Here is a 57,106-nt window from a genome sequence, read left to right as displayed (position 1 = left end):
AGGATGCGGCGGTCGCGCCGGTCCAGTTTCAGGGCGAGGCTCCTCGATGTGCGCGGCCCCGGTGCCGCAGCCTTCGCCTGATCGCACGGGTCGGCGCGCCGTGCCAAGAGTCATGGCAAGAGTCACGGCCGCGGCGCCCCCGTCTGGAACCATTGGCGCGGGAGCGCCTGCCGGCGCGGCCACACTTCGTCCAGCGTGCCGGCGTCGTAGAGGCGGCCGTTCTTCATCACCTGCCCGATCGACAGCGTGTTGCGGATGTCGGCGGTGGGATCAGTGTCGAGAATCAGCAGGTCGGCATATTTGCCGGGCTCGAGGCTGCCGATGTCGGGCAGGCGGCCGATCACCTCGGCCGATCCGATGGTGGCGGCGTGCAGCACCTCCATCGGCGTCGCGCCGCCGGCGGCATAGGCCTGCAGCTCATAGTGGTAGCCGAGGCCCTGGAGCTCGCCGTGGCTGCCGATGCCGATCAGCCCCCCGGCACGCTGGATGCGCAGGACGTCTGCGGCGAAGCTTGGGTAACTGAGGTCGTCGGGCGCGGTCCACACCCGGCCGCGCATCTTCGCCTCGACCACGCCGGCCGGCATGAAGCGGCGGAGCTTGGCGTCGCGGCTGGGATCGTTGGCGATGATGAAGCTCGGGAGCGACGGCGCGCCGCCGTACATCACGTTAAAGGTGGGCGTGTAGGCGATCCGGCTCTGGGCGTAGAGACGCACCACGTCGTCGCGCAGCGGGCTCAGCGGCAGCATGTGCTCGTTGCCGGAGAAGCCGTCGAGCGCGTGCGTCAGGTTGAGGTTGAAGTCGCTCGCGCCCTCGGTGGTCGGCATCATGCCGAGCTCCTTCGACGCCTCGACCATATACTGCCGCTGCGCGCGGTTGCCGATCAGGTAGGACTTGATGTTGCGGGTGCGATAGGCGTCGCGGTAGCGGGTCAGGATCGCCAGCGCGTCGGCCTTGGAGTTGACCTCGCTGTTGAGGAACACGCCCGGGCCGGTCGAGAAGGCGCGCGGGCCGACCATCATGCCGGCGTCGATCATGTCCTGATAGCCGAACACGTCGATCGTGAACGGCTGGACGTCGAGCCCCGAGGTCACGCCATAGGCGAGGTTGGCGAGGAAATCCCAATGATCGGGGTCGAGCACCTCGCGGCGCACCTCGAACCAGTGCGCATGGGTGTCGACGAAGCCGGGGAGCAGGAACTTGCCGGAGACGTCGCGTACCTCGGCGCCGGGCGGCACCGCCACCTGGCCGGTCGGCCCGACCGCGACGATGCGGTTGGCGGAGACCACCACGTCGGCGCCGCGGATCACCTCGTCGCCGCGCATCGTGATCGCGGTGCCGCCGCGCAGCACGATCGTCCCTTGCGGCACGTCGCGCGGGCGCTCGATCTCGGCGGGGAAATGCTCGGCGCGGGCCTCGGCGTCGGCGGCGATGCCGGCCACCGGCACGCGGCTCAGCGTCGCGCCGGTCGACCACAGGATCGACCCGCCGTCCGGCGACCAGTCGACATAGTCGGCACCGACGTGCGTCAGGCGGGTGACGCCGACGCTCGGCTGGTCGATGCGGACGGTCGGCGGCGCCTTGTCGGTCGCCGGGGGCACGTTGACCAGGTAGAGCTGCGAGGCGGCCTTCACCAGCGCGCGGTCGCCCTTGGGACTGAGGCGCACCGTCTCCGGCGGGATCAGCGTTCCCGTGAAATAGCGATTGCTGTTGGGCGTCTGGATGACGAGATCGCGGCGCAGGTCGTTGCCATCGAGACTGACCGAGCTCAGCCCCTCGCGAGTGAGGAAATGGAGCCGCTTGCCCGTAGCGTCGAACTGCAGCGCGCGGGCGCCGGCGGCGCTGGCGACGACCGCGGGCTCGCCACCGCCCAGGGCCAAGCGGATGATGTCGGTCGGGCGGGCGGGGGAGAGCTCGCTGGCGGTGTTCAATCGCTCGAACTGGCTGGCGCGCAGTACCGCGACGGTCCTGCCGTCAGGTGAGACTGCCGGCTCGGTGTAGAAGGCCGGCGTCTGTGTCAGCCGGCGTGGGCGGCCGCCATTTGCCGGGACCGACCACACATGGCCGCCGTCGCTGGCGTTCCAGGTGACGTAGACGAGGGTGCGGCCGTCGGGCGACCAGCTCGGCTGGTAGGCCATGCCCTCGACGCGCGGCACCGCCGCCGGCCGCGCGCCCGGCGTCAGCGCCTGAGTGTAGAGCGTGCCGACCGCGGTGTAGGCGACCCGCCGCCCATCCGGGGAAAGGCGCGGCGCCTGAATGACGCGGACGCGGACCGGGCCCTCCTCGTCCTTGGTCTGGACGCGGGTCTGGGCGCCGAGCGCGAGCTTGACCGGCGCCTGGAACGGGATCGGCGTGCGCTTGCCGTCGGCGAGGTCGATGCGGGTGATCTTGCCGCCGACTGCGGTCAGGATCGCGCGGTCGTCGGGCGTGAAGGCGACGCGCGGGACGAGGTCGTTGTAATAGCCGCCTTCCTCACCGTCGTGATCGATCGGGAAGGTCAGCCAATCGTCGCTGCCGCTGACGAGGTCGCGGATGCGAAGGCCCGTCTGAGACCCGAGCCGGCTCGCATAGACCAGCTTGCGTCCATCGTGCGACAGCGCCGGCCGCATCGCCGCGCCGGGGGGCGAGATGATGCGGTCCTCGACCCCGGTCCGGAGGTCGCGACGGACGATCGACCAGTGCGGCAGCGGATGCTCGGTCCACAGCGAGCCGGTCTTGCTCGCGTAATAGAGATACTTCCCGTCCGGGGAGGCGATGGCGCCGAGCACGTTGACGCGGTCGTCGAACGGCTCCTGGCCGCCGGGCTGCGCCTTGGTCACCTGGATGCCGGCGCCGCCGCCCATGTCGAACATGAACAGCTCGAACGCGAGCGTCGCATGGACCGTGCGCGAGACGTAGACGAAGCGCCCGTCCGGCGACCAGGCCGGCGAGGAATAGATCGCCGCGCCGGTCTCGTTCGACAGCTTGCGCGGGTCGCTGCCGTCGGCATTGGCAACCCACAGGTTGGTCGCGCCCGAGCGATCGGAGAGGAAGGCGATGCTGCGTCCGTCGGGGGAGAAGACCGGCTGCGTCTCGAACGCGACGCCCGTCAGCACCGGCCGCGCGGTGCCGCCCGCGACGTCGAGCGCGTAGATGTCGCCGAGCAGGTCGAACAGGATGGTGCGGCCGTCGGGCGACAGGTCGAGCGCCATCCAGGTCGCTTCCCGGGCGGTGAAGGACAGCTCGCGCTCGGGCTTGAGCGTGAGCGGGGTCTGGGCGGAGGCGGCGAAGGGGAGCAGGCAGGCGGCGCCGAGGAGGAGACGTGCGATCATCTGAGAACCTTTAGCGAGCACAGTGCCGCTGCGCCCTAAGATCCTCCCCGCTTGCGGGGAGGGGGACCAGCGAAGCTGGTGGAGGGGGCTCGCCACGAGCGATGTAGCATGAGGCCAGCCCCCTCCACCGCCTTCGGCGGTCCCCCTCCCCGTGCCGGGGAGGATCGAGTGTCCTCGGCGGCGCCCCGGCATATCGCGTTCAAAGACGCCAGTCGAAGCGCAGGCCGATGGTGCGCGGCCGCACCACCGATCCCTGCGGACGCGGGTCGAAGTCGGAGAAGGGCGCGTTCAGCACGCCATATTCGTTGAACAGGTTGCTGACGAACGCCGACAGCGACACATGCTCGTCGACCTCGACCGAGCCGCGCAGGTCGAACAGGTTGAAGTCGCCGCGCGTCGCCGGCGAGCCGAACGCGACCGGCGCCGACGACAGGTAGCGATGCGCGATCTCGAACCGCGGCTTGCCCGGCACGTCCTTGAGCTCGAGCGTCGCGGTCGAGTTCACCGACCATTTCGACGAGCCCGGCAGGGTGAGGCCCTCGGCGAAGCCTGCGAAGGGCTCGGTGACCTCCGAATCCTGATAGGTCACCGAGGTGGCGACGCGGAAGATCGGCGCGACCTGCCATGATCCGCTGAACTCGACGCCGTCGATCCGCGCGCCGCCGGCGTTGGTGACGTAGGAGTAGAAATAGGGCGCGGGCGAGAACAGGCGGACCTGGATGTCCTTCCAGTCGATGCGGAACAGCGTCGCGTCGAGCAGCAGCCGGCCGCCGGCGAGCGTCGCGCGGGCGCCGATCTCATAATTGTCGACCGAATCGCTGTCGTAGGATGCCGGCAGCGTGCCGACGCCGATGCCGCCGATCCGCCCGGCGTTGGGATTGGCGCCGCCGACGCGATAGCCCTGCGAATAGGTCGCATAGGCCATGAAATCCTTGTTGGGGCGATAGGCGACGGTCACCTTCGGCGTGAAGCCGTTCTCCGCCTGCTTCGACCCGAAGGAGATGCCGGTCGGCGTGAACGCGCCCCGGAAATTGGCGTAGGGCGGGATCGTCACCTGCGCGTCGGCCTTCACGTCATAATAGCGGCCGCCGACGGTCAGCTCGAGCTCGGGCACCGGCTTGAACGAGACCTCGCCGAAGATGCCGAGGTCCTTGTTCGACTGTCCGGTGATATACTGGTTGAAGACGTCGCCCGGCGCCAGCAGGCTGCCCGGATAGCCGCCGAAGTCCGCCGGGTTGGCATCGATGAACGCCGCGGCGCCGGCCTGGTGGACGTCCTCCACCACCGATTTCTTGCTGTACTGATAGAAGACGCCGACCAGCCAGTTGAACCGACGCTCGCCTTGCGAGGCGATGCGCGCCTCGATACTGCGGATCTTGGCGTGGTTGTCGCCGATATAGGTGCTCAGCACCGGCACGCCCTGGAGATAGCCGGTGGGCGTCTCGTCGAACACGGTGCGGTTCTTCTTGTCGCTGAGCGCGCCGAGCACGGTCAGCTTCGCGGCGTCGCCGAGATCCTGGTCGACGCGCAGGCTGTTGACGAACAGCCGCGTCCTCTGCGGCTGCGCCTGGTAGCTGTCGGTGGTGTAGCCGCCGAGGCGCAACGTGGTCTGGTCCTCGAGCCGCGTCTCCTGGAACATCGAGAGATAGGAGATGCGCGTGCCCTCGGCGGGCGTGAACACCACCGATCCGCGCAGGCCCCGGGTGCGCAGGTCGTTGATCCCTTCCTCGCCGGTGCGGGTGTTGTCGATGTAACCCGAGTCGTAGCGGTCGAGACCGACCAGCCTTACGGCGAGCTTGTCCTGGATGAGGGGGATGTTGATCATGCCCTTGACGGCATGGTTCATGTCGCCGGAGCTGTTGTCGGTCGCGCCAATCAGCGCCTGGGCGGCGGCGTCAAACTTCGTCGGATCGGCGGTGTGGACGACATAGTTGACGAGGCCGCCGAGCGACGAGGAGCCGAACAGCGTGCCCTGCGGCCCGCGCAGCACCTCGACGCGGTCGAGGTCGAAGGTGTCGACGTCGGGGATCAGCGTCGGCCAGCCGGGCTCCGACAGCGGGATCTCGTTGAGGTAGTAGCCGGTCGTCGTCTGACCCTGCTCGTGATAGGTGGTCGAGGCGACGCCGCGGATGATCACCTCCGACACGCTCGGCTGATAGTCGTTGAACACGACGCCGGGCATCCGCGCGATATAGTCGGACAGGCCCTGCGCGCCCTGTTGCGCAAGCTGGTCGCCGGTGACCGCGCTGATCGCCAGCGCCACGTCGCGCAGCGATTCCTCGCGCTTGGTGGCGGTGACGATGATGTCCTCGCCCTGCGCCTCGGCGTCCTGCGCCGACGCGGCGGCAGGCAGCAGCATCCCCATCGCGAGCGCAGCGGCGCTCGCGGTCATCACCATCCGTGTCATCTTCATCACTCCCCCCTTGGGCTTGAGTTTCGCATGGGTTCGCTGGCCGGGTTGTCCCCGGTCCGTTGGGGCTGCTGCCCCGCGATGTTCCTCCTCCTGCGAAATCGGCTTTGTTATGTTTTCTGCCGCCTCCTCTGGCTGGTGGGTCCAGCCGTCGGAGCATAGGTCAGCTCAGGACGACGTTCGCCGCGAAGATGGCCGTCCGCGTCGAACATTGTTCGGTGCGCGGCCCTTGCCGGCGAACATCGTGCGGCCGAGCTTCCCCATCGCTTGTCACACGGCTGCAATCTCCCGCGCGGGGGGAGGGTGCGAAACATCCAATTTCGAGGGGAAGTGCGGGACCAAGCGGTGCCTGCCCGGACTCTCCGCGACAGATTGAATCGTCATTCCCGCGAAGGCGGGAATCCATTCTGGCTGACCGAAGTGAGACTCATCACGTTCAGCGACAATGGATTCCCGCCTTCGCGGGAATGACGATGGTTCAATCTAAAGCGGGAAGATTCCGGAGCCCGTCCGCGAATCCCGCGGCTAGCTCAGCAGTTGGGCACGTACACGGCGAGCCCGCCGAGCGAGGTCTCTTTGTAGCTTTCCTTCATGTCGGCGCCGGTGCGCCGCATGGTGTCGATCACCTGGTCCAGCGTGACATGGTGATGGCCGTCGCCGGTCAGCGCGAGGCGGGCGGCGTCGATCGCCTTGACTGCGCCCATCGCGTTGCGCTCGATGCAGGGGATCTGCACCAGTCCGCCGATCGGATCGCAGGTGAGGCCGAGATTGTGCTCCATGCCGATCTCGGCGGCGTTCTCGACCTGGGCGTTGCTGCCGCCGAGCACCGCGCACAGCCCCGCCGCCGCCATCGAGCAGGCGACGCCGACCTCGCCCTGGCAGCCGACTTCGGCCGCGGAGATGCTGGCGTTGCGCTTGTAGAGCGCGCCGATCGCCGCGGCGGTGAGCAGGAAGGTGCGGCGCCCCTCCGCGGTGCCGTGGTGGAAGCGATCGTAATAGCGCAGCACCGCCGGGATGATCCCGGCCGCGCCGTTGGTGGGCGAGGTGACGACCTTGCCGCCCGCCGCATTCTCCTCGTTGACCGCGATCGCCCACAGGTTGATCCAGTCAAGCGTCGCCAGCGGATCGGCTGCCAGCCGTTCCGCACGATCGAGCAGCGAGGCGCGCAGCTGCGGCGCGCGCCGCCCGACCTTGAGCCCGCCGGGCAGCTCGCCGCGCTGGGCGAGCCCGCGGTCGATGCAGCCGTCCATCGCGGCGGCGATGCGGTCGATGCCGGCAAGCGTCTCCTCGCGCGGGCGGTGCGCATCCTCGTTGGCGAGCGCGATCTCGGCGATCGTCAGCCCCTGCGCGTCCGCCATGTCGAGCAGTTCGGCGGCGGTGCGGAAGGGGTAGGGGAGGTCGACCCGGTCCTCCTCCGGCTGGTTGGCGCGGGCCTGTTCCTCGTCGAGCACGAAGCCGCCGCCGATCGAATAATAGGTGCGCGCGAGCAGCGACGTCCCGTCCGCGTCGCGCGCATCGAAGTGCATCCCGTTGGGGTGGAAGGGAAGCTGCTCGCGGCCGAGCCAGAGGATGTCCTGGCGCTCGTCGAAGGCGATGGCATGGGTGCCGCCGAGCATCAGCTGCCCGGAACTGCGGACCTGCTCGATCAGCCCTGGCACCGCATCGGGATCGGCGCTCTCCGGATCGATGCCGTGCAGCCCGACGATCGTCGCCGTGTCGGTGGCGTGGCCGAAGCCGGTCAGCGCGAGCGAGCCGTAGAGCGCGACGGTGACCCGCTGCACCCGCTCCAGCACGCCGCGCTCGCGCAGCAGGGCGATGAAGCGGCAGGCGGCGGTCATCGGCCCCATGGTGTGGGAGCTCGACGGGCCGACGCCGATCTTGAACAGCTCGAACAGGCTTACGGACATGGAGACCTATATAAGCGCGCCGGCGGGAGAAACCGCCCCACGCATCGGCTGGGTGCGGAACCAGGGGGCGAGGCGGGCGATCGCCTCCTGCACCTGCCCGGTCGAAAGCGCGAAGCTGAAGCGCATGAAGCGATGACCCTCGACCGGATCGAAATCGATGCCGGGCGCGGTCGCGACGCCGGTCTCGTCGAGCAAACGGGTGCAGAAGGCGAGGCTGTCGCCGGTCCAGCGGCCGACGTCGGCATAGACGTAGAAGGCCCCGTCCGCCGGCGCGAGCCGGTCGAGGCCGATGTCGGCGAGCGCCTCCAGCAGCAGATCGCGGTTCCGCCGATAGACGGCGACGCGCGCGTCCAGCTCCTCGCGGCAGTCGAACGCCGCCAGCGCGGCATGCTGGGCGAGGGTGGAGGGGGCGAGGAACAGGTTGCTCATCCGCGCGCGGGCGGCGGGGATCAGCTCGGGCGGGACGACCAGCCAGCCGAGCCGCCAGCCCGGCATCCCGTAATATTTCGAGAAGCTGTTGACGATCAGCGCATCCGGCGCCTCGGCCAGCACCGACCTGAGCGATCCGACGAAGCTCAGCTCCTGGTAGATCTCGTCGGAGACGATGCGGATGCCGCGGCGGCGGCAGACGTCGACGATCGCGGAGAGCTCGGCGGGGTCGATGATCGTCCCGGTCGGATTGGCCGGGCTCGCGATGACCAGCCCATCGGGCGCGGGATCGATCCGCTCGATCGCGGCGGCGGTGAGCTGGAACCGCTCGGCCGGGCCGCAGCCCAGCTCCAGCGGCTCGAGGTAGAGCGCCTTCAGCGTGTTGCGATAGGCGACATAGCCCGGCCGCGCGAACGCCACCCGCGCGCCGGGCCGGAACAAGCTGAGCAGCGCGAGCACCAGCGCGGGCGAGGCGCCGGCGGTGAGCAGGATCTGCTCGGGCTCGACCGCGACGCCGTGATCCTCGCGATAATGAAGCGCGATCCGCTCCTTGAGGCGCGTACTTTCCCAATAACCGAGCGCGTCGTTGTCGAGCCGCTCGTGCGCGACCGCGATCGCGCGGGCAGGGGCGCCGGCGGAGGGCTCGCCATATTCCATGCGGACGATCGATCGCCCCTCGGCCGCGAGCTGATGGGCTCGTCGGCTCATCGCCATGGCGTGGAAGGGTTCGATCTCGGCGACCATGGCCCCGCTAAGCATTTTGGTGGTCCGTTAGCAACTTGAGAGGGCGGGCCCACCAGATCCTCCCCGCTTGCGGGGAGGGGGACCAGCGAAGCTGGTGGAGGGGGATCTCCGCAGGCGATGTAACACGAGGCCTGCCCCCTCCACCGCCTTCGGCGGTCCCCCTCCCCGCAAGCGGGGAGGATTTTGGTATAGCCTCAGCATCGCCCCGGATTGAACCGCCGCATCCAGCGGACGAGATCGGGATGGGGATGGCTGGCGAGGATCGCGCGCAGCGTCTCGACCTTCTCGTCCTGGCCGAGCTTGAAGCGCCCTTCCAGCGCGGTGACCTCGGCGCGAAAGCCGATGATCGCCCCGGCCATGGCCGAGTAGCGGTCGGCGATCTCGTCGCGGCTCCACGGAGTCGCCCGCCCGCGCTCCATCGCTTCGACCAGCACGTCGAGCGAGAGGTCGGTCAGGTCCGTATCGATGCGGACATCGGCGGCGATCCTGACCTGCGCATAGTTCCACGTCGGCGCCCAGTCGCGCCGCCCCGCGTGCTCGGGGGAGACATAGCCGCTGGGCCCGTTGAACAGGATGGTCGCGCGGCCCGTCTCGGCAAGCCTTGCGTGCAGCGGATTGCGCCGCGCCAGATGCCCGATCAGCGCGTGGAGGCGGCCGTCCTCGCCGAACTCGCCGATCAGCGGCAGCAGGCTCGCGGTGGCGATATCGCTGTCCGGCGGCGCCACCCAGGCGAGCGGATAGCCCTCGATCAGCGCGCGCACGTCGGCGGCGTCGAAGTCGGTGAAGATGCCCATGCCGGAGACTTGGCGCGCCGGACCGGCGCCGCCAATGCCCAAGATCGAACCGGGCAGGGGGTCCAATTGGCCCCAATCCTGCCGGAAACAGGCGCTAGGAGCGGTCCAATGCTGCGCCGCCTGCCGCTGACCCTCGGGGACCGGATCGATCCGGCGAAGAACACGCCGGTCTATATGCAGATCATCGCGGCGATCGTGCGCGACATCGAGCGCGGCCGATTGACGCCCGGCACCTATCTTCCGAGCAGCCGCGAGCTGGCCGAGGACCTGGGAGTCAACCGCAAGACGGTGGTGCTCGCCTATGAGGAGCTGATCGCGCAGGGCTGGCTGACCTCGGCCGGGACGCGCGGCACCTTGGTGTCGTCGACCTTCCCTGATCCGGTCCGCAAGATCAGCCGGCCGGTCGCCCCCGACGGCGCAGACGGGCAGCCGCTCTACCGCGTGCTGCCAGCGCCCGCGCGCCCGCTGGCGCTGCCCGACGGAAAGGGGATCAAGCTCGACGAGGGCACACCCGACGGACGGCTGTTTCCGGCCGACGTGCTCGCCAACGCCTATCGCGCGGCGGTCCGCGATGCCGCCCGGTCCAACCAGCTCCAGTATCGCGATCCGCTCGGCGCTCCGGCGCTGCGCGAGAGCCTTGCCGAGATGCTGCGCAGCCAGCGCGGGCTGGCGGTGACGCCGGCGCAGATCTGCATCACCCGCGGCAGCCAGAACGGCATCTTCCTGACCGCGCAGGCGCTGCTGCGGCCCGGCGATCATGTGATCGTCGAGGCGCTGACCTACGAGCCGGCGGTGGCCGCCTTCAGGGCGCTCGGCGCGCGGGTGACGGCGGTGCCGCTCGATGCGCAGGGGATCGACGTCGAGGCGGTCGAGGCGGCCTGTCGGCGACAGCGTGTGCGGGCGCTGTTCCTGACGCCGCACCACCAGTTCCCCACCACCGTTGCCCTCCGGCCCGAGCGGCGGCTGCGGCTGCTCGAGCTCGCGCGCCAGTTCGGCTTCGCGATCATCGAGGACGATTACGACCATGAATTCCATTTCGCCTCGCAGCCGCTGCTGCCGATGGCGGTCTATGCGCCCGAGCATGTCGTCTATGTCGGCTCGCTGTCGAAGCTGCTGCTGCCGGCGCTCCGCATCGGCTATGTCGTCGCGCCCGAGGCGGTAACGCGCACGCTCGCCCACGCCGTGTCGCTGACCGACGGCATGGGCAACACGATCACCGAGAATGCCACGGCCGCGCTGGTCTCGAGCGGCGAGCTGCGGCGTCACGCGCGCAAGGCGCGGCAGGTCTATGCGACGCGCCGGCTCGCCTTCGCGCAGAAGCTGCGTGACCGGCTCGGCCAGCGCGCGCGGTTCGACCTGCCCGACGGCGGACTCGCCTTCTGGCTGCGCTTCCCCGGGCGCGACATGGACGCGATCGAGGCGCGGGCGCAGGCCATGGGGCTGCGCTTCGCCGCGTCGCGATCGTACATGGCGAGCGAGGATGCGCCGCGCGGGCTCAGGATCGGCTTTGCCAGCCTCAACGACACCGAAGCGGATGCCGCGGTCGCCGGGCTGCGCGTTGCGCTGGATACGGGGCAGGCATAAGCGGCGCGGAACCGAACCCGCTCCGGCCGGTTTGCTGCCACGCTAACCTTTATCAGGATTCCCGCCCATGTCGCTGCGTACCCAGGTCGCCTTGTCGCTGTCCGTCGGCCTTTCGTCCTTCGCCTTCGCCGGTGCGGCGCATGGCCAGGCCTTCTACCTGCAGGAACAGTCGGCGCGCGGAGCGGGAAGGGCTTTTTCGGGCGAGGTCGCCGACACCGGGCCCTCGTCGCTCTGGTGGAATCCCGCCGCGATCGCGGAGACCACCGACATCGAGGCGGCGATCGCCGCTTCGGCGATCCTGCCGCGCGGCAAGGTGACCGACACCGGCACGCTGATCGGCCGGCCGGGCCAGCCACTCGCGCCGGTCGGGGGAGACGCGACGACGCGCAATCCGATCGACAACGGCGTGCTGCCGTCGGGCGCGATCGCGGTGCCGCTGTCGAGCCGGTTGGCCGTGGGCCTTGCGGTTTCGTCCCCCTATAGCTTCACCACCGATTATCCGGCGACGAGCTGGGCGCGCTACAGCGCCGCCCGTACCAAGCTGCTCACCGTCGACATCCAGCCGTCGATCGCCTTCGCAGCGACCGACTGGCTGCGGATCGGCGCGGGCGTCAACGTCGAATATACCGACGCCAGCCTCAGCAACGCGCTGCCCAACCTCCTCGCCACGCTGCCGGACGGGCGGCAGAAGCTGAAGGGTAACGGCTGGGACGTGGGCTGGACCGCGGGCGTTCAGCTCCACAACGACTGGGCGACGGTCGGCGTCAGCTACAAGTCGGCGATCAAGCATCACCTGAACGGCGATCTCGACATCACAGGCCTGGTTGGGCCGCTCGCCCCCTCGAACATGTCATTGTCCGATGTCGAGGCGACCTTCTACACGCCCGCGCAGATCATCGTCGGCGGCCGCTTCCGCGCCACCGACCGCCTCACGCTCAATGCGCAGGCGGTGCGCTTCACCTGGAACAAGTTCGACGCGATCCGCCTCGGCGCGCCGCTCAACACCGCCCTTCCCGAGAACTATCGCAACAGCTGGAGCCTGGCCGGCGGCGTCGACTACGCCGTCACGCCCAAGCTGACGCTGCGCGCGGGTGTCCAGCACGCGACCACCCCGACCGTCGACGGCGAGCGCGACGCACGCGTGCCCGATGCCAACCGGTGGAACTTCGGCGCCGGCGCCTCCTATGATCTCAGCCGCCGCTTCACCATCGACGCCGCCGCCAATTACGTCGACTTCGCCGACGCGACGATCGACCGCGTGACCGCCGCCTATGCGGGCACGCCGGCGCAGACGCCGATCCTGACCTCCGGCGAGCTGACCGACGCCCATGCCATCGTGCTGTCGCTGGGTGGGCGTTTCCGGTTTTGAGCGGTCGGCGGGCCCCCTTCAATCCTCCCCGCAAGCGGGAGGATCTGTCTCAGACCAGCGAGGTCCACTTCGCGTCTCCCGCGCTGCTCGCGACCGCGGCTTCCACGAAAGCCATGGTGCGCAGCCCGTCGTCAAGCGACGGGAACCATGCCTCTCCAAGGGTCGGCGCAGCATCCGCACCGTCCCGGATCGCCGCCGCGAACTCGCGGTAGAGGTTGGCGAAGGCTTCGATATAGCCTTCCGGATGACCTGACGGCGTGCGGAAGCGTGCGGTGGCCGCCGGCGTCAGCCCCGGCCCGGCCGCGCGCACGATCTCGACGGGGCGGTCGAGCCAGCGCAGGGTGAGCGTGTTGGGCTCCATCTGCGCCCATTCGAGTCCGCCCTTCTCGCCGTAGACGCGCAGGCGCAGACCGTTCTCCTCGCCGGCCGCGACCTGGCTCGCCTTCAGCGTGCCGCGTGCACCGCCCTCGAAGCGGAGCAGCGCCGACACGTCGTCGTCCAGCCGCCGGCCGGGGACATGGATGGTGAGGTCGGCACTCAGCGACTCGACCCTGAGCCCGGAGACATGCTCGGCGAGCTGGAAGGCGTGCGTGCCGATGTCGCCCAGGCAGCCGCCGAGGCCGGCGCGGGCGGGATCGGTGCGCCATTCCGCCTGCTTCTGGCCGTCGCGGTCGATCGGCGCGCTCAGCCAGCCCTGCAGATATTCGACCTGCACCAGCCGGATCCTGCCGAAATCGCCCCGCGCAACGCGGAGCCGTGCCTCCTCGACCAGCGGATAGCCGCTGTAGGTGAAGGCGAGCGCATAGAGTCGGCCGCTGCGCCGCACCGCGTCGCGAATCGCCAACGCCTCGTCGAGGTTCAGCGCCATCGGCTTTTCCGACATGACGTGGAAGCCGGCATCGAGCGCCGCGATCGCCATCGGCGCGTGGAGGTGATTCGGGGTGACGATCGCCAGCGCCTCCATCCGCTGATCCTCGGGCAGTGCGCGCTCGCCGGCGATCATGTCCTCGAAGGTCGGATAGACGCGCGACGGATCGAGCCCGATCGCCTCGCCGCTGCGGGCATTGCGCGCGGCATCGCTGCTGAAGGCGCCCGAAACCAGGGTATAATCGCCGTCGAGCGCCGCCGCCCTGCGGTGCACCGCGCCGATGAAGGCGCCTTCGCCGCCGCCGGCCATGCCGTAGCGGATTCTGCGTCCCGTGCTCGCGACCATGCTCTCCCTTTCGCTTTTTCCGGCGTTGATTGATATCGATGTCAGACTAAGGTTGCATCTTATGGCCGGAGCCGGTTACATGAGGTGACCGATCGTTTCCAGACCGGAGAGGATAATGAAATTTTTGGTCGGATTGCTGCCCGCGGCGACCCTGTTAGCGCTAACACCAACTCTATTGCCGCCCGTGCAGGCTCAGGCCGCGCCCGATCCCGGCGCGCAGGCGTTCGGCCAGTGCCGCGCGTGTCATACGCTCCAGGCTGGAGCCAAGGGCACGATGGGCCCTAATCTCCACGGGCTGTTCGGGCGGCAGGCCGGCACCGCGCCGGGCTTCGCCGGGTACACTCCGGCGCTCAAGGCCTCGAACATCCGCTGGAATGAGCAGACGCTCGACCAGTTCCTGGCTGCGCCGACGCAGAAGGTACCGGGGACGCGGATGGTGATGCGGGTGCCCGACGCGGCGAAGCGCAAGGCGTTGATCGCCTATCTCAAGACCGCGACCAAATAATGCGATTCGCAGGAGTTGCGCGGTGAAGGGTCCCGCCGTCTTCCTCGCCCAGTTCATGGGCGATGCGGCGCCGTTCGATACGCTGGCGTCGGCCGCGCGCTGGATGGCGGAGGCGGGCTATGTCGGGGTGCAGATCCCGACCTGGGATGCGCGCTGCATCGATCTCAAGCAGGCTGCTGAAAGCCAGGATTATTGCGACGAGCTTGCCGGCACCTGCCGCGAGGCGGGCGTCGACATCACCGAGCTGTCGACGCACCTCCAGGGCCAGCTGGTCGCGGTCCATCCTGCCTATGACGCGGCATTCGACGGCTTCGCGCCCGAGGCGGTGCGCGGCAAGCCGGCCGAGCGCCAGGCCTGGGCGGTCGAGCAGCTCCATCTCGCCGCCAAGGCGAGCCGACGACTCGGCCTCAACGCCCATGCGACCTTCTCGGGCGCGCTGGCCTGGCCGTTCTTCTACCCCTGGCCGCAGCGCCCGGCCGGCCTGATCGAGGAAGCCTTCGCCGAACTGGCGCGGCGGTGGCGGCCGATCCTCGACGCATTCGAGGAATCGGGCGTTGACCTCGCCTATGAGATCCATCCGGGCGAGGACCTTCATGACGGCGCGACGTTCGAGCGGTTCCTGGCCGCGGTAAACAACCATCCGCGCGCCAACATCCTCTACGATCCCAGCCATTATGTGCTGCAGGCGCTCGACTATCTCGAGTTCATCGACATCTATCACGACCGCATCCGGATGTTCCACGTCAAGGATGCCGAGTTCAACCCGACCGGGCGCTCGGGCGTCTATGGCGGCTACCAGGATTGGATCGACCGGCCGGGCCGGTTCCGGTCGCTGGGAGACGGGCAGGTCGACTTCACCGGCATCTTCTCGAAGCTGACCCAGTACGGCTATTCGGGCTGGGCGGTGCTCGAATGGGAATGCTGCCTCAAGCATCCCGAGGACGGCGCGCGCGAAGGGGCGCCGTTCATCGCCGCGCACATGATCCGCCGGCCCGAACGCGCCTTCGACGATTTCGCCGCGGGCAGCGATCCGGGGCTCAATCGTAAGCTCCTTGGGCTGAGCTGACGACCGGGCGGACAAGAACGATAAGGGGAGGGAAGCGGCAATGGCCGAGACATTGAACAAAGGCCGATTGTTCTGGCTGGGCGTGCTCGCCCTGTTCACCGCGGCGTCCAGCCTGGCGATCCGCGGCGCCATCGCCAGCGGGCTCAAGGCCGAATGGATCGACCCGATCGCGCCGCTGCAGGCGGGCGAACTGCTCGCCGCTGCTCTGGGCGCGGCCTTCCTCAGCTTCGCGATCACCCTGTTCGTCGCCAGCGCCTTCCTCGACCAGCTCGGCATGAAGCGGTGCCTGCTGGGCGCGGGCTTGTGCTTCATCCTGGGGCCCTTGCTGATCGTCGGCGCGGGCCATCTCGCCAGCGGGATGACCGTGTACACGATCGTCTGGCTGGGGATGCTGGTCAGCGGCATCGGCTGGGGGCTGACCGAGGCGACGATCAATCCGCTGACCGCGCAGCTATACCCTGAGGACACCACCCACCGGCTCAACGTGCTGCATGCCTGGTTCCCCGGCGGGATCATCGTCGGCGGGCTGATCGGCTTCTTCCTGTCCGCGACCCTGCCGTGGCAGGGGATCATGGCGCTGGTGATGATCCCGGCCGCCGCGACCGTGCTGATCGCCGCGACCACCAGCTTCCCGCCGCCGCTCCGCGCGCAGAGCGGCGTGAGCTTCGGCGAGATGGTGAGCGAGGTGTTCCGCCGCCCCAGCTTCTTCATCTGGTTCGGCGCGATGTTCCTCACCGCCGCGTCGGAGCTGGCGCCGGGCCAGTGGATCGACGTCGCCCTGTCGAACCGCGTGGGGATGCGCGGCATCCTGCTGCTGGTCTACGTCAACGCGCTGATGTTCGTGTTCCGCCATTTCGCGGGACGTCTGGCGAACAAGATTTCCAATCCGGGACTGCTGTGGGTGTCGAGCCTGCTCGCGGCGATCGGGCTGTTCATGCTGTCGCTGGCGCAGTCGCCGGTCGCGGCGATCCTGGCCTCGACGGTGTGGGGCCTGGGCGTCTGCGTGATGTGGCCGACGATGCTCGCCTCGGTCGCCGAACGCTATCCGCGCGGCGGGTCGTGGGCGATGGGCCTGGTCGGATCGGCGGGGGCGCTCGCGAGCTTCTTCGTGCTGCCACTGCTGGGGGCGATGTTCGATCGCGCCAAGATCGAGTTCGCCGGCGGGCCCGAGGCCTTCGCGAAGCTGGCCGGTGCGGCGAAGCTTGCGGTCGAGGATGCGGCGGCGTCGGTGTCGTTCCAGCGGCTGGCGATCCTGCCGGTCGTCCTGCTCGCGGTGTTCGGCTTCATCTGGCTGCGCGAGCGCGGTAAGTCGCGAGCGGTGCTCGCAGGCGAGGCAGCGTGAAGCTCAGCCGGCGATCGGTCCTGGCGGCGAGCGCCGCCACCGCGGGCGCGGCGGCAATGGCGCGTGCAGCACCCGTGCCGCCTCCGCAGAAGGCTGCGCGCTTCTCGCTCGCCTATGCGCCGCACGAAGGCAGCTTCGCGAGCCGCGGCGACCGGATCGAGCAGATCGCCTATGCCGCCGACCAGGGCTTCACGGCCTGGGAGGACAATGAGGCTGCGGGTCGCCCGATCGCCGAGCAGGAGGCGATGGCCAAGGCGCTGGCCTCGCGCGGCATGACGATGGGCGTGTTCGTCGCGAGCATGCCGAAGTGGTCCGAATTCCGCCCGGTGCTCGGCGGCAACGACGACGGCGATCGCGAGGCGTTCCTGGCCGACGTGCGCGCCTCGGTCGAGGTCGCCAAGCGGCTCAATGCCAAATGGGCGACGGTGGTGACCGGCTTCCTTGACCGCCGGCTGCCGGTCGAGATCCAGACCGCGCGCGTGATCGACGTGATGCGCCGCGCCGCCGAGATCTATGAGCCGCACGGGCTGGTGATGGTGATGGAGCCGCTCAACACGCTGGTGAACCACCCCGGCGTGTTCATGCAGACCATCCCGCAGGGCTTCGCGGTCGCGCGCGCGGTCAACAGCCCGGCGGTGAAGGTGCTCGCCGACCTCTATCACGCGCAAATCCAGGCCGGGAACCTGATCAACACGCTCGAGACCTGCTGGAGCGAGATCGGCTATATCCAGTTCGGCGACAATCCCGGCCGCAACGAGCCTGGGACCGGCGAGATCGACCACCGCAATATCGTGAAATGGCTGCGCGACCGGAAATATGCCGGCGTGATCGGCATGGAGCATGGCAATTCGCTGAAGGGCCGCGCCGGCGAGGATCAGCTGGTCGCCGCCTATCGGGACATCGATCGTGCGTAACGGAGGGAAGTGCTTGAGGTATATCGTAGGTTTGGCGGCCGGGCTGCTGGCGGCGACCGGCATCGCGGCTGCGCAGGAGAAGCCCGGCTTCCGCGACACGCCGATGCTGCCCGACGGCAAGTGGCACGTCCATGACGCCGACCGGCCCTATCCGGCGGTGGTGACGCCCGGCGCCACGCCGGGAGCGGCGCCGTCCGATGCGGTGGTGCTGTTCGACGGTCGCTCGCTCGATGCCTGGACCGCGACCGGCACGCCCTGGCCAGTCAAGGACGGCGCGGTGACCGTCCCGCCGCGCGTGGGCGGGAAGGAGAGCCTGCTCGTCAGCAAGCAGAGCTTCGGCGACGTCCAGCTCCACCTGGAGTTCCGCTCGCCCAACCCGCCGACGAAGAGCTCGCAGGATCGCGGCAACAGCGGCATCTGGTTCATGCAGCGCTACGAGGTCCAGATCCTCGACGGCTACCAGAACCCGACCTATGCCGACGGCACCGTCGGGGCGATCTACGGCTGGAAGCCGCCGCTGGTGAACCCCTCGCGCCGGCCGGGCGAATGGCAGAGCTACGACATCGTGTTCGAGCGGCCGCGCTTCAACGCCGACGGCTCGGTCAAGCGGCCGGCCTATGTCACCGCATTCCTGAACGGCGTGCTGGTGCAGAACCACCAGGCGATGCTCGGCACCACCATCTGGCGCCAGGTCGCCAAGTACGAGGCGCACGGCGATGCCGCGCCGATCCAGCTTCAGGACCATGATTCGCCGGTGTCGTTCCGCAACATCTGGGTGCGTCCGCTCCCCGAGGCGGCGCTGAGCCAAGATTCGACAGGAGGTAAGCAGTGATTATCGACCGCAGGGATGCGATGGCCGGCATCGTCGCGATGTTCGGCACCGCGCTGTTCGCGCCGATCGCGCGGGCGGCGGGCCAGGTCGCCGCGACGGAACTGATCAACGACGGCCCGCCGAGCGCCGGCGTCTTCACCGCCGGGCAGCGCGCGCTGGTGAGCGCGCTCAGCGAGCGGGTGATCCCGACCACCGACACGCCGGGCGCGATCGCCGCGGGCGTGCCGGCGTTCATCGAGAAGCTGCTCGCCGATTGGGCGATGCCCGACGACAAGAAGCCGATCCTCGCCGGCCTCGACGCGATCGAGGCGCGCAGCCAGCAGGATTACAAGGTCGCCGCCGCCAAGGCGACGCCGCAGCAGCAGGACGCGCTGCTGACGCTGGCGATGGAGGACAAGATCCCGGGCGGCGCCGACTTCTTCGACAAGTTCCGCCAGCTCGTCATTTCCGGCTACTACACGTCGGAGATCGGCATCACGCAGGAGCGCGAATATCTGCCGGTGCCGGGCCAGTATGACGGCGCTTTCCTCTATTCCAAGGTCAACAAGGTCTATTCGTCATGATGGCAACGCGACGTCACATCCTCGCCGGCGGTGCCGCCCTGGCGGCTGCCTTCGCGACCCGGCCGCTGGCTGCGAAGACATCGAAGCCGGTCGGCCTGCAGCTCTACACGGTGCGCGAGCTGTTCCAGGCCGACCCGATGGGCACGCTCGAGAAGGTCGCGGCGATCGGCTACCGCGAGGTCGAGTATGGCGGTGGTGGCTACGACACCATGGACCACGCCGCGCTCCGCAAGACGATGGACCGGCTCGGCCTCAAATCGCCGTCGCTCCACGTTGCCTATGAGGCGCTGGGGAGCAAGTTCGACGCGGCGGTGGCAATGGCCAAGACGCTCGGCGCCGACACCATCGTCGTGCCCTATATGGTCGACCAGTACCGCACCGCCGATGCCTGGCCGCGCGCGGTCGCCGACTTCAACCGCTTCGCCGCGGCGCTGAAGAAGCAGGGCCTCGGCTTCGCCTATCACAATCACGATTTCGAGTTCACCAACAAGGTCGGCGACCGCACCCTGTACGATGTGCTGATCGCCGATCGCGATCCGGCGCTGGTCAAGCTGGAAATCGACCTGTTCTGGGCGATCAAGGCGGGGCAGGACCCCAAGGCGCTGATCCGCCGCCTGGCCGGCCATGTCTACGCCTATCACGTCAAGGACATGACCGCCGACGGCGCGATGACCAGCGTCGGCAAGGGCACGATCGACTTCGCCGACATCTTCACGCTCAACCAGGTGGCGGGCGTCAAGCATTTCTACGTCGAGAACGATCAGTCGCCGGCGCCCTATCTGCCGGACATCACCACCAGCTTCGAGACACTCAGCCGGCTCCGTGCCTGAGCCGGCCAGGAAGGAATTATCACATGGCAGCGACGGACCAATTCGACGCGATCGTCATCGGCTCGGGAGTGAGCGGTGGCTGGGCAGCCAAGGAACTGACCGAGAAGGGGCTGCGCGTGCTGATGCTCGACCGCGGCGTGATGGTCGAGCATGGCGAGAACTATGATTACGACGGCAAGCCGGCGTATGAGGTGCCCGCGCGCAACATCATGCCCGCGCGGCTGACCGAGAGCGATTATTTCATCGCCAAGCACGGCTATGTCTCGCCGGGCAGCATGAAGTTCTACAACAACGACCGGCTCAATCCCTATGCCTATGGCGAGGGTTCCAAATTCTACTGGATCCGCCCCGGCGCGGTCGGCGGCAAGTCGCTGATCTGGGGGCGCTGGTCGTTCCGCTGGAGCCCCGAGGACTTCGAGGCGAACAAGCGCGAGAACGTCGGGATCGACTGGCCGATCCGCTACGAGGACATCGCGCCCTGGTACAGCTATGTCGAGAAGTACATCGGCGTGTCGGGGTCGCGCGAGAACCTGCCGCAGCTGCCCGACAGCGAGTTCCAGCCGCCGATGCAGATGAACATCGCCGAGAAATGGGTGAAGGAGCGGCTCGAGGCGGCCATGCCGGGGCGCAAGCTCATCAACACGCGCCTCTCCAACATGACCGAGGACAAGCCCGATCAGGGCCGCTCCAAGTGCCAGTTCCGCAACCAGTGCGGTCGCGGCTGCTCGTTCGGCGCCTATTTTTCGACCCAGGCGGTGACGCTGCCGGCCGCGCGAGCGACCGGGCGGCTGACGCTGCGCTCGGACGCGGTGGTCAGCAATCTCGTCTATGATCCCGCGCGCAAGCGGGTCACCGGCGTGCGCGTCGTCGATACGAAGACCAAGCAGGCGGAGGTCATTCCGGCGCGACTGGTCTTCCTGTGCGCCTCTGCGATGGCGTCGAACCAGATCCTGCTGAACTCGCGGCCCGAGGGCAGTGGCCGCAGCTACTTCGACACCAGCGGCACGCTCGGCCGTTATGTGATGGACCACATCTTCCGGGTCGGCATCTCGGGCGAGATCCCGGGCATGACCGAGTATATCGAGTTCGGCCGGCGCCCGGGCGGGGTCTATATCCCGCGCTTCCGCAACGTCGGCGGCGAGGAAGGCGTCGGCTTCAAGCGCGGCTACGGCTATCAGGGCTCGGCATTCCGCGACCCGGCGGGGCCGGATGGCTTCGGCGCGTCGATGAAGCATGGGATGCGCAAATACGGGCCGTGGCGGTTCGGCATGGGCGCGTTCGGCGAGTGCCTGCCCTATGAGGACAACCATGTGTCGCTGCATCCCGACAAGGTCGACCGCTTCGGCATCCCGCTGATGCGATTCGACGTCACCTTCCGCGACAATGAGCTCAAGATGATGAGCGATGCGCGGACCGAGGGCGAGAAGATGCTGAAGGCGGCCGGGCTGACCAACGTCACCAGCAACCGCGGTGAGCATGTGCCGGGCGATGCCATCCACGAGATGGGCGGCGCGCGCATGGGCGCCGATCCCCGCCAGTCGGTGCTCAACAAGTGGAGCCAGGCGCATGACGCGGCGAACCTGTTCGTCACCGACGGCGCGCAGATGGCGTCGGTGTCGTGCGTCAACCCGTCGCTCACCTTCATGGCCTTGACCGCGCGCGCGGCGGACTATGCGGTCAAGCAGTTCAAGGCGGGGACGATCTGATCGCATCCACCAGACGGCGCCGATAACCGTCACCGGTATCGGTTGCCACGGGTCCTATGTCCAAGCGCCGGAGAAGCGCCGCTCTGCGGTCCTTCTCCGGCGCTTTGTCATTTCCGGGCGTCGGGTACAAATTATAGTCTTGACTATTCTATTCCAAAGGCATTCATTCTCCCAAAAAATACAGACACCAGGGAGGGCCGACGATGAGGGGACGGTACGGGCTTGGTCTGTTGATGGGTGCGGCGATGACGTGGTCGCTGCCCGCAGAGGCGCAGACGGCGCCTGGTCAGGCGGAAGCGCCGCCGCAGGCGGACCGCGGCGAGCAGCTCGACGACATCATCGTCACCGCGCAGCGGCGCGAACAATCGCTGCAGGAGGTGCCGATCAGCGTCACCGCGTTCAGCTCGGCGGGCATCGCCGCGCTCAGCGCCGAATCGATCGGCGATCTCGATACCTTCACGCCGGGCCTGACGATCAACGACACCTCGGTGACGCAGCCGTCGTTCACGATCCGCGGCGTCGCCACCGACGACTTCGGCATCGGCACCGATCCGTCGGTCGGCATCTTCGTCGACGGCATCTATTCGGGGCGCTCGGGATCGGCGCTGATCTTCTTCAACGACATCAACCGGGTCGAGGTGCTCAAAGGGCCGCAGGGCACGCTGTTCGGCCGCAACACCTCGGGCGGGGCGATCTCGATCGTCACCAACAAACCCTCCGACCGGCTGGAGGCGAACGGCACGCTGCAGGTCGGCAACTACGGCAAGGTCCGCGCCGACGTGACCGGCAACCTGCCGATCACCGGCAACCTCGCGCTGCGCGTGAACGGGGTGTTCAACCGGCGCAACGGCTATCTCAAGGACGCGATCACGGGCGAGGATCGCGAGCGCGAGCACAACACGTCGGGCCGCGCGGCGCTGCGCTGGCAGCCGGGCGCGAACACCGACATCATCCTCGCCTACGACCATGACGATACCGACAAGGACGGCCCGGCTGCGGTCGGCATCAGCCAATGGGCGCTCAGCAAGGATCCGTTCGGGCGCTTCACCAACGACGTGATCGGCAACCGGGAGACGCGCATCCTCAATGCCGTGTCGCTGACCGCGACGCATCGGATCGGCGACCTGACGATCACCAGCCTCAGCTCGTTCAAGCATTTCGAGACGCACAACCGCGAAGACGAGGACGGCACCGGCGATCCGACCCGCTATCTCGATACCGAGAATGTCGAGAAGAACTCGAGCATCTATCAGGAGCTGCGGCTCAACTTCGAGAACGACCGCTGGAACATCGTCGCCGGCGGGAGCTATTTCCACGAGCGTGGGCGGCAGCAAAGCATCGTCACCGCGCTCAGCGATTCGATCGACCGGCTGGTCGGCGAGGCGGCGGGCTTTCCGATCTTCACCATCCTCGACAGCGTCGGGCTGCCGGTCTTCGGCAACACCTTCCAGGAGACGATGAGCAACCGCGCGGCCAACGACTCGCTCGCCGCCTTCGCCGATGCGACGTTCAAGGTGACGCCGAAGCTGAGCCTGACCGCCGGCATCCGCTATACGCGCGATATCAAGCGGTTCAGCTGGTTCAACGACGGCTTCTCCGCGCCGGGGCTCGATGCGGTGGTCGCGCCGGGGGCTCTCTACAACGCGATCCTGGGCATGCCGGCATTCCCCGACGACGCTCCGATCAGCGCGGCCGATTTCTTCCGCGCGACGGTGGGGCCGAACGGCCTGGTGTTCGACAGCGGCGCATTGGAGGGGGTGCAGTTCACGCGGCGCGCGAAGTTCAACGACGTCTCGCCGCGCTTCGTCGTGCAATATGACGCGAGCGACGACGTCCATCTCTACGCCTCGGCCTCGCGCGGGTACAAGGCGGGCGGGTTCAACTCGGTCCAGATCAACTCCTTCTTCGCGCCGGAGAAGGTGTGGAATTTCGAGGGCGGGGTGAAATCGGAGCTGTTCGACCGCCGGGTGCGGCTCAACCTGTCCGGCTATTATTTCAAGTACCGCAACCGCCAGTCGATCAGCCTCGAGAGCGTCGGCGGCGGCATCCCGCAATATATCACGCGATCGGGCGACTCGCGGGCCTATGGCCTCGACCTCGACACCCAGTTCGTGGTGACGCGCGACTTCAACGTCACCGCCACCGCCGGCCTGATCGATTCCAAATGGGTGAAGCGGGTCGAGCAGGACATCGACATCGGCGGCCAGCCGACCGGCGAGCCGGTGTTCCGCGGCATCCTCGGCCTCCATTATTCACGCGAGACGGAGGGGGGCACGATCTTCGGCGACGCGAGCTACAGCTACACCTCGCGCCAGCGGATGAACGACGCGTCGCGCGCGATCGACGCCGCGATCGCCGATCCTGACGGCGCCGGGGTCGACCTGTCCATGCTCGACCGGCTGCGCAGCCCGCGCAACATCATCAACGCGCGGATCGGCTGGCGCAGCCCCGACAACCACTATTCGGTCGCCTTCTACGCCGAGAACCTGCTCAACGAGAAATATCTGCGCACGCTCAACACGATCACCGCCGACACCTTCTTCACCCCCTATGTCCGGCGCGACCGGCCGGGCTTCTATGGTGTCGAGCTGGGGCTGCGGTTCTGACGACAACGGGAGAGGCAATGATGACGAGGCGGATGGGATTGCTGGGATGCGCGGCGGCGCTGGCGCTCGCCGGCTGCGGCGGGCCGAAGACGGATGCCGAGGGTTTCACGATCGATCCCGACTTCGAGAAGAACCTCCAGGCCAGGCTGCTCGACGCCAAGCCGGGCACGGTGATCGACCTGCCCGCCGGCAAATATGCGCTGAGCCGCAGCCTCAGCCTTACCGCCAACGGCGTGACCTTGCGCGGCAAGGGGATGGACAAGACCATCCTGTCCTTCGCGCGCGCGACTTCGGGCGCCGAGGGATTGCTGGTCACCGGCGACGACTTCACGCTGGAGGACCTGGCGCTGGAGGACACCAAGGGCGACGCGCTCAAGATCAACGGTACCAAGAACGCCGTGATGCGCCGCGTTCGCGCCGAATGGACGCGCGGGCCCAATGCCGGGAACGGCGCCTACGGCCTCTATCCGGTGCAGGTGACCAACGTGCTCGTCGAAGGCGTCGTGGTGAAGGGCGCGTCGGACGCCGGCATCTATGTCGGCCAGTCGAACAACATCATCGTCCGCGACAGCCGCGCCGAGGGCAATGTCGCCGGCATCGAGATCGAGAATTCGAGCAACGCCGACGTCTACGGCAACACCGCCACCGGCAACACCGGCGGCATCCTGGTGTTCAACATGCCCAACCTGCCGGTGCCGGGCAGCAAGACGCGGGTATTCAAGAACCAGGTCGTCGCCAACAACCACGCCAATTTCGGCGCCAAGGGCAGTGCGGTCAGCTCGGTGCCGGCCGGGTCGGGGGTGATCGTCAACTCGAACGACGAGGTCGAGATCTTCGACAACGACATCAAGGACAATGCGACCGCCAACGTCATCATCTCGAGCTATTATTCGACCGGCTTCGATACCAAGGGCGGCATCGCCAAGGCCTATGATCCGTTCCCGGAGAAGATCTACGTCACCGGCAACCGCTTCTCCGGCGGCGGCGACAAGCCGGGCTCACCGCAGCTCGCGCCGCTGGCGGCACTGGGCGGCGGACGGATTACGGACGTGCTGTGGGACGGCTTCACCAACCCCAAGGTCGCCGACCCTCAGATCTGCGTGCAGAACGGCGAGGCGAAGGTGCTCAACGCCGACGGACCCTCCAAATACGCCAAGGCGCGGATCGACACCCAGCGCAACTGCGCGCCGGCGACGCGGCTCCCGGCCGTCACCCTGCCGGCGGCAATGACGAAGGACAGCGGCAAGGCATCATGATCGTGCGTCTGCTCGCGGCGCTGGCCGCGGCTTTGTTCGTCGCGGGGTGCGGCCAGGCGCCGCGCTCCGTGACCTTCCATCCCGACGAGAATCCCGCGAAGCTCTCGGCCTGGGGGCTGTTCACCGTCACCGACGGACGGATCGTGCCGCACGAGGGCATGATCACCTACGAGCTCAACACCCCGCTGTTCAGCGACTATGCGCAGAAATGGCGGACGGTGTGGATGCCGAAGGGCGTCCATGCGAGCTATCGGCCGGAGGGGGCGTTCGACTTCCCGGTGGGGACGATCGTCACCAAGACCTTCTATTATACGACGCCCGCCGATGCCGCCGACCCGCAGACCAGCGCGACGGTGGTGAAGATGACGCCCGCGACCTACCAGAGCGGTGTCGACGGGCTCGACCTCAAGCATGTCCGGCTGATCGAGACGCGGCTGCTGATCCGCCGCGCCTCCGGCTGGGTGGCGCTGCCCTATGTCTGGGACAAGGACGGGCGCGACGCGACCTTGGAGCGGACCGGCGCCGATGTCGCGCTGACGCTCGACGAGGGCGGCGGGCGCAAGGTGGCGTTCGACTATGCGGTGCCCAACCAGAACCAATGCTCGGGCTGCCACGTCCAGGATTTCCATACCCGCGCGGTCGAGCCGATCGGCCTCAAGGCGCGCCATCTCAATCGGGAGTTCGCGGGAGCGGGGGGCGAGATCAACCAGCTCGCGCGCCTCGTCAAGGCCGGTTATCTCACCGGCGTGCCGGCGAGCGGTGTCCCGCGCAACGCCAACTGGGAGGATGTTCGCGCCGACACGATCGCCCGCGGCCGCGCCTATCTCGATATCAACTGCAGCCATTGCCACAATCGTGACGGTGCGGCGCGCACCTCCGGCCTGTGGCTCGACGCCGCCACCAGCGACCCGCGCCTGCTCGGCGTGTGCAAGCCGCCGGTCGCCGCCGGCCGCGGCACCGGCGACCGGCCGTTCGACGTGGTGCCGGGCGATCCCGACCATTCGATCCTCGCCTACCGCCTCGCCAGCGACGATCCGGGCGTGATGATGCCCGAGCTCGGCCGCGACATCACCCATGACGAGGGCGTGGCGCTGGTCATCCAGTACATTCGCACGCTGAAGGGCGCCTGCGTCCAGGACGACGGCACCGAGACGGCGGCGCGATGAGCTGGTCCAACTGGTCCGGCAGCGTCATCGCGTCCGCACCCGTGTTGCGCCCCAGGGACGAGGCGGAGCTGTCCGCCGCGATCCGGCGCGCGGGCAAGGTGCGGGCGACCGGGGCGGGGCACAGCTTCATGCCGCTGTGCGAGTCCGGCGAGCTGATCGTCAGCCTGGAGGACATGGCCGGCGAGCTGACCGTCGCCGCCGACCGCCGCACCGCGCGCATCCCCGCCGGCTGGAGCATCCGCCGGCTGACCGCGGCGCTGTGGGAGGAGGGGCTGGCGCTCGCCAACCAGGGCGACGTCAACCCGCAGTCGCTCGCCGGGGCGATGGCGACCGGCACGCACGGCACCGGGCGCGACCTCGGCTCGCTGGCGACCTTCGCGCGCGGCTTCCGGCTGGTCGGTCCCGACGGCGAGGCGCGGTGGTGCGACGCCGCCACGAATCCCGATCTCTTCCAGGCGCAGCGGCTCTCGCTCGGCATGTTCGGCATCGCGACCGAAATCGAGGCGGCGGTGGTCCCCGCCTATCACCTCGCCGAGCGGATCGAGAAGCGGCGCTGGGACGAGGTGCGCGAGACCTTCGACACTTTGGTCGAGCGGCATCGCCACGTCGAGTTCTGGTTCTTCCCCCACGCCGACAGCGTGATCCTGAAGACGCTGGAGCCGACCGACCCGTGCGATCCGCCGCGCTCCACGACCGACATGGAGGAGACCGCCTTCCGCCGCGTGCTGGAGATCGCCCGGCGCGCGCCGTTCCTGACGCCGCTGCTCCAGCGCGGCATGATGCGGACGCGGTTCAAGAGCCGGCGGCGCGGGCCCGCGCACACCATCTTCCCGTCCGACCGCACGATCCGGTTCGAGGAGATGGAATATGAGATGCCGCGCGCGGTCGGCCTCGACACGCTGGGCGAGGTGGTGCGCTGGATCCGGCGCAAGCGGTTGCCGGTGACCTTCCCGTTCGAGTTCCGCGTGGTCGCGGGCGACGACATCTGGATGAGCCCGATGAACGCCGGACCGGCCGCCGCCATCTCGATGCACCAATATGCCCGGATGCCGTGGCAGGCGCTGTTCGCCGATGCCGAGGCGATCTTCCGCGCCAACGGCGGGCGGCCGCACTGGGCCAAGCGCCACCGCTTGACCCGCGCCGACGTCGATGCGCTCTATCCGATGGCCGAGCGCTATCGCGAGGTGCGCCGCGCGGCCGATCCGGCGGCCAAGTTCCTCAACCCGCATCTGGAGGCGTTGTTTTCCTGATGGACGACCGCGAGCTGCACACCCATCTGATCGGCCGCCAGGGATCGCGCGCCGCGCTCAACACGCCGGTGCTGGTGCTCGACGTCGAGGCGCTCGACCGCAACATCGCAAGGATGGCGGCGCTGACGGCGGAGCGCGGTGTGGGCCTGCGCCCCCATGCCAAGACCCACAAGAGCGCCGACATCGGCAAGCGCCAGATCGCCGCCGGCGCGCTCGGCCTGTGCTGCGCCAAGATCGGTGAGGCGGAGGTGATGGCGGACTCGGGGATCGCCGGCATCCTGATCACCTCGCCGGTGACCGCGCCGGGGGCGATCGAGCGGCTGGCGGCGCTGGCCGGGCGAGCCGCGGGGCTGATGGCGGTGGTCGACCATCCCGACGTCGCCGCGCGCATCGACCATGCGCTCGCCGCCACCGGGACGCGGCTCGACGTGATCATCGACGTCGATCCGGGCATCCGCCGTACCGGCGTCGCCTCGCCGGAGGATGCGGTGGTGCTGGCGCGGGCGATCGCCGGCCTGCCCAACCTCGCCTACCGCGGCGTCCAGTTCTACTGCGGCTCGCAGCAGCATATCGAGAGCTATGCCGAGCGCCACGCGGCGATCGTCGAGCGCACGGATTATCTGAAGCAGGTGATCGGCGCCCTGACCGAAGCCGGCTTCGCGCCCGGCATCGTCACCGGATCGGGCACCGGCACCCACCGCATCGACCTGGAGCTCGGCGTGTTCACCGAGCTGCAGGCCGGCTCCTACGTGTTCATGGACAAGCAGTATCTCGACTGCGACCTCGCCGACGCGCCCGAGCCGCCGTTCGAGACCTCGCTCGCGGTCGACGCGCGGGTGGTCAGCGCCAACCATCCGGCGCTGGTCACGATCGATGCGGGCTACAAGTCGCTGTCGACCGACGGCGGCGTAGCGGTGGTTCAGCGCGGCGCGCCGGCCGAGACGATGTTCATGTTCATGGGCGACGAGCACGCCGCGCTGATCGGCCCCGACATCGCCGCGCGGCTGCGCCCGGGCGGCGCGGTGAGCCTGACCGTGCCGCACTGCGATCCGACGGTGAACCTCTATGATTTCTACCATGTCGTGAGAGGTGACACGCTGGTCGACCTCTGGCCGGTGAGCGCGCGAGGCCGCGCCCGGTGAGCGAGGCCGGCGCCCGCCTGTCGCCGGACCGCATCGTCGCGATTCTCGCCGTCGGGGTGATCGGCGTGTTGATCCCCGGGCTGCAGCCGCAGCTGCTCGGCGCTCTCGAAGCCGAGGGGGTGCTCGGTGCCACCGCGCTCGGCGTGCTTGCCACTGTCGAGCTGCTGGCGATGGGTCTGGCCGCGGGGGGAGCGGGGTTCGTGCTGCCGTCGGCCAGGCTGCGCGAGATCGCCGGCGTGGCGCTGATAGTGACCGGAGCGCTCGACCTCATGACGCCGATGCTGGGAACCGGCGCGATCTTCCCTGCGCGGATCGCGGCCGGGCTCGCGGAAGGCGTGCTGGTCTGGATCGCGATCGGCTTCATCGTGCGCAGTCGCCGGCCGGAGCGATGGGCGGGCATCTATCTCGCCGTCCAGACGCTGGCCCAGTTCGCACTCGCAACGCTGATCGGAGTGGTCGGTGCGAGCGCTGGGCGCGGCTTCACGCTGCTCGGCGCTGTCACGGTTGCCGGCCTCCTTGCCCTGCCGTGGCTGCCGCGCGCCTATGCCGCGCATGAGGAAGCTGTCGGCGGCCATCCTCCACCACGCGGCCTCATCGCGCTCAGCGGAGTGCTGCTCTATCTCGCCTTCATCGTCGCGGTTTGGGTCTATATCGAGCCGCTCGCTCGCCAGCGGCAGGTCGGCGCGGCCGCGATCGCGATGGCACCGCCACTTGCGCTGGCCATGCAGGTGCTCGGCGCGGCGACGGCGACCCTGCTGGCGGAGCGGGTGCCGGCGCGGCTCACCGTCATCCTCGTTGGCGTCGTCAATCTCGGGCTGCTCGGGCTGATCGGCGCGCCGCCGTCGGACGCGGCGTTCGTCGCGGCGGTGGCGGCGTTCGGTTTCCTGTGGCTGTTCGTGATGCCCTTCCAGATCCCGATCGTGATCGCCGCCGATCCCAGCCGGCGCGCAGCGATGCTGATCGGCGGCGCGCAGCTCACCGGCTCCAGCCTCGGCCCGTTCCTCGCCGCGCTGCTGGTGAGCGATGCCGACGTGTCGCCGGTGCTCTGGTTCGGTGGGGCCTGCGCGGCTATGGGCGTGGCGGCGCTGATCGGCGCCGGCCGAGCGAGCGTTCCCGTACAAGAGAGTTGAAGTGGCTGGAGTTCCAAAGCCTTCCAAGCGATCCCGCCCCAAGCAGGAGCGGGCGCAGCAGACCTATGAGCTGCTGCTCGACGTCGCCGGGGAGTTGCTGGCGGAGGTCGGGATCGAGCGCATCTCGACCAACATGATCTGCGCCCGCGCCGGGCTCACGCCGCCGGCGCTCTATCGTTATTTCCCCGACAAATATGCCGTGCTGGAGGCGCTCGGGCGGCGGCTGATGGACCGGCAGAACGCGGTGCTGGAGGCGTGGATCGCGCGCCACGTCGACGGCGGCATCGAAGCGATGAGCGAGCATGTCGAGGAGCTGATGGAGGAGAATGCCGCGGTCACCCGCGACGAGCCGGGCGCGGTGTGGATCCTGCGCGCGCTCCACGCGACGCCGCGGCTGGTGCACGTCCGGCTCGAATCGCACCGCTACGTCACCGACAAGCTGACCGAGGCCTATGTCCGGCACCTGCCCGATATCGACCGCGACGCGCTGTGGCAGCGGCTGCGGCTCGGCATCGAGCTCGGCTTCGCCGCCGACGAGATGCTGTACGAGGAGACGCGCGTCTCGGCGGAAATGGTGTTCCGCAGCGTCGCCCAGATGCTGCGCGCGCAGATGGCGCAGACGCTGGCGGAGGGTGGGGCGGACTGAGACACTCCGTCATCCCGGCGGAAGCCGGGATCTCGTGAGGCTTACGGTACTGCAATCGCCTGAGATCCCGGCTTTCGCCGGGATGACGGCTTATATCATTGCCGCTTCGCGCTCCTCGAACAGCGGCAGCAACGCGCCATCCGTGCTGCCTGCATCGAAGTTGGAGACGGTGACGCCGACCAGCCGAATGCCCTTCTCGGGCGGGAACAGCGTGCGGACGAGGTCGAGGCTCGCCTGGCGCAACAGGTCCCGTGTCGAAACCATGGCGGTGTGGCTGCGGCTGCGCGTGACGATGCGGAAGTCCTGGAACTTGACCTTCACCGTCACCGTGCGGCCGAACGCCTGCGCCTTCTCGCACCACGCCCAGACGTCGTCCGCCATGCGCAGCACGCCCGCCTCGATCTCGGCCGGCTCGGTGAGGTCGCGGTCGAAGGTGGTCTCCGAGCCCGACGACTTGCGCTCGCGGGAAGGATCGACCGGGCGGGCGTCCTCGCCGCGCGCGATTGCGTGATACCATTCGGCGGCGCTGCCGAAATGCTCGCGGAGGAAGGTGAGCGATTGTGCGCGCAGGTCCGCACCGGTCTCGATGCCGAGCCGTTTCATCTTGGCCGCGGTCACCGGGCCGACGCCGTGGAAACGGGCGACCGGCAGCGTCTCGACCCAGGCCGGGCCCATCTCCGGCGTCACCGCGAACTGGCCGTTGGGCTTGCGGTGATCCGAGGCGAGCTTGGCTAGGAACTTGTTGTAGGAGATGCCGGCGGAGGCGGTGAGGCCGGTCTCCGCCAGGATGCGCGCGCGGATCTCCTTCGCGGTCGCCCAGGCAGTGGCGAGGCCGCGGCGGTCTTCCGTCACGTCGAGATAGGCCTCGTCGAGCGACAGCGGCTGGATGAGGTCGGTATAGTCGGCGAAGATCGCATGGATCTGTCGCGAGACCGCGCGGTAGACGTCGAAGCGTGGTTTGACGAACACCAGCTCCGGGCAGCGCCGTAGCGCGGTGACCGAGGGCATCGCCGAACGCACGCCGTACCGCCGCGCCTCGTAGCTCGCCGCCGCCACCACGCCACGCGCGGCGGCGTAGCCGACCGCCACCGGCTGGCCGCGCAGGGCAGGATCGTCGCGCTGCTCGACCGACGCGTAGAAGGCGTCCATGTCGATGTGGATGATCTTCCGAGGTGGCGGTGTGGTCACGTCGGTAGTTTAGTGCAGGTCGAACAAATTGTGAACGAGAGTCGTATGACTAGCCCCTCCCCTTCAGGGGAGGGGTTGGGGTGGGGGCCTATCCGCGGGCATGTCCGCTTGGGGCACTGCCCCACTCCCAACCCCTCCCCTGAAGGGGAGGGGCTTAACGGGAGATCACGCCACCGCCGGCAGCCGATCCAGGAACTTGTCGAGCGTGATCGGATAGTCGCGCACGCGCACGCCCGTCGCGTTGTAGACCGCGTTCGCCACCGCCGCGCCGACGCCGCAGATGCCGAGCTCGCCGACGCCCTTCGCCTTCATCGGCGACGAGATGGGATCGGTCTCCTCCAGGAAGATCACCTCCTGGTGCGGGATGTCGGCGTGGACCGGCACCTCATAGCCGGCGAGGTCGTGGTTGACGAAGAAGCCGAAGCGCTTGTCGATCGCCAGCTCCTCCATCAGCGCGGCGCCGGTGCCCATCACCATTGCCCCGATCACCTGGCTGCGCGCCGATTTGGGGTTGAGGATGCGCCCCGCTGCGCACACCGCGAGCATCCGGCGCACCCGGATCTCGCCGGTATAGGCGTCGACCGCCGCCTCGACAAAATGGCCGCCGAAGGTCGATTGCTGATATTGCTTGTCGAGGTCGCCGTACTCGATGAAGTCCTCGGCGACGATTTCTCCGCCCCGCGCGGCGTCGCCGAGCGGCACGCTGCGGTTGCCCGACCGGACCTGGCCGTCGGCGAACGCCGCGTCGGTGGCGTTGAAGCCGAGCCTCTGCGCCGCCGCCTCGCGCAGCTTCATGCAGGCGGCATAGACGCCCGACGTCGAGTTGTTCGCGCCCCACTGCCCGCCCGAGCCGCACGACACCGGGAAATCGGAGTCGCCGAGCCGCACCACGACCTTGTCGAGCGGCACGCCCATCGTCTCCGCCGCGGTCTGGGCGATGATCGTGTAAGTGCCGGTGCCGATGTCGGTCATGTCGGTCTCGACCGTCACCATGCCCTGCCGGTCGAGCCGCACGCGCGCGGCCGACTTGGTGAGTAGGTTGTTGCGGAACGCGGCGGCGATGCCCATGCCGACCAGCCAGCGCCCTTCGCGCACGCTGCCGGGCTTCGCTTGACGCCTGTTCCAGCCGAAGCGTTCGGCGCCGGTCTTGAGGCATTCGACCAGCCGGCGCTGCGAGAAGCGGCGGGAAGGCTGTTCGGGATCGACCTGGGTGTCGTTGAGGATGCGGAACTCGATCGGGTCCATGCCGAGTTTTTCCGCCATCTCGTCGATCGCGATCTCCAACGCCATCAGCCCCGGCGCCTCGCCCGGCGCGCGCAGCGCATTGCCCTCCGGCAGGTCGAGCACGGCGAGGCGCGTCGCGGTCATGCGGTTGGCGCCGGCATAGAGCAGGCGGGTCTGGTTGACCGCCGTCTCCGGCCCGCCGCCGGGGAGGTCGCCCGACCAACTCTCATGGCCGATCGCGGTGATCTTGCCGTCGCGCGTCGCGCCGATGCGGATGCGCTGGATCGTCGCCGGGCGGTGGGTGGTGTTGTTGGCCATCAGCGGCCGCGTGAGCGCGACCTTGACCGGGCGACGCACCGCCTTCGCGCCCAGCGCCGCCAGCACCGCATCGGCGCGGACGAACAGCTTCCCGCCGAACCCGCCGCCGATATAGGGCGAGACCAGCCGCACATTCTCCCTGGGGATGCCGAGCGTCTTGGCGACGTCGCCCTTGCCCCAGTTGATCATCTGGTTGGAGGTATAGATCGTCAGCTTGTCGCCTTCCCACAGCGCGATGCTGGCGTGCGGCTCCATCATCGCGTGCGACTGGTCGGGCGTAGTGTAGGTGGCGTCGAGCTTGACCGGCGCGGCGGCGAAGGCGGCGGCGAAATCGCCGACCGCGGTGTCGGGCTTGCCGCCGAACTCGCTCGGCGGGGGCGGGGGCGCCGAATCCTTCACCGCCGCCAAGTCGAAGCGGCCCTTGCCGCGGGCATAGTCGACCTTGATCAGCGAGGCGGCGGCGCGCGCCTGCTCGAACGTCTCGGCGACCACCACCGCGATCGCCTGGTGGTAGTGCTCGATCTCGGGCCCACCGAGCAGCTTGGCGGTGTTGAAATTGCCCTTGCCGAGCGTGCCGGCATTCTCGGCGGTGACGATCGCGAGCACGCCGGGCGCGGCCTTGGCATCGGCAAGGTCGATCGAGGCGATCCGGCCCTTGGCGATCGCAGCGCCCACGACATAGCCATAGGCGGGGTTCTGCACCACGTCGTGCCGCTCATAGGCATAGGGCGCGGTGCCGGTGGTCTTGAGCGGACCGTCGATGCGGTCGGTAGGGCGGCCGACTACCTTGAGCTGATCGATCGGGTTGGTTCCGGCTGGGGTGTCGAACTTCATGGCTCAGGCCCTCGCTTCGGCCAGTACCGCGCCGAGCGTGCGCTCGACCAGCGGCAGCTTGAAGGCATTGTCGTGCGTCGGCTTGGCGCCGGCGAGCAGCTGGGCGGTCACCGCCTTGGCGCCGCGCGGCATCGCCGCCTCGGCCGCCTCGACGCGCCACGGCTTGTGCGCGACGCCGCCGACCGCCACCCGGCCGCTGCCGTCGCGCTGCACGATCGCGGCGACCGAGACCAGCGCGAAGGCGTAGGACGCGCGGTCGCGGACCTTGTGGTAGAGTTGCTTGCCGCCGATCGGCTTGGGGAGGGTGACCGCGGTGATCAGCTCGCCCGGCGCGAGCACGGTCTCGACATGCGGGGTGTCGCCGGGCAGGCGGTGGAACTCGGCGATCGGGATGGTGCGGGTCGCGCCGTCGGGCTTCACCGTCTCCACCGTCGCGTCGAGCGCGCGCATCGCCACCGCCATGTCGCTGGGATTGGTGGCGATGCACGCCTCGCTGGAGCCGATCACCGCATGGCCGCGGCTGAACCCGCCGATCGCGCCGCAGCCGCTGCCGGGCTTGCGTTTGTTGCAGGGCTGGTTGGTGTCGTAGAAATAGGGGCAGCGGGTGCGCTGGAGCAGGTTGCCGGCGGTGGTCGCCTTGTTGCGCAGCTGGCCCGAGGCGCCGGCGACCAGCGCGCGGGCGAGCACGCCATAGTCGCGCCGCACGCGCTTGTCGGCGGCGAGATCGGTGTTGCGGACCAGCGCGCCGATGCGCAGGCCGCCGTCCGGCGTCTCCTCGATCTTGTCGAGCGCGAGACCGTTGACGTCGACCAAATGCGTCGGCGTCTCGATCTCCAGCTTCATCAGGTCGAGCAGGTTGGTGCCGCCGGCGATGAACCGTGCGCCGGGCGTGCGGGCGACCAGCGCCGCCGCCTCGGCGGGAGAGGTCGCGCGTTGGTAGCTGAACGCCTTCATGCCTTCGCTCCTCCCGCGACCTCGGTTATCGCCTCGATGATGTTGGAATAGGCGCCGCAGCGGCAGATGTTGCCGCTCATCCGCTCGCGGACCTCCTCGACGGTGAAGTTGGGGAGGGCGGCGACATCGGCGGAGACATGGCTGGGGATGCCCGCCTTGATCTCGTCGAGTACCGCCACCGCCGAGCAGATCTGCCCGGGCGTGCAATAGCCGCATTGGTAGCCGTCGTGCTTGACGAAGGCGGCCTGCATCGGATGCAGCTTGTCGGGGGTGCCGAGGCCCTCGATCGTGGTGATCTTGTCGCCCTCGTGCATCACCGCGAGCGTCAGGCACGAATTGATCCGGCGGCCGTCGACGATCACCGTGCAGGCGCCGCACTGGCCGTGGTCGCAGCCCTTCTTGGTGCCGGTGAGATGGAGGTGCTCGCGCAGCGCGTCGAGCAGCGTGGTCCGCGTGTCGAGCGTCAGCTCGCGCTTCTTGCCGTTGACCTCGAACGTGACGGGAGCCGTCACCGGTCGTTCTGCCATGTCGCTCGCTCCGCGCTGAACCTTTGCCGCGCCGGGTACGGCGGTGACCGCCGCCGATGCCGCGCCGCCGATCAGGACGCCGCGGCGCGACACGTCGAAGTCATGGGACCCGCTCATCTCTATGCTCCGATTCGTCGTTCCCGGTCAGGGGCTCAATCGGTCTGGCGCGGCCGGGTTCCGCGTCCGTCGGCCATTCTGCACGGCTCCCGGCGAGCGGGCAAGGGCGCGGACGGATGAGACTGGCGTGGGAAACGTCTGGTAACTGGCGGGTTATGCTCCGGCAATCTCGGGAAGGCGCCGTGGAAGGGAAGTCGAACCTCGTCCTCTATGCGGCGCTGGCCGCCAACCTCGGCATCGCGGTGGCCAAGTTCGTCGCGGCGGCGATCTCCGGCTCGTCAGCGATGCTGACCGAGGGGTTCCACTCGGTGGTCGACAGCGGTAACCAGCTGCTGCTGCTCTACGGCAAGCGCCGCGCCGAGCGGCCGCCGGACGAGATTCACCCCTTCGGCTATGGCCGCGAGCTTTATTTCTGGAGCTTCGTCGTCGCGATCCTGATCTTCGCGACCGGCGCGGGCCTGTCGGTGTACGAAGGCGTCGTCCACCTCCAATATCCCGAGCCGCTGCGCGATCCGCTGATCAACTACATCGTGCTGGCGGTCGCGCTCGTGCTGGAGGGCGGCTCATGGTGGATCGCCGTGCGCACCTTCGGCCGTGCCAAGGGCGATCTCGGCTGGTGGCGCGCGATCCGCAGCTCGAAGGACCCGCCGAGCTTCATCGTGCTGTTCGAGGATTCGGCGGCGATGGCCGGCATCCTCATCGCCGCACTCGGCGTCTACCTCAGCCATGCAACCGGCGATCCCAAGTGGGACGGCATCGCCTCGATCGCGATCGGCGCGGTGCTGGCGGTGGTCGCAGCGCTGTTGGCCCGGGAATCGAAAGGCCTGCTGATCGGCGAGCGTGCCGACCCGGCCCTGACCGCCGCGGTGCGCGCTTATGTCGCCGATCTGCCGGAGGTCACGCGGGTCAACCACGTCCGCACCATCCACACCGCGCCTGACCGGATCTTCATCGCGATGAGCGTCGACTTCGTCGACTCGGTGACCGCAGGCGAGCTGGAGCGGCTGATCGAGCGCGTCGAGAACACGCTGATGGCGCGATGGCCGCGCATATCGGCGGTCTATATCCGGCCGGAACGCGCGGCGGACAGCGGCTCGCCGCGTTGAGGTTCAGCTCGCCCGCGTCCACACCTTGGTGCGGCAGAAGAAGGCGACGCAGCCCTTGATCTCGAGCTTCCCGTCGGGGCGGAGCTTGAGATAGCCCTTGCTGGCCCCGCTCCCCGTCTCGGGGTCATAGACCGGACCGCCCTTCCAATCGGTCGGGCCGCCGGTGAAGCCCTGCAGCACCACCAGCCCCTTGAGCCGCCGCTCGCGCAGTTTGGGGTCGGAGTTGCGGATGTCGCGGCGGTCGGGATCGGCACGCAGCGGCGCGGCATCGACGACGCGGCCGCACAGCGCGCCGCCGCAGCGGTAGATCTGGACGCGGCCATCGTTGCTCCCCGTCGCCCAGAGACCGGTGATGTCGGCTGGCGGGGCGGGCGCCGCGGCGACCAGCATCGCCGCAGAGGCAGTGACGGTAAGGAGGAACTTCATGCGGCAGCGGCCTGTGGCGGAGTCAGCGTCTCGATAGCCTCGCGCAGCAGCGCGCGGTCGTCAATCTGCCAGGGATGGAAGCCGGGGCGGAAATAGCCGAGGATGCTCTGCATCAGCAGCCGCATCGGCCCCGGCCGGCCATAGAGATAGGCAAGCAGGCGCAGCCATGTCCGCAGGTCGTTGCGCCCATCCTGCCGCAGCAGATCGGCGATGTTGGCGAAGATCACGCGGTGAAAGCGGATCGTCGCCGCCACCATCACCGCGCTGCGCAGCGCCCAGCGCCGCAGGCGCGGCATATCGCGCGTCGCATGGTTCCAGGTGTCGAAGGCGACCGCCTTGTGCTCGATCTCCTCGATCGCGTGCCAGCGCCACAGCCGCTTGGCCTCGCTCGTCGCGCCGGCGAGATGCGCGGGATCGGCCAGCGCACCATGCGCCAGTGCCGCGGTATAGTGCTCGAGCGCGCAGGTGGCGGCGAGCTGCGCGATCGGTCTCCGCCGCTTCGCCCAGCTGATCGTGCGGCGCGTGCGCTCCTCGAGCGGCGCGATGTCGTAGCCGGCATCCTCGGCCTGGCGGTTGAAGACGACATGCTCCCGCGAATGCATCGATTCCTGGTACATGAAATCGTCGATCTGGCTGCGCAGCGGCTCGGGCGTGCCGTCGCGATAGGGCTTGATCGAGGTCATGAAGAACTTCTCGCCGAGCGGGAAGGTCGACGACAGCGCGTTGAAGAAAGCGGTGCGGCCGGGATCGCCGCCATGCCACCAGCGCGGCGGCGGCGCGTCGCGGCCGAACTTCCAGTCGCGCTTGTTGATGGCCAGGTCGGCCGGGGTCCGTGGGGTGGTCTCGCTCATCCGATCGCTCCTTGCGCGACTCAAATTAACATTGATGTTAATATCAAACGCGACGAGCCGGCGCAAGTTCCCGTGCACCCGTTATCCGAGAGAGGGAGTCGGCGGGACGGAATTGGGCTATGATGGGCGGCGCAATGTATCTACACCGATGTCCAATCGGGGGAGTGTAGGCGTGCGAGCGAGAGGGGACCTGTCGAGATGAGCGAAGCGAAGCCGGTGCGCGTGCGGCGGCGCAAGCGGCAGGGGGATGAGGCGCGCGAAGAAGGGCTGGTGGCGGCGCGCAAGCTGCTGCTCGATCAGGGGCCGGCGGCAGTCACGCTCGCCAACGTCGGGCGCGAGATCGGCATGTCGCACGCTAACGTCCTCCATCATTTCGGCTCGGCAGCGGGGCTGCAGTCGGCGCTGATGGGGTCGATGATCCGCGACCTCATCGGCGCGCTCGAAGTGGCGGTCGACCATCTGCGCAGCGATGCCGCGGCGCCGCGCTCGCTGGTCGACCAGGTGTTCGACGCGTTCGACGAGGGTGGCGCGGGCCAGCTTGCCGCCTGGATCGCGCTGTCGCGCGACTTCCGGCATCTCGAGCCGATCCGCGAGGCGGTCAATTCGCTGGTCGCGGCGCTCAGCGACAAGTTCGTCGATGCCGGGGCCGAAGCCCGCATCCGGTCGGCGGTGCTGATGATAGCCGTCTGCGCATTCGGCGACGCGGTGATCGGGCCGCACCTGCGCGACATGCTCGGCCAGGAGGACAGCGAGATGCGGAGCCTCACCGCCAAGCTGCTCCAGCTCTTCCTCATTCCGCCGCTTTGACGGGAGTCCTCGTGTGAGCCTGACCGTCCGTAACCTCTCCGACCAGCTCGTCGACCTGGTCCGCGACCGCATCCTCTCCGGCGGGGTATTGCCCGGCAGCCCGATCCGCCAGGACGCGCTGGCGAGCGAATTCGGCGTCAGCAAGATCCCGCTGCGCGAAGCGCTGGCCCGATTGGAGCAGGAAGGGCTGGTGCAATCGCACGTCAACCGCGGCTTCTTCGTGCGCGCGCTCAGCGCGGCCGAGGCCGAGGAGGTCTACGACCTGCGCCTCACGCTCGAGCCCATCGTCACCGTCGCCGCGGCGCTGAACGCGAGCGAGGAGGATCGCATGATCGCCCGCGAAAGGCTGGTTTCGCTCGAGCAGGTGATTGGCGCGGGCGGAGAGGGTGCGGGCGCCTTCAACCGTGCCTTTCACCTGGCCCTGCTGCGGCCGAGCGCGCGCCAGGTCGCCGTCGGCATCCTCGAGCGGCTGCATACGCTGTCGGAACGCTATGTCCGCAAGCACCTCGAATCGCTGGGCCATGACGAGCGCGCGGTCGAGGAGCACAGGACGATCCTCGATGCATGGCTGGCGCGCGACGGCGAGCGGCTGCACGAGCTCACCGCGGCGCATATCCGGAACACGCTCCACGATCTCCGCCGGCAGCTCTCCGCCGCGGCCTGATCGGCGATCCCCTCTCGATCGGGAAGCGGGCAACCGCTACGAGGTCCCGATCGATAAGAACCAGGGGAGGGACATTTGGCGCGAGGATTATTGGGGCCGCTCAAGCCGCTCGATACCGAGGCGGCGGCCGAACCTGACCGCAAGCTGCGCAAGACGCTGAGCTGGCCGCATCTGATCGCGCTGGGCATCGGCGCCATCGTCGGGACGGGCATCTACACGCTGACCGGCGTCGGTGCCGACCGCGCGGGACCTGCGGTGATCCTGTCCTTCGCCATCGCCGGCGCGGTCTGTGCCTTCGCCGCGCTCGCCTATGCCGAGATGGCGACGCTGATCCCGACCGCGGGCAGCGCCTATACCTATACCTATTCGGTGATCGGCGAGACGCTCGCCTGGGTGGTGGGGTGGAGCCTGATCCTCGAATATTCGCTGGCGAGCAGCACCGTCGCGGTCGGCTGGTCGGCCTATCTGGTCGGCTGGATCGAGCAACTGGGCGTCCACCTGCCGCCCGAGCTGCTGTCGGGTCCGCACGGCGGCGGCATCATCAACCTGCCCGCGGTGCTGGTCGCGCTGGCGATCGCGGGAATGCTGATCGCCGGCACGCGTGAGAGCGCGACCTTCAACATCGTCCTCGTCGTCATCAAGATGACCGCGCTCGCGCTGTTCGTCGCGCTGGCGCTGCCCGCCTTCACCGGCAGCAATTTCGAGCCGTTCATGCCCTATGGCTTCGGCAGCGCGGTCGGACCCGACGGGGTCAAGCGCGGGGTGATGGCGGCGGCGGCGATCGTGTTCTTCGCCTTCTACGGCTTCGACACCGTCGCGACATCGGCCGAGGAGGCCAAGGATCCGGGCCGCGACCTCACCATCGGCATCGTCGGGTCGATGGCGGCGTGCGCGCTGATCTACATGGCGGTCGCGTTGGCGGCGGTGGGAGCGGTCGGCTATGCCGATCTCGGCAAGTCGGCCGAGCCGCTCGCGCATGTGCTGCGCACGCTCCAGCATCCGGCCGCCGCCTGGGCGATCGGGCTCGCCGCGCTGATCGCGCTGCCGTCGGTGATCCTGGTGATGATGTACGGCCAGAGCCGGGTGTTCTTCGTGATGGCGCGCGACGGGCTGCTGCCGCGCGCGCTCAGCCGCGTGTCGGCGCGGACGGGCACGCCGGCGCTGATCACCGCCGTCACCGGCGTCTTCGTGGCGTCGGTCGCCGGTTTCTTCCGCCTCGACGAGATCGCCGAGCTCGCCAACGCCGGCACGCTGCTCGCCTTCATCGCGGTGGCGGCGTGCATGATGATCCTGCGCCGCACGCGGCCGGACCTGCCGCGCGTGTTCCGCTGCCCGGCGCCCTATGTGGTGGGGTCGCTCGCGATCCTGGGCTGTCTCTATCTGATGTCGAGCCTGCCGCTGCACACGCTGACCCGTTTCCTCGGCTGGAACGCGATCGGGCTGGCGTTCTATTTTCTTTACGGCCGCGCGCGCAGCCTGGCGGGGAGGGAGGTCCCCTAAAAGAACAGCTTGCGGATACTGAGCCTGATCGTCCGGCCGGTCGGATCGAGCAGGTCGGGCTGGTAGTTGATCGGCGTCGCGCCGGTCGCGTCGGTCACCTTGAGCTTGGCGTCGAACAGGTTGGTGATGCTGAGCGTCACCCGCGTGCCGATCAGCCAGCGGTGCTCGCGCGCCAGCGCCATGTTAGGCTGGAAGTTGGTGAACAGCCTCAAGTTGAAGGTCGCGAGCGGGGCGAAGCGCAGGTCGGTCGGCGCCGCGGCGGTGCCGCCCTGCACCGTGCTGCCCGACTGCCAGTTGCCGGACAGGCGGATGCCGTAGCCGGCCAGGGTACCGCCCGCCTGCAGCTCGAGCTCGTGGCGCGGTTGTCCGCCCTGGTTGCCGGTCGCGCCGCCATTGAGCTGGTCGATGATCGGCACGCCCGGCCGGATCAGGATGCGGTCCTCGAAATGCCAGGTGTGGTAGAAGGCGAATTGCAGCCGCCCGCCGCGTCCGCCGCCGCCACGCCCGCCGAAGCCGCCGAATCCCCTGCCGCCGAAGCCGCGGCCGAACCCACCGCCGGGACGCTCGCCAGGACCGCTGTCGGGCGATCGCGTTTCCCCCGTCTGCGACTGGCCCGTAGCTGGAGCCGATTGGTCGCGATCCTGGCTCGGCGTTTCGGTCGGCGCCGTCGTCGCTGCGTCGGCGGCGGCGCGTTCGGCGGCCTCCTGCTGCTGGCGGCGGCGGAAGGCGCCGTACCCTCCGGCGGGTCGCGGCGGCGGGGCTGGGCCGATTCGCTTCGAGAAGTTGATGCCCCAGCGCAGCTCCTCGCTGTCCTCGCGTGCGAAATTGACGGGACGGCTGTCGATCCGGAGCAGCTGGCCCGGCTCATCCGGGTCCGTGCTCGCGGCGCGGATGATGCGATCGGGAAAGGCCGCCTCGATCGCCGCGGTGGGGCTCGGGAAGCTCTCGATCGGATTGAGGGTGCGCTTCTTGAGATAGTTGGCGGTGAGCGTGAGATCGCTGCTGCCCAGCGGCTTCAGCGTGAGCCCCAGTTTGGTCACGCGCCGGTTCTCCGCCCGCAGCGCGGCATTGCCGCCGGTGACGCTGGTGATGTCGACGCTCTCGCCGCGGACATAGTCGAACACGCGCGTGTCGGGCGTCACCACGGTCGGGTTGCCGAGCTGCGCCATCGACGGCGCGCCCTCGGTCTCGGTCACCGAGAAGATCAGGCGGATCGCGTCGATCGGCGACCAGCGTGCGCCATAGCCGGTGGTCTTGAGGTCGCCGAAGTCGGACAGATGGTCCAGCGCGGCGTTGGCGTTAACCGAAAGATTGCCGATCGCGCCGAGGAAGCCGGTGCGCCGGCTGGTCAGCGGCACGTCTACGCTCGCCTGGACGCTGCCGGTCTGGCGGTCGAGATTGCTCGGGTCGCTGATCAGGCCGCCGCGGATCGCGCGCGCGTCGAAGGCGTCGGTCTCGAACCCCGACTTGAACGAGGCGACGAGATTGCCGCCCGGCAGCTTCAGCAGCGGCCCGCTCGCGGTCGCCTCGGCATCGGCGGAGGTGGTGACCGAGCGCGCATAGTCGCGCCGATAGTCGCCGAGCAGCGCCGGATCGAGCAGAGCGAACGGGTTGACGCTCGGATCACCGGCATCGATGCGCGCCTGCACCGCGGCCAGGTCGAGCGCATTGTCGCTCAAGGTGCGGGAGAAGGTGCGGTCGGCATTGGCGGTGAACGACCAGCGCCACTTGCCGACGTCGCCGCCCAGCGTCGCGCCGAGATGGCCGACATTGCCGTCGACCTGGCGCTGCCGCGCACCCGCCTCGACGAAATAGCGGTCGACCATGACTGGCGTAGTAAAGGGCGAGAAGGGGTTGCCTGCCGGTACGTTCAGGCTGCCGCTGCCGAGCCCCAGCCGCGAATCGCTCACCGTCGCCTCGAAACTGCCGTTCAATGAGGCGGTGACGTCGCCGAAGATGGTGCGGCTGTAGGTGCCGTTGGCGGAGAACTCGCGCGTCGCGGCGGCGAGGGTGCGGTAATTGGCGACGCTGCTCGGATTGGGCGGCAGCAGGAAGTCGCCCAGCGCCGGGCGGCCGCTGACCCACTGGGGCACGCCGGCGACCGCCACCTCTTGTCCGGCGAGTGCGCTCAGCGCGGGATCGATCTCGTCCGCGCCTGCGGCAGGCGTGACGTTGCCGACGATGCTGTAGGGCCGGGTCGGATCGGTCGGGATGATGTCGCGGTCGCGTTCGTAGAGCGGGGTCGCGCCGTCGTAATGGAGGTTGAGGTTGAAGCGCTCGTCGCGGTTGATCCGCAGCCGATTGGCGTCGGCCTGGGCGGTGTAGCGGCCGCCCTCGGTGGTGCCGCCGCCGCGCAGCTCGCCGGTATAGGCGCGGAAGCGGCGGCGCAGCACGATGTTCACGACGCGCTGGTCGGGGCGATAGCCGAGGCCGAGCGCCGCTTCCTCGGGCAGGATGTCGACGCGCTCGATCGCCTCGGTCGGGATGTCGCGAATCTCGCGGAAGCTGGAGATGCGCCGGCCGTTGAGCAGCACCACCGGCGCGCCGCCCGGCCCCTGATCGCTGCGCACCTGCGGGCCGAGCTCCGTCAGCAGCTCGTCGATCGAGCTGACGCCATAGGATCGGATGTCGGCCGGGCGGAGCTGGATATCCGGCTTGATGTCGCCCGGCACCGCGCCGCGCTCGCGTTGGCCGGTGACGGTGATGTCGGGGCCGAGCTCCTCGTCGGGACCGCCGCCGTCGACGTCCTCGCCGGCGGGACTCGACGGCTGGTCGGGCGCGACCTGTGCCGCCGCCGGCCAGGTCATGATCATCCCCAGCAACACCACCCCGCTCAAGCGCATCGAGACCCCGCCCAGTCCATGTCCGGGCGTGCCCCGGCTCCACCGGCCGCGGCCTAGCAGCGATTTGTCGCAAAAGATTGGCAGGTGGGTGCGACTGTTGAGGCCGGCCGACAATCAGCAGGATCAAGCCCTTCCCCTTCAGGGGAGGGGTTGGGGGTGGGGCAGTGCGGCAGGCTTCATCGCTTGGGGCCAGGCCCCACCCCAACCCCTCCCCTGAAGGGGAGGGGCTAATTTGTTGAATATCGATCCGTCTCAGGCCGGCAGCGGATCGCCTTCGCGCACCCCGATCCAGAAGGCGGTCGACCCTTCCGCATCCGCCTCGGCGCGGAAGCGGATGCCCCAGCCGCGCAGCGTCTCGATCGGATCGCATGCGCCTACGCCCTCGAACTTGCGGCGGATGCGGTGGATCAGCACGTCGCGGGAGTCGGAGCTGCAGCCATGCTCGGCGAGCAGCATATGGACATCGTCCCAGCGCATCCGGCTGCGGCGGATCAGCGCACCGAGCAAGGTCGCCTCGATCGGGGACAGAGGCACGCGCTCGGCATTCCAGTGGATCTCGACCGGATCGACCGACATCGTCACCGCGCCGCGCTTGACGAGTGGCCTTCGCACGCCGGCGGAGAGCAGGAAGCTGTCGGAGTGGGACGCGATGAACATGGCGCCACGCTATGGCGCTGTGCCGGCAGCAGGCAGCCGAATGTTGCCAATGCCGGCCGCATTGCGACGAAGGGCCTGCCGCGCCACGAACCGCACGGCTCGTCCCACCAACGGCACGGCTCGCGCTTGGCAGCGGCGCGGCGAGCGTAATAGCACTCCTCCATGAACGCCGCCGTGCAACCGGCGTCGCAGCTGCAATTCTCCGAGCAGCTCACGCGGCGCATCACCACCGCCACCATCCTGCTGTTCTGGGCGGCGCAGTTCGGCGTGATGACCGCCGGCCGCCTGATGACCGGCGCCGACGACGACGCCAGCTTCCTGCCGCCGCGCGCGATCGTCACCGTGATCGGCATCGCGCTGTCGTTCGGGATCGCGGATTTCCACCGCCGCACGCGCGGCGCCGCGCTGTCCCGGAGGCTGGTGCTGGCGGTGGTGGCGGCGCTGGTGTGCTCGGTGCTGCATGCGGTCGCCAACTTCCTGATCTTCCACCTGTTCATGCCGATCCGCAATTGGCAGGACGCGACCGTCGCCAGCTATGCGCTGGCGGTGCTGCAATGGTTCTGGGCCTATTCGGCGCTGTCGGGCCTCCTCTTGTCGGTGGTCTATTCGGCCGAGATGCGCGAATATGAGCGGCGCGCGGCGATGCTCGAGCGCGAGGCGCACACGGCGCACCTCCGCGCGCTACGCTACCAGCTCAATCCGCATTTCATGTTCAACACGCTGAACTCGATCGCCTCGCTGATCTCGACCAGCGCGGTCGAGCCGGCGGAGCGGATGGTCGAGAACCTGTCGGACTTCCTCCGCGCCGGCCTCGCGATCGATCCCAACGAGGACATCCCGCTCGCGCGCGAGATCGAGCTCCAGTCGCTCTACCTCGCGATCGAGGCGGAGCGCTTCCCCGACCGGCTCAAGGTGGCGATCGACGTCCCGCCCGAGGCGCGCAAGGCGCTGGTGCCGAGCCTCATCATCCAGCCGATCGTCGAGAATGCGGTGCGTCATGCGGTGGCGGCCTCGACGACGCCGGTGACGCTGCACATCCAGGCCCGGGTCGAGGGCGGGCGCGTCGATATCCGCGTGCACGACACCGGCGGCAACGGCGCCGCCGCCCGGACGAAATCGGAAGGGACCGGCGTCGGTCTGCGCAACGTCGCCGAGCGTCTCGCCGCCCGCTACGGCGAGGACTGCGCCTTCGCCGCCGGCCCGGAACCCGACGGCGGCTTCGCGGTCCGCTTCTCGATTCCGCTAGAGCGCCGTCCATGATCCGGCTGCTGCTCTGCGACGACGAGCCGCTCGCGATCGAACGGCTGCGCGATCTCGCCGCGCGCATTCCCGATGTCGAGGTGGTGGGGACCGCCAGCAATGGCCGCGCCGCGCTCGACGCCATCGCCGCGCTCGCGCCCGACGTCGCGATGCTCGACGTCGAAATGCCGGCGCTCGACGGCTTCGACGTGGTCGAGGCGCTGGCGCTCGCCGGCGGACCGTCGCCGCTGATCGTGTTCGTCACCGCCTATCCGCAGTTCGCCGCCCATGCCTTCGACAGCGGCGCGATCGATTTCCTGACCAAGCCGGTACGACTCGCCCGGCTCGAGACCGCGATCGAGCGGGTGCGGCGCGCGATCGAGGACCGCAGCGCCGCCGCGCGCCTCGCCGACCTCGCCCGTCAGCTCGAGGTGCTCAGGGCCGAGCGGCAGAGCGAGAGCGGCGAGCGCGGCTATCTCTGGGTCCAGCGTCGCGGCGAGAGCGTACGGATCGCTCTCGGTGAGGTCGATCGCGTCCAGGCCGAGGGCGAATATGTCCGTCTCTACCACGGCGCCGTATCCTACCTGCATCGCGAGCCGATCAGCAGCCTGATCGAGCGCTTCGATCCCGCGCGGTTCCTGCGCATCCACCGCTCGCATATCATCAACCGCGACCGGGTAGCGTCGATCCGGCGGCGGCCAGCGGGGGGCTATACGATCGTCACCGTCGACGGCGAGCAGCTGCCGGTCGGGCGCAACTATCGCGCGGTGGTGCGCGATCTGGTCGGGCGCGGCGAGGGGTGAAGCGCGCTTGCCGTTCGCGTGCAACGGCGCGACAATGCCGCCGATGCGACGCCTGAGTCTCCTGCCCGTCCTGCTGCTCGCCGGCTGCGGCGGCGGCACGCCCAGCCAGCCGGCCGCCGAGCCTACGGCCGAGCCGCCGAGCGCCTTCCAGAACCAGGTCGCGGCCTTGCCGGAGGGCCAGCGCAAGGGCGTGTTCATCCGCGCGATCCGCGATGCCGGCTTCGACTGCCAGGGCGTGGTCGAAGCGCACCGCCAGGGCGAAGGGTTGAGCGGTCAGCCGCTCTACGTCGCGCAATGCAGCGACAAGAAATATTACGGCATCCTGCTCGGCCGCGACGGCACCGCCCAGGTGGTGACGCGGGGGGATCGCTGAGACTACCCTTCCGTCACCCCGGCGAAGGCCGGGGTCCACCAAGCGTCTAGTTCTGACGCCTAAACCTCTTGTCCGGCACATGCGGCACGGTGGACCCCGGCCTTCGCCGGGGTGACGGGAATGCAAAAAAAAGGGGCCGCCGAAGCAGCCCCTTTTCCCTTCAGCCGATCGGCCGTTCAGAGCCCGATGACGCCGCCGTCGGTGCGCTGGATCACGATCGTCGCCGAGCGCGGGCGCGAGTTGCTGGGATCGCTGCCGGTCGCCTGGTTGGCCGGCCAGTGGCTGGTGATGTTGGTCGTGTTGCCGTTCTCGCCGGGGTGCTGGATGTTGACGAACATCGTGCGGCCGTCGGGCGTGGTGTCGACGCCGGTGATCTCGGCCTCGAGCGGGCCGACCAGGAAGCGCTTGAGATTGGTGCCCGGCGCCTTGCCGACCTTGGTCGCGACGCTGACGGTGGTGCCGTCGGCGTTGGTGTTGACGATCGTCTTGTTCGCCGCGTCTCCGCCGTCGCCGACGATGCCCGGGATCGCCGCCAGCATCATGCAGTTGGTGACGTCCAGATAGGCGCTGTCGTCGGTCTGGATCCACAGCAGCGGCGTGGCCTGGCCGGCGACGTTGGAATTGCGCGAGAACCAGCAGCCGTCGGGGCTCGAGAAATCATTGTCGGAGGTGAGGCCCGAGACGTTGATGTTGGCCGGATCGAGGTCCTGCCCCGCACCGAACAGATAGATGTCCCAGGTGAAGGTCGTCGCCTCCGAGCTGTTGCTGGCCTCGCGCAGGCGGATGATGTGGCCGTTGCGGTTGCCGATCGAGGTGCTGGGCGGGTCCTTGTAGGCACGCGGGTTCGCCGCATCGGCGTTGGCCGGGGTACGCGTCGAATTGTTGGTGAGGGTGAGATAGACCTCGCCGGTCGCCGGATTGACTGCGGTCCATTCCGGCCGGTCCATCTTGGTCGCCGCCAGCGCATCGCCGGCGAGCCGGGCGTGGGTCAGCACGTCGGCCTGGTCGGCGAACGGATAGGTGGTGTTGGCGCTGGTCAGCGGCGCGGTGCCGAAGGTCAGCGGCAGCCAGGTGCCGGTGCCGTCCGCCTTGAACTGCGCGACGTAGAGCGTGCCGCTGTCGAGATATTTGTCGCCCATCGCCAGCCGGTCGGCATTGGTCGCGTCCGCCGCGACCCAGGCGGTCGCCGAGACGAACTTGTAGAGATATTCGTTCACCGCGTCGTCGCCCATGTAGAAGGCGGGCTTGACCCCGGCGACGAACGGCGAGGGCCAGCAGCCCTCGTGGTTCATGCGGCCGAGCGCGGTGCGCTTCCGCGGCGTCTTGCTCTTGTCGTAAGGATCGATCTCGACCACCCAGCCGAACTGGTTGGGCTCGTTGCGGAAATCCGTGGTCGCCGAGCCGCCGGTCGCCTGCGCGTCGAAGCGGCGATAGCTGGTGTTGCTGCCGTCGGCGGGCGCCACGGTCGCCCAGCCGAAATTGCCGCTGCTGCTGGTGACGCCGTAACGGGTGAGCGCGGTCACTTCCTTGGCGGAGCGGCGCGGATTGTCGGCCGCGGCGGGGCGGCGGAAATAGCCGGCCCAATTCTCCTCGCAGGTGAGCAGCGTGCCCCACTGCGTATAGCCGTTGGCGCAGTTGTTGAGCGTGCCGCGGCCTTGGCTGCCGTCGGTCGAGAAGGCGGTCTGGATCAGGCTCGACCCCTTGACCGGCCCGTTGAACACCACCGGCGTGTTGGGCGTGACGCGGCGGTTGTAGCTGCTCGCCTGGACATAGCCCCAGCCGGCGGAGCTCTTCGTCACCTCGACGACGCTGACGCCGTGCGCCTCGATCTCCTTGATCGCCTCGCTCTCCGGCCGCGCGCCGCCCGGGGAGGTCGGGCCGTTCACATGGAGATAGGCCTGGTTGATGTTCTCATGGTTCATCGCCAGCAGGCCGCGCGTCGAGCTCTGGTCGTCGCGCGATCCGTCGCTGGCGAGGCCGAACCAGTGCATCGCGTCATGATGGTCGCCGGCGCGGTTGGCGAAGCCCGTGTCAGTGCCGTCGTTCTTGTACGCCGCGGCGTCGGCGGTGATCGGGTCGCCGGTGCGGTAGAGCACGCCGACGGTATAGCCGGCCGGCACCGTCACCACGTCGTTCTTGTTCTTGGCCACCGCGGTAAAGCTGAGCTTCGCGGCGGAGACGCTGACGATCGCATCGGCGCTGGAGGTATTGCCCGAATTGTCGGTCGCGGCGAAGCGGATCGCGACCGAGGTCGTCGACGATACCGCCGGCGCGACGAAGGTGGTGGAGGTGCCGGTGGTCGCGCTCAGCGACACGACCGGGCCGCTCACCTGGGTGAAGGTGGTGGCAGTGACGGAGCCGTCGTCGGTGGCGGTGCCGGTGACGGTCACCAGCGTGCCGGCCGTCGCGGTCGCGGGCGAGGCCGTGGCGGAGACGGTGGGCGGGGGATTGCCCGTGCCGTTGTCGTCGTCATTGTTGTCGCACGCCGCCAGCGCGGTGCTGCCGAACACCGCCATCGCCATCGCACCGACGCCGCTGCGCAGCGTCTCGCGCCGCGAATAGCGCTGATCGATCAGGTCGTTGAGGCTGGGGCCGGTGCTGCGGTTGGTGTCGACGTCGCCGTCGTCATAGCCGATGTCGGTACGGATAATCTCGGTCATTGCATCCCCCGTGTGCTGCCCGGCCCCGGACTTGAGGCGGCGTCTGGTGTTTCGTCGATGACGAGAGTCCCTGACGGATCGGTGAAGCTGCGGTGACACTTTTGTGAAGGCGCGCCAAGGCTCTCGTCAAGGATTTGCGTCGGGCTGTTCGCGTTCGTCAGAGTCGCCTAGTGGCGATGTCATGGATCTTCCGCCGCCTGATCCCCTGCCGCAGACGCCGAGTCTCGCCGATCGCGTGCGCGAAAGGCTGACGCGGCCGCGACCCACCGTCGATCTGCGCGGCGGCCGGCGCGTGGGTGCGGCCTTGGCCGTGCTGCTCGCGGCAGGGCCGCTGGCGACCCTGCTCGGTGCCCGGCTGATGGAGGATCGTGCGCGGAGTGAAGCCGCCGCGCTCCGTCCCGCTGCCGCGCCGCGACTGGCGGTGGAGGCGGCGCGCAGTGCGGGTCAAGCGGAACTGGCGCCCTTGCTGACCCGCCCCGGAGTCGGCGCGACGCTAGAGGGAATCGCGCGGGCATTGCCGGCGGAGGCGACGCTGGTCCGGGCCGAGCGCGGCGGCGACGGCCGGTTGACGCTCGATATTGCCGCACCCGACCCGGACAAGCTGCGCTCGGCGCTGCGGCGCGATCCGGTGACCGGACGGCTGCGGGACACCGGCCAACGGCGCGGTGATGCGGTGATGGTCGTGACGTTCGAGGAAGGGGCATGAAGCTGCCGCCGCTCGTCTGGGGTGCGGCGCTCGGCCTGGCCGCCGCGATCCTGCTGGCGCCGTTCGGGCGCGCCGCGCTCGGCGATCTGGCGGTGGCGCGAGCGGAGCGCGATCGGCTCGCGGCGGCGATGAAAACAGCGGTTCCGCGATCGGTGGTCCAGGATGGCCTGGCCATGCCGGCGGCGGATCGCGATGCCGCCAACCGGCTGCTCGCGGCGCGTATCCGCCTGCTCGCCGGGCGCGGCGCGGTGTTGGTCGAGGATGCCGCGCCTGTCGCCGACGCGGCCGGGCTGGCGCGGATCAGGGTGCGGCTGTCGGGTTCGGAGGACGCGGTGATCGCGCTGGCCGATACGATCGAGCGCACGCCGCCGCTCGCCCGCTTCGCCCGCTGGCGGATCGAGGCGAGCGGGAGAGCCGTCCGCCTCCAGGGCGAGTTGGTCGCGCCATGGCGTTGAGCCGATTCGAGACAGTCGCGCTGGCTTTGGCAGCGGGAATCGCGATGGCGATGCCGCTCTGGCTGCTTCAGCCGGACCGCGCCGTGGCACCCGCCGGGCCGGCGGCGCCCCTTGCCGCGCCGCTCGTGCCGCCGCCGCTGACCGCCGTCTTCTCCCGATCGCTCTTCGGCGCGGCGTCACCCGAGGCGGAGGCGCCGCTGCCGCCGGACGCGCCGCAGCTCGTCGGCATCGTCGGCCGGATCGGCAGCGATGCGGTGGCGATGGTGCGATCGGGCGACGGCACTGGCCGCACGCTGCGGCCGGGCGAGAGCGTCGACGGCTGGACGCTCGAATCGCTCGCGATCGACGCCGCCTTCTTCACCCGCGGCGGCCAGCGCCTGCGCGTACCGCTGCCGGCCGGCGACGAGGCCGCGCCTCAGTAGATCCCGTTGACCTCCAGCGTCAGCCGCGGCCCCGGCGGGTTGAGCAGCAGGCTGCGCTTGTCGCGCACGGTGGCCTCATGGCCGCGCAGCTTGGCATAGCGCTCGTCGGTCGCCGCCTTCGCCGCCGCGCCGTCGCGCAGGATGGTCGGCTTCAGGAAGATGAACAGCGTGCGCTTGACCTGCCCTTCGCGCCGCGACTTGAACAGCTCGCCGAGCACCGGGATGTCGCCGAGCAGCGGCACCTGGCTCTTGGTCTGCGACCGGTCGTCGGAGATGAGGCCGCCGAGCACGATCGTCTGGCCGTCGTCGGCGAGCACGGTGGTGTTGATCGCGCGCTTCTGGGTGATGATGTCGGCGGCGGTCGACAGCTGCGTCGACGAGATCGCCGAGGCTTCCTGGCTGATCTCCAGCCGGATGGTGTCGCCGGCGTTGATCCGCGGCAGCACGCGCAGGGTGATGCCGACGTCCTTGCGCTCGATGGTGTTGAAGGGATCGGCGTTGCCGTTGTTGGTGATGATCGATCCGGTGAGGAAGGGCACTTCCTGCGCCACCACGATCTCGCCGACCTTGTTGTCGAGCGTGGTGATCTGCGGCGTCGACAACAGGTTCGACTTGGTCGAGGTGCCGAGCGCACGTACCAGGATCGAGAAGTCGTCGCCGATCGTGATATTCCCGCTCAAGCCCTCGCCGAGCAGATTTGCCGCAGGCACGCCAAGCGCGCCGAGTATTCTCGCCAGTGAGGGTCCAGGCGACTCGAACGAGGTGCCGACACCCTCGACCTGGCTGAGCGCTGCGGCGGAGGTACCGATCTGCACGGCCAGCTGCTCGGCATCGTCGCCGATGATCTCGGCGATCGCGGCCTCGATCAGCACCTGCGGGCGGCGGACGTCGAGGTCGGGGATCAGCCGCTCGATGTTGCCGACCGCGCTCGGCGTGCCGCGCACCACTATGGCATTGATGTCCGGCGCCGGCTGGACGGTGATGTCAGGGGTCGAGAAGCCCTGCGGCGTCCCCTCCTGCTGGTTCTGGCCGACGGTGGAGATGCTGCCCGTCGTGCCGCCCTGGCCGGCCGCGCCCGCCAGCGCGCCGGCGGCATTGGCCTGGTTCGACGCGTTCTGCGCGATCAGGTTGCCGAGCTGTGCGGTCGGGCTTGCGCCGCCCGGCGAGCGGCGCTGGGAAAGGCTGCGCGCGACCGGGTTGGTGACCGCGCCCTGCTCGCCCAGGATGCCGCGCAGCACGTCGGTCACCGATTCGGCGTCGGCATAGTTGAGGCGGAACACGCGCGTCACCGGCGTCGCGCCGCCCGGCGCGTCGAGCGCCTGCGCCATCCGCCGTGCTTCGGCGACCGCGGCAGGCGTGCCGCGCACGACGATGCTGTTGCTGCGCACGTCGCCCGCGACGCGCGTGCCTTCGCCCATCACGGCCTGCAGCGACTGGGCGATGTCGGCGGCGTTGCCGTTCTTGAGCACGATGGTGGTGAAGGTCGACCCGCCGCCGCCGTCGAGCGAGCGCGCCAGCGCCTCGATGCGGCGGACGTTGTCGGCATAGTCGGTGACGACGATCGCATTGGGCTGGGTGAGCGGCTCGACCGAGCCGAAGGTCGCGACCAGCGGCCGCACGATCCGCGCCGCATCGGCCGAGGGGACGTTGGACAGGCGGATCATCCGCGTCACCAGCTCCTGCCCGCCCGCCCCTCGGCCGGGCACGCCGCCGTCGCGCACGGCGTTGGCCGCCGGCACGATCCGCCACGCGCGGCCGGAGCGCACCGCCGCGAAGCCGTTGGCGCGCAGCACCGACTGGAACAGGTCCCACACGCCGGCCTGGCTCAGCGGCTCGGCGGAGGTGACGGTGACGACGCCCTTGACCGCCGGGTCCAGGATCAGCGTGCGGCCGGTCAGCCGGCTGATCTGATCGGCGACGTCGGCGATCTCGACGCCGCGCATGTTGACGACGATATCGTTCGGCGCGCCCTGCGGCTCGGTCTGCGCGCTCAACGCGGAGCTCGCCAATATCAGCGCGAGCATGGAAAGGCGGATCGGATGGGCCACGGCGGGAATGCTTCCTATCGGATGGGGACGGTGAGCGTCAGCCGCTTGCCGTCGCGAAGGACCTGGATCTGGGCGGTGCCGTCCTGCTGCGCTTTCATCAAGGCGTCGCGGGCGGCGTCGGGGCTGCCGAGCGACGCGCCGTTGAGGGACTGGACGACGTCGCCCGACTGGAGCCCGGGCGGCGCCCCGTCGCCGACCTGATAGCCGCCCGAGACCGGCCGCGCGCCGAACTGCTGCATCAGCGTCGCGGCGGACGGGGCGGCCGGAGGGGCCGGCGGTGCGGTGGGTCCGGGTGCCGCGGCAGGGGCCGGCGCGCCCGTCGGGCTCGCGGCGGGCGCCGGAGCCGGCTGGGCGAAGGGATCGGGGAAGGCGAGCGATTCGAGCCGGCCGTTGTTGCGCAGCAGGACGCGCTTGGGCTCGATCGCCTCGATGACCGCGCCGGCGACGCTCTCGCCGACGCGATAGGTCTTGGTCTCGCTGCCCGCCGCGATGAAGGCGCTGGCGAGCTCGGCCGGCCGCGCGAACACCAGCCCCTTGAGCTCGATCTGGAGCGCAGTCGGCACCGCGCCGTCGCCGGGCGCGCCGCGGCCGAACGGGGCAAAGGCGAGCGCCGGCGCCAGGTCGGGCGGCGGCGGGGCGGGGCGGGCGGTCACCGGCACGCTCACCGCGCCGGTCCCGGCGTGACCCGCGAGCCGCCAGGTCAGCCCCGCCAGCGCGAAGGCGACCGAGACGATCACCAGCCCGGTCAGCACGTCGAGCGCGAGCTTGATGCGATAGGGCGTGAGCTGGAAGCGGCCCTGCGTCATGAGCGCCGCGCCTCCCGCGGTCCCAGGTCGAGGAAGCCGTCGAGCACCGCGGAGGGCGTCTTCTCCCCGGCCGCCGACACCTGCACCCGCACCTTGGCGATCTCGGGGTCGTCGGTGGCGGTGCGCGTCACGCCGACCTGCCAATCCTGTCCCAGCATCGCCACCTGGTCGCTGCCCGTCGCGCCGAGCGTCAGCTCCGCCATCCGGTTCTCCGCCACCCACATCGCGGCGGCGCGGCGCTCCATCGCGCGGGTCGAATCGATATGCTGCTCGACCGCGCCGATCAGCCCGACCGTGGCGATCGCCAGCACCACGAGCGCGACCAGCGCCTCGATCAGCGAGAAGCCTTCGCTGCCGGTCCCCCCCGCGGCTGTCATGGCGTCGACGCCGGCATGGCGACGGCGGTGAGGCCGTCGTAGCGGACGATCCAGCGCTGCCGCCCGCTGGTGACGGTGGCGACCAGCGGCTTGGCGGCGCCGTCGAGCCCCAACACCAGCGGGGGGCGCTCCGACAGCGTCATGGTGATGCCGCCGGGCATGCGGTGCGGGTCGATCTCGGGCCGGCCGCCGGGGATGGTGCCGTCGGCGTTGACCCGGGCGAAGCCGTAGCCGCCCTTGTCGGCGGTAAGCGCGATCATGCGGTCCCCCAGCATCGCATCGTCCGCCGCCGCCTGCAGCCTCAGCGCGAACCGCCGCGCCTCGCTCTCGACCGAAGGCGCACGGGTGGCGGCGCCGACGCTCAGCGACACCGCGCCCGCCGCGATGCCGATGATGACGAGGACGATCAGCACCTCAACCAGGGTCATCCCCAGTTCCTCCCCGGCACGGGGAGGGGGACCGCCGACCGAAGGTCGGTGGTGGAGGGCGCCCCGACGCAAGCGAATCGCCCGTGGCCGGGCCCCCTCCACCACCAGCTTCGCTGGCGGTCCCCCTCCCCGTACCGGGGAGGAATTAGGGCCGCCCAACCTCACTTCTTCCCCACGATGTCCGCGTCGAGCCCCTCGCCGCCGGGCTTGCCGTCCTTGCCGAGCGACATCAGCCGGAACCCGCCGGGGGCAGGGGACTCATAGACATAGGGATGCCCCCACGGATCGACCGGCACCTCGGGCAGATAACCCTCGGGCGACCAGGCCGGCGGGAGCGGCGGCGTGACCGGCTTCTCCGCCAGCGCCTTCAGTCCCTGCGCCGTGGTGGGGTAGTCCCCGTTGTCGAGCCGGTACATCTTGAGCGCGGCCGAGATGGTGCGCAGGTCCGTGGTCGCGGTCGTCACACGCGCCTGATCCGGCCGGTTGATGACGTTGGGAACGATCAGCGCGGCGATCAGCGCGATGATCACCAGCACCACGATCATCTCGACCAGGGTCACGCCCGCCTCGCCCCCGCCTTCTCCGGCGCGGGACACACGAACCTTGCGGGCGGCGGCAAGCGCTGCCACGGTGTCACGAAACTGTCGGAAAACAATGCGCATTCGCGGTCCCATGGCCCTCGCCCGTGACACATCCATTACAGCGGAAGCGTGGGAAAACGCCAGCGCCCGCGCGCGCTCGTCCAATGGGGGTAGTGGCCCCGCCGGAGTCTGGACGCTCGTCGGCGACGCGCTCACCGCCGCCGACGAGGACGGACCCGCCACCGTGCTGGTCCCGACCGAGGCGGTGCGGCTGGTCGCGGTCGACCTGCCGGTCTCCGGACGCGCCAGGCGGCTGGCGGCGCTGCCCTTCGCGGTCGAGGACATGATCGCCGAGCCGGTCGAGAGCGTGCATCTGGCGCTGGGCGCGGAAATCGCGCCGAAGCGGTTCCTCGTCGGGGTGGTGCGGCATGACCGCATGGCCGAATGGATCGCGCGACTCGAGGATGCCCGGCTCGACCATGCCGCGCTGGTGCCCGACGCGCTCGCCTTGCCGAGGCCCGGCGAAGGCGAATGGGCGGTCGAGCTCGGCACCACCCGCGCTCTCGTGCGTGCCGGCGACGGAACGGGCTTCGCCGTCCCCGCGCCGATGCTGCGCACAGCCTGGGAGGCAGCCGGCCGCCCGCGCGCGATCGCCTATGGCGCGCCGTTGCCGGAGGACATGGCAGCCGGCACCGGCGCCATCGCCGCCGAGCCGCTCGCGCGCCGCGTGCTCAACCCCGCGCTCGACCTCCGGCAAGGGCCCTATGCCCGCCGCCGCAGTGCCGTTCCCGGCTTCGGCCGGCGCCTGGCGATGATCGCCGGCCTTGGCCTGCTTGCCCACGCTGGCATCGCCGCCGCCGACACGCTGATGCTCCAGCGCATCGCCGACCGCCGTGCCGACGACCTCAAGACGCTGGTCGCCACCATGGCGCCGGGCGCGAACCTTGCGGGCGAGGACCTCGCCGGCACGGTCGCCGACATGCTGCCGCCGGCCGGAGCGGGGGCAGGGGGTGCCGATCCCTTCCTACCGGTCGCAGCGCGGATCTCGACCGCGCTTGCACCGCTCGGCGGCACCGTTCCGGTCAAGGCGATGACCCTCGCCGACGGCATCTTCACCATGGCGATCGACTCGACCGATCGCGCGCTCGCCGCCCGCATCAACGCCGCGCTGCGCGAAGGCGGCGTGGAGGCGAAGGTCGCGACGGCGGCGGACGGTATCCGCATCACCGCGGAGGCAACATGACCGTGCTCCGGATCGCCGATTCGCCGATCGCGGCGCGCCTGACCAGCTGGTGGGCCGGCCTCACCCGGCGCGAGCAGGTCATGGTCGGCGGGCTCGGCATCGTCCTGGCGGCGCTGGTCCTCGTCTTCGGCGTGGTGAAGCCGCTCCAGGCTGCCCGTGCCCAGGCACTTGCCGACATCCGCACCTACGACACGCTCAAGGCGCGCGTCCGCGCCGGCGGCACGCTCGGCACCGCTC

Annotated in this window: 50 protein-coding genes (2 of these 50 running past the window's edge); 29 read left to right on the top strand and 21 right to left on the bottom strand. The window is 69.3% G+C overall.

Features of this window, described 5'->3' with window-relative positions:
- The 6 genes from AC2YHA_RS08915 to AC2YHA_RS08890 form a co-directional block, all read right to left on the bottom strand.
- A protein-coding gene (locus tag AC2YHA_RS08915; RefSeq protein ID WP_487401202.1) for an Lrp/AsnC family transcriptional regulator crosses the window boundary here: on the bottom strand, positions 1–107 show its beginning. 433 nt of this gene lie to the left of the window's left edge; only the first 107 of its 540 coding nucleotides appear in the window; its start codon is at positions 105–107; the stop codon falls past the left edge of the window.
- 15 nt (positions 108–122) lie between these two features.
- The gene (locus tag AC2YHA_RS08910; RefSeq protein WP_487401201.1) at positions 123–3,308 is read right to left on the bottom strand and encodes an amidohydrolase family protein; all 3,186 of its coding nucleotides are present in this window, start codon (positions 3,306–3,308) and stop codon (positions 123–125) included.
- A gap of 199 nt (positions 3,309–3,507) precedes the next feature.
- The gene (locus AC2YHA_RS08905) at positions 3,508–5,721 is read right to left on the bottom strand and encodes a TonB-dependent receptor (RefSeq protein ID WP_487401200.1); all 2,214 of its coding nucleotides are present in this window, start codon (positions 5,719–5,721) and stop codon (positions 3,508–3,510) included.
- A 527-nt stretch (positions 5,722–6,248) separates the two neighbouring features.
- Positions 6,249–7,625, bottom strand: a complete 1,377-nt coding sequence (locus tag AC2YHA_RS08900; protein ID WP_487401199.1) for an L-serine ammonia-lyase — start codon at positions 7,623–7,625, stop codon at positions 6,249–6,251.
- Positions 7,626–7,631: 6 nt separating this feature from the next.
- Positions 7,632–8,798: an aminotransferase class I/II-fold pyridoxal phosphate-dependent enzyme gene (locus AC2YHA_RS08895; protein ID WP_487401726.1), complete on the bottom strand. Its 1,167-nt coding sequence runs from the start codon at positions 8,796–8,798 to the stop codon at positions 7,632–7,634.
- Positions 8,799–8,992: 194 nt separating this feature from the next.
- Positions 8,993–9,592 carry an FMN-binding negative transcriptional regulator gene (locus AC2YHA_RS08890; protein WP_487401198.1) on the bottom strand — a complete coding sequence of 200 codons (600 nt, stop codon included), beginning with the start codon at positions 9,590–9,592 and terminating at the stop codon, positions 8,993–8,995.
- Between the two features lie 108 nt (positions 9,593–9,700).
- On the opposite strand from AC2YHA_RS08890, the gene pdxR reads away from it, so the two are divergent.
- Together pdxR and AC2YHA_RS08880 are read left to right on the top strand one after the other, a co-directional pair.
- On the top strand, positions 9,701–11,176 hold the full coding sequence (gene pdxR, locus AC2YHA_RS08885) for a MocR-like pyridoxine biosynthesis transcription factor PdxR (RefSeq protein WP_487401197.1): 1,476 nt from the start codon (positions 9,701–9,703) through the stop codon (positions 11,174–11,176).
- Positions 11,177–11,243: 67 nt separating this feature from the next.
- The gene (locus AC2YHA_RS08880) at positions 11,244–12,545 is read left to right on the top strand and encodes an OmpP1/FadL family transporter (protein WP_487401196.1); all 1,302 of its coding nucleotides are present in this window, start codon (positions 11,244–11,246) and stop codon (positions 12,543–12,545) included.
- 49 nt (positions 12,546–12,594) lie between these two features.
- Here the strand turns inward: AC2YHA_RS08880 and AC2YHA_RS08875 are convergent, their stop codons facing one another.
- Positions 12,595–13,758 carry a Gfo/Idh/MocA family protein gene (locus AC2YHA_RS08875; RefSeq protein ID WP_487401195.1) on the bottom strand — a complete coding sequence of 388 codons (1,164 nt, stop codon included), beginning with the start codon at positions 13,756–13,758 and terminating at the stop codon, positions 12,595–12,597.
- Positions 13,759–13,942: 184 nt separating this feature from the next.
- On the opposite strand from AC2YHA_RS08875, the gene AC2YHA_RS08870 reads away from it, so the two are divergent.
- From AC2YHA_RS08870 to AC2YHA_RS08800, 15 genes are all read left to right on the top strand, one after another.
- Positions 13,943–14,263 carry a c-type cytochrome gene (locus AC2YHA_RS08870; RefSeq protein ID WP_233785741.1) on the top strand — a complete coding sequence of 107 codons (321 nt, stop codon included), beginning with the start codon at positions 13,943–13,945 and terminating at the stop codon, positions 14,261–14,263.
- A 55-nt stretch (positions 14,264–14,318) separates the two neighbouring features.
- A complete protein-coding gene (locus tag AC2YHA_RS08865; RefSeq protein ID WP_487401725.1) occupies positions 14,319–15,329 on the top strand; it encodes a sugar phosphate isomerase/epimerase family protein in 1,011 nt (336 codons plus the stop codon).
- Between the two features lie 40 nt (positions 15,330–15,369).
- Positions 15,370–16,671, top strand: a complete 1,302-nt coding sequence (locus AC2YHA_RS08860) for an MFS transporter (protein ID WP_487401194.1) — start codon at positions 15,370–15,372, stop codon at positions 16,669–16,671.
- Positions 16,668–17,585: a hydroxypyruvate isomerase family protein gene (locus tag AC2YHA_RS08855; RefSeq protein ID WP_487401193.1), complete on the top strand. Its 918-nt coding sequence runs from the start codon at positions 16,668–16,670 to the stop codon at positions 17,583–17,585. Before AC2YHA_RS08860 ends, AC2YHA_RS08855 begins: the two co-directional genes overlap by 4 nt.
- 13 nt (positions 17,586–17,598) lie before the next feature.
- A complete protein-coding gene (locus AC2YHA_RS08850) occupies positions 17,599–18,417 on the top strand; it encodes a 3-keto-disaccharide hydrolase (RefSeq protein WP_233785744.1) in 819 nt (272 codons plus the stop codon).
- Entirely contained in the window at positions 18,417–18,980 is a 564-nt protein-coding gene (locus AC2YHA_RS08845; protein ID WP_487401724.1) for a gluconate 2-dehydrogenase subunit 3 family protein, read from the top strand. Before AC2YHA_RS08850 ends, AC2YHA_RS08845 begins: the two co-directional genes overlap by 1 nt.
- Entirely contained in the window at positions 18,977–19,810 is an 834-nt protein-coding gene (locus tag AC2YHA_RS08840) for a sugar phosphate isomerase/epimerase family protein (RefSeq protein WP_487401192.1), read from the top strand. Before AC2YHA_RS08845 ends, AC2YHA_RS08840 begins: the two co-directional genes overlap by 4 nt.
- 23 nt (positions 19,811–19,833) lie before the next feature.
- Positions 19,834–21,516: a GMC oxidoreductase gene (locus AC2YHA_RS08835; RefSeq protein ID WP_233785746.1), complete on the top strand. Its 1,683-nt coding sequence runs from the start codon at positions 19,834–19,836 to the stop codon at positions 21,514–21,516.
- Between the two features lie 203 nt (positions 21,517–21,719).
- The gene (locus tag AC2YHA_RS08830) at positions 21,720–24,122 is read left to right on the top strand and encodes a TonB-dependent receptor (RefSeq protein ID WP_487401191.1); all 2,403 of its coding nucleotides are present in this window, start codon (positions 21,720–21,722) and stop codon (positions 24,120–24,122) included.
- A gap of 17 nt (positions 24,123–24,139) precedes the next feature.
- Complete coding sequence (locus AC2YHA_RS08825; RefSeq protein WP_487401190.1) at positions 24,140–25,378, top strand: parallel beta-helix domain-containing protein; 1,239 nt, start codon at positions 24,140–24,142, stop codon at positions 25,376–25,378.
- Positions 25,375–26,544, top strand: a complete 1,170-nt coding sequence (locus tag AC2YHA_RS08820) for an SO2930 family diheme c-type cytochrome (protein WP_487401189.1) — start codon at positions 25,375–25,377, stop codon at positions 26,542–26,544. Before AC2YHA_RS08825 ends, AC2YHA_RS08820 begins: the two co-directional genes overlap by 4 nt.
- The gene (locus AC2YHA_RS08815) at positions 26,541–27,794 is read left to right on the top strand and encodes a D-arabinono-1,4-lactone oxidase (protein ID WP_487401188.1); all 1,254 of its coding nucleotides are present in this window, start codon (positions 26,541–26,543) and stop codon (positions 27,792–27,794) included. The genes AC2YHA_RS08820 and AC2YHA_RS08815 overlap by 4 nt, the downstream gene beginning before the upstream one ends.
- Positions 27,794–28,936 (top strand): DSD1 family PLP-dependent enzyme, encoded by a 1,143-nt coding sequence (locus AC2YHA_RS08810; RefSeq protein WP_487401187.1) that lies wholly within the window; start codon positions 27,794–27,796, stop codon positions 28,934–28,936. The genes AC2YHA_RS08815 and AC2YHA_RS08810 overlap by 1 nt, the downstream gene beginning before the upstream one ends.
- Positions 28,933–30,066, top strand: a complete 1,134-nt coding sequence (locus AC2YHA_RS08805) for an MFS transporter (protein WP_487401186.1) — start codon at positions 28,933–28,935, stop codon at positions 30,064–30,066. Before AC2YHA_RS08810 ends, AC2YHA_RS08805 begins: the two co-directional genes overlap by 4 nt.
- A gap of 1 nt (position 30,067) precedes the next feature.
- Positions 30,068–30,712 (top strand): TetR/AcrR family transcriptional regulator, encoded by a 645-nt coding sequence (locus AC2YHA_RS08800; protein WP_233785753.1) that lies wholly within the window; start codon positions 30,068–30,070, stop codon positions 30,710–30,712.
- 90 nt (positions 30,713–30,802) lie between these two features.
- Here AC2YHA_RS08800 and dinB read toward each other — a convergent pair whose 3' ends face one another.
- The 4 genes from dinB to paoA form a co-directional block, all read right to left on the bottom strand.
- Positions 30,803–31,900, bottom strand: a complete 1,098-nt coding sequence (gene dinB / locus AC2YHA_RS08795; RefSeq protein ID WP_487401185.1) for a DNA polymerase IV — start codon at positions 31,898–31,900, stop codon at positions 30,803–30,805.
- A 165-nt stretch (positions 31,901–32,065) separates the two neighbouring features.
- The gene (gene paoC, locus AC2YHA_RS08790) at positions 32,066–34,276 is read right to left on the bottom strand and encodes an aldehyde oxidoreductase molybdenum-binding subunit PaoC (protein ID WP_487401184.1); all 2,211 of its coding nucleotides are present in this window, start codon (positions 34,274–34,276) and stop codon (positions 32,066–32,068) included.
- Positions 34,277–34,279: 3 nt separating this feature from the next.
- Positions 34,280–35,230: an FAD binding domain-containing protein gene (locus AC2YHA_RS08785; RefSeq protein WP_487401183.1), complete on the bottom strand. Its 951-nt coding sequence runs from the start codon at positions 35,228–35,230 to the stop codon at positions 34,280–34,282.
- Positions 35,227–35,874: an aldehyde dehydrogenase iron-sulfur subunit PaoA gene (gene paoA, locus AC2YHA_RS08780; RefSeq protein WP_487401182.1), complete on the bottom strand. Its 648-nt coding sequence runs from the start codon at positions 35,872–35,874 to the stop codon at positions 35,227–35,229. Before paoA ends, AC2YHA_RS08785 begins: the two co-directional genes overlap by 4 nt.
- A 155-nt stretch (positions 35,875–36,029) precedes the next feature.
- Here paoA and AC2YHA_RS08775 point away from each other — a divergent pair, with 155 nt between their 5' ends.
- Positions 36,030–36,980, top strand: coding sequence for a cation diffusion facilitator family transporter (locus AC2YHA_RS08775; protein WP_487401181.1), 951 nt, complete (start codon positions 36,030–36,032; stop codon positions 36,978–36,980).
- Positions 36,981–36,983: 3 nt separating this feature from the next.
- Here the strand turns inward: AC2YHA_RS08775 and AC2YHA_RS08770 are convergent, their stop codons facing one another.
- The gene (locus tag AC2YHA_RS08770) at positions 36,984–37,406 is read right to left on the bottom strand and encodes a DUF2147 domain-containing protein (RefSeq protein WP_487401180.1); all 423 of its coding nucleotides are present in this window, start codon (positions 37,404–37,406) and stop codon (positions 36,984–36,986) included.
- On the bottom strand, positions 37,403–38,257 hold the full coding sequence (locus AC2YHA_RS08765; protein ID WP_487401179.1) for a metal-dependent hydrolase: 855 nt from the start codon (positions 38,255–38,257) through the stop codon (positions 37,403–37,405). Before AC2YHA_RS08765 ends, AC2YHA_RS08770 begins: the two co-directional genes overlap by 4 nt.
- A 198-nt stretch (positions 38,258–38,455) precedes the next feature.
- On the opposite strand from AC2YHA_RS08765, the gene AC2YHA_RS08760 reads away from it, so the two are divergent.
- From AC2YHA_RS08760 to AC2YHA_RS08750, 3 genes are all read left to right on the top strand, one after another.
- Positions 38,456–39,064, top strand: coding sequence for a TetR/AcrR family transcriptional regulator (locus tag AC2YHA_RS08760; RefSeq protein WP_487401178.1), 609 nt, complete (start codon positions 38,456–38,458; stop codon positions 39,062–39,064).
- 13 nt (positions 39,065–39,077) lie between these two features.
- On the top strand, positions 39,078–39,728 hold the full coding sequence (locus AC2YHA_RS08755) for a GntR family transcriptional regulator (protein ID WP_487401177.1): 651 nt from the start codon (positions 39,078–39,080) through the stop codon (positions 39,726–39,728).
- A gap of 75 nt (positions 39,729–39,803) precedes the next feature.
- Positions 39,804–41,228, top strand: coding sequence for an amino acid permease (locus tag AC2YHA_RS08750; protein ID WP_487401176.1), 1,425 nt, complete (start codon positions 39,804–39,806; stop codon positions 41,226–41,228).
- On the opposite strand, the gene AC2YHA_RS08745 is transcribed toward AC2YHA_RS08750, so the two are convergent.
- Positions 41,225–44,071 (bottom strand): TonB-dependent receptor, encoded by a 2,847-nt coding sequence (locus tag AC2YHA_RS08745; protein WP_487401175.1) that lies wholly within the window; start codon positions 44,069–44,071, stop codon positions 41,225–41,227. The two genes, AC2YHA_RS08750 and AC2YHA_RS08745, sit on opposite strands and share 4 nt — an antisense overlap.
- 252 nt (positions 44,072–44,323) lie before the next feature.
- Positions 44,324–44,728 carry a winged helix-turn-helix domain-containing protein gene (locus AC2YHA_RS08740; RefSeq protein WP_487401174.1) on the bottom strand — a complete coding sequence of 135 codons (405 nt, stop codon included), beginning with the start codon at positions 44,726–44,728 and terminating at the stop codon, positions 44,324–44,326.
- Positions 44,729–44,890: 162 nt separating this feature from the next.
- On the opposite strand from AC2YHA_RS08740, the gene AC2YHA_RS08735 reads away from it, so the two are divergent.
- Genes AC2YHA_RS08735 through AC2YHA_RS08725 form a run of 3 tightly spaced genes read left to right on the top strand, consistent with a single transcriptional unit; the run spans position 44,891 to position 47,143 of the window.
- Entirely contained in the window at positions 44,891–45,988 is a 1,098-nt protein-coding gene (locus AC2YHA_RS08735; RefSeq protein WP_487401173.1) for a sensor histidine kinase, read from the top strand.
- Positions 45,985–46,770 (top strand): LytR/AlgR family response regulator transcription factor, encoded by a 786-nt coding sequence (locus AC2YHA_RS08730; RefSeq protein WP_233785767.1) that lies wholly within the window; start codon positions 45,985–45,987, stop codon positions 46,768–46,770. The genes AC2YHA_RS08735 and AC2YHA_RS08730 overlap by 4 nt, the downstream gene beginning before the upstream one ends.
- Before the next feature lie 43 nt (positions 46,771–46,813).
- Positions 46,814–47,143 carry a hypothetical protein gene (locus tag AC2YHA_RS08725; RefSeq protein WP_487401172.1) on the top strand — a complete coding sequence of 110 codons (330 nt, stop codon included), beginning with the start codon at positions 46,814–46,816 and terminating at the stop codon, positions 47,141–47,143.
- Between the two features lie 176 nt (positions 47,144–47,319).
- Here the strand turns inward: AC2YHA_RS08725 and AC2YHA_RS08720 are convergent, their stop codons facing one another.
- Positions 47,320–49,803, bottom strand: a complete 2,484-nt coding sequence (locus tag AC2YHA_RS08720; RefSeq protein WP_487401171.1) for a PhoX family protein — start codon at positions 49,801–49,803, stop codon at positions 47,320–47,322.
- A 181-nt stretch (positions 49,804–49,984) separates the two neighbouring features.
- Here AC2YHA_RS08720 and AC2YHA_RS08715 point away from each other — a divergent pair, with 181 nt between their 5' ends.
- Genes AC2YHA_RS08715 through AC2YHA_RS08705 form a run of 3 tightly spaced genes read left to right on the top strand, consistent with a single transcriptional unit; the run spans position 49,985 to position 51,386 of the window.
- Entirely contained in the window at positions 49,985–50,509 is a 525-nt protein-coding gene (locus AC2YHA_RS08715; protein ID WP_487401170.1) for a hypothetical protein, read from the top strand.
- Positions 50,506–50,964, top strand: a complete 459-nt coding sequence (locus AC2YHA_RS08710) for a hypothetical protein (RefSeq protein ID WP_487401169.1) — start codon at positions 50,506–50,508, stop codon at positions 50,962–50,964. Before AC2YHA_RS08715 ends, AC2YHA_RS08710 begins: the two co-directional genes overlap by 4 nt.
- A gap of 44 nt (positions 50,965–51,008) precedes the next feature.
- A complete protein-coding gene (locus AC2YHA_RS08705) occupies positions 51,009–51,386 on the top strand; it encodes a hypothetical protein (RefSeq protein ID WP_487401168.1) in 378 nt (125 codons plus the stop codon).
- Here AC2YHA_RS08705 and gspD read toward each other — a convergent pair.
- The 5 genes from gspD to gspG form a co-directional block, all read right to left on the bottom strand.
- Positions 51,380–53,434 (bottom strand): type II secretion system secretin GspD, encoded by a 2,055-nt coding sequence (gene gspD, locus AC2YHA_RS08700; RefSeq protein ID WP_487401167.1) that lies wholly within the window; start codon positions 53,432–53,434, stop codon positions 51,380–51,382. The genes AC2YHA_RS08705 and gspD overlap by 7 nt on opposite strands.
- A 14-nt stretch (positions 53,435–53,448) precedes the next feature.
- Positions 53,449–54,240, bottom strand: a complete 792-nt coding sequence (locus AC2YHA_RS08695; protein WP_487401166.1) for a type II secretion system protein N — start codon at positions 54,238–54,240, stop codon at positions 53,449–53,451.
- Positions 54,237–54,617 (bottom strand): type II secretion system minor pseudopilin GspI, encoded by a 381-nt coding sequence (gspI, locus tag AC2YHA_RS08690; protein WP_487401165.1) that lies wholly within the window; start codon positions 54,615–54,617, stop codon positions 54,237–54,239. The genes AC2YHA_RS08695 and gspI overlap by 4 nt, the downstream gene beginning before the upstream one ends.
- Positions 54,614–55,045, bottom strand: a complete 432-nt coding sequence (locus AC2YHA_RS08685; RefSeq protein WP_233785776.1) for a prepilin-type N-terminal cleavage/methylation domain-containing protein — start codon at positions 55,043–55,045, stop codon at positions 54,614–54,616. Before AC2YHA_RS08685 ends, gspI begins: the two co-directional genes overlap by 4 nt.
- 161 nt (positions 55,046–55,206) lie before the next feature.
- On the bottom strand, positions 55,207–55,707 hold the full coding sequence (gene gspG, locus AC2YHA_RS08680; RefSeq protein ID WP_487401164.1) for a type II secretion system major pseudopilin GspG: 501 nt from the start codon (positions 55,705–55,707) through the stop codon (positions 55,207–55,209).
- Positions 55,708–55,717: 10 nt separating this feature from the next.
- Here gspG and gspL point away from each other — a divergent pair, with 10 nt between their 5' ends.
- Both gspL and AC2YHA_RS08670 read left to right on the top strand, forming a co-directional pair.
- Complete coding sequence (gspL, locus tag AC2YHA_RS08675) at positions 55,718–56,869, top strand: type II secretion system protein GspL (protein WP_487401163.1); 1,152 nt, start codon at positions 55,718–55,720, stop codon at positions 56,867–56,869.
- Positions 56,866–57,106: the 5' portion of a type II secretion system protein M gene (locus AC2YHA_RS08670; protein WP_487401162.1), read on the top strand. It continues 251 nt past the right edge of the window; only the first 241 of its 492 coding nucleotides appear in the window; the start codon lies at positions 56,866–56,868; the stop codon falls past the right edge of the window. The genes gspL and AC2YHA_RS08670 overlap by 4 nt, the downstream gene beginning before the upstream one ends.

It is taken from the genome of Sphingomonas sp. SRI_018 (assembly GCF_057586275.1).
This window is presented reverse-complemented; position numbering and strand designations above follow the sequence as displayed.

Bases quoted from the DNA above. Each gene is read 5' to 3' on its own strand.
- AC2YHA_RS08825 (WP_487401190.1), top strand. From the start codon at position 24,140: ATGATGACGAGGCGGATGGGATTGCTGGGATGCGCGGCGGCGCTGGCG.
- AC2YHA_RS08820 (WP_487401189.1), top strand. From the start codon at position 25,375: ATGATCGTGCGTCTGCTCGCGGCGCTGGCCGCGGCTTTGTTCGTCGCG.
- AC2YHA_RS08710 (WP_487401169.1), top strand. From the start codon at position 50,506: ATGAAGCTGCCGCCGCTCGTCTGGGGTGCGGCGCTCGGCCTGGCCGCC.
- AC2YHA_RS08730 (WP_233785767.1), top strand. From the start codon at position 45,985: ATGATCCGGCTGCTGCTCTGCGACGACGAGCCGCTCGCGATCGAACGG.
- AC2YHA_RS08735 (WP_487401173.1), top strand. From the start codon at position 44,891: ATGAACGCCGCCGTGCAACCGGCGTCGCAGCTGCAATTCTCCGAGCAG.
- AC2YHA_RS08875 (WP_487401195.1), bottom strand. From the start codon at position 13,758: ATGGTCGCGAGCACGGGACGCAGAATCCGCTACGGCATGGCCGGCGGC.
- AC2YHA_RS08745 (WP_487401175.1), bottom strand. From the start codon at position 44,071: ATGCGCTTGAGCGGGGTGGTGTTGCTGGGGATGATCATGACCTGGCCG.
- AC2YHA_RS08890 (WP_487401198.1), bottom strand. From the start codon at position 9,592: ATGGGCATCTTCACCGACTTCGACGCCGCCGACGTGCGCGCGCTGATC.
- AC2YHA_RS08815 (WP_487401188.1), top strand. From the start codon at position 26,541: ATGAGCTGGTCCAACTGGTCCGGCAGCGTCATCGCGTCCGCACCCGTG.
- AC2YHA_RS08810 (WP_487401187.1), top strand. From the start codon at position 27,794: ATGGACGACCGCGAGCTGCACACCCATCTGATCGGCCGCCAGGGATCG.
- AC2YHA_RS08740 (WP_487401174.1), bottom strand. From the start codon at position 44,728: ATGTTCATCGCGTCCCACTCCGACAGCTTCCTGCTCTCCGCCGGCGTG.
- AC2YHA_RS08900 (WP_487401199.1), bottom strand. From the start codon at position 7,625: ATGTCCGTAAGCCTGTTCGAGCTGTTCAAGATCGGCGTCGGCCCGTCG.
- AC2YHA_RS08725 (WP_487401172.1), top strand. From the start codon at position 46,814: ATGCGACGCCTGAGTCTCCTGCCCGTCCTGCTGCTCGCCGGCTGCGGC.
- AC2YHA_RS08715 (WP_487401170.1), top strand. From the start codon at position 49,985: ATGGATCTTCCGCCGCCTGATCCCCTGCCGCAGACGCCGAGTCTCGCC.
- AC2YHA_RS08685 (WP_233785776.1), bottom strand. From the start codon at position 55,045: ATGACCCTGGTTGAGGTGCTGATCGTCCTCGTCATCATCGGCATCGCG.
- gspI (WP_487401165.1), bottom strand. From the start codon at position 54,617: ATGACAGCCGCGGGGGGGACCGGCAGCGAAGGCTTCTCGCTGATCGAG.
- AC2YHA_RS08760 (WP_487401178.1), top strand. From the start codon at position 38,456: ATGAGCGAAGCGAAGCCGGTGCGCGTGCGGCGGCGCAAGCGGCAGGGG.
- gspG (WP_487401164.1), bottom strand. From the start codon at position 55,707: ATGCGCATTGTTTTCCGACAGTTTCGTGACACCGTGGCAGCGCTTGCC.
- AC2YHA_RS08895 (WP_487401726.1), bottom strand. From the start codon at position 8,798: ATGGTCGCCGAGATCGAACCCTTCCACGCCATGGCGATGAGCCGACGA.
- AC2YHA_RS08880 (WP_487401196.1), top strand. From the start codon at position 11,244: ATGTCGCTGCGTACCCAGGTCGCCTTGTCGCTGTCCGTCGGCCTTTCG.
- AC2YHA_RS08695 (WP_487401166.1), bottom strand. From the start codon at position 54,240: ATGACGCAGGGCCGCTTCCAGCTCACGCCCTATCGCATCAAGCTCGCG.
- AC2YHA_RS08770 (WP_487401180.1), bottom strand. From the start codon at position 37,406: ATGAAGTTCCTCCTTACCGTCACTGCCTCTGCGGCGATGCTGGTCGCC.
- AC2YHA_RS08705 (WP_487401168.1), top strand. From the start codon at position 51,009: ATGGCGATGCCGCTCTGGCTGCTTCAGCCGGACCGCGCCGTGGCACCC.
- AC2YHA_RS08840 (WP_487401192.1), top strand. From the start codon at position 18,977: ATGATGGCAACGCGACGTCACATCCTCGCCGGCGGTGCCGCCCTGGCG.
- gspL (WP_487401163.1), top strand. From the start codon at position 55,718: ATGGCCCTCGCCCGTGACACATCCATTACAGCGGAAGCGTGGGAAAAC.
- pdxR (WP_487401197.1), top strand. From the start codon at position 9,701: ATGCTGCGCCGCCTGCCGCTGACCCTCGGGGACCGGATCGATCCGGCG.
- AC2YHA_RS08865 (WP_487401725.1), top strand. From the start codon at position 14,319: ATGGGCGATGCGGCGCCGTTCGATACGCTGGCGTCGGCCGCGCGCTGG.
- AC2YHA_RS08765 (WP_487401179.1), bottom strand. From the start codon at position 38,257: ATGAGCGAGACCACCCCACGGACCCCGGCCGACCTGGCCATCAACAAG.
- AC2YHA_RS08860 (WP_487401194.1), top strand. From the start codon at position 15,370: ATGGCCGAGACATTGAACAAAGGCCGATTGTTCTGGCTGGGCGTGCTC.
- AC2YHA_RS08720 (WP_487401171.1), bottom strand. From the start codon at position 49,803: ATGACCGAGATTATCCGTACCGACATCGGCTATGACGACGGCGACGTC.
- AC2YHA_RS08835 (WP_233785746.1), top strand. From the start codon at position 19,834: ATGGCAGCGACGGACCAATTCGACGCGATCGTCATCGGCTCGGGAGTG.
- AC2YHA_RS08910 (WP_487401201.1), bottom strand. From the start codon at position 3,308: ATGATCGCACGTCTCCTCCTCGGCGCCGCCTGCCTGCTCCCCTTCGCC.
- AC2YHA_RS08785 (WP_487401183.1), bottom strand. From the start codon at position 35,230: ATGAAGGCGTTCAGCTACCAACGCGCGACCTCTCCCGCCGAGGCGGCG.
- AC2YHA_RS08830 (WP_487401191.1), top strand. From the start codon at position 21,720: ATGAGGGGACGGTACGGGCTTGGTCTGTTGATGGGTGCGGCGATGACG.
- paoA (WP_487401182.1), bottom strand. From the start codon at position 35,874: ATGAGCGGGTCCCATGACTTCGACGTGTCGCGCCGCGGCGTCCTGATC.
- AC2YHA_RS08905 (WP_487401200.1), bottom strand. From the start codon at position 5,721: ATGAAGATGACACGGATGGTGATGACCGCGAGCGCCGCTGCGCTCGCG.
- AC2YHA_RS08775 (WP_487401181.1), top strand. From the start codon at position 36,030: ATGCTCCGGCAATCTCGGGAAGGCGCCGTGGAAGGGAAGTCGAACCTC.
- paoC (WP_487401184.1), bottom strand. From the start codon at position 34,276: ATGAAGTTCGACACCCCAGCCGGAACCAACCCGATCGATCAGCTCAAG.